Source organism: Pseudomonas abyssi, assembly GCF_002307495.1.
GTDB classification, from domain to species: domain Bacteria; phylum Pseudomonadota; class Gammaproteobacteria; order Pseudomonadales; family Pseudomonadaceae; genus Halopseudomonas; species Halopseudomonas abyssi.
Genome location: NZ_NTMR01000022.1, coordinates 1 through 53880, shown reverse-complemented (window position 1 = coordinate 53880; position 53880 = coordinate 1). Strand labels below are relative to the sequence as shown.

Here is a 53880-nt window from a genome sequence, read left to right as displayed (position 1 = left end):
TTCATTCACGGTGGCCCCGGCGCCGGATGTGATGCCCTCAGCCGTCGCTTCTTCGACCCCTCGGTCTACCGCATCATTACCTTCGACCAGCGCGGCTGTGGCCGCTCCACGCCGCATGGCAGCCTGGAAAACAACACCACCGCCGACCTGGTGGCCGATATGGAAGCGCTGCGCGAGCATCTGGGGATCAACAAGTGGGTGCTGTTCGGTGGCTCCTGGGGCTCTACCCTGGCGCTGGCCTATGCCCAGGCACACCCGGACCGGGTGATGGGGATGGTGCTGCGGGGGATCTTCCTGTGCCGCGAACAGGACATCCGCTGGTTCTACCAGGAGGGTGCCAGCCATATCTTCCCCGACTACTGGGAAGACTATCTGGATCTGATCCCGGAGGAGGAGCGTGCCGACATGGTGGCCGCCTATTACCGTCGCCTGACCGGTGATGATGAAATCTGTCGCATGCACGCCGCCAAGGCCTGGTCGATCTGGGAAGGGCGCTGCGCGACGCTGCGGCCCAGCCCGCAGGTGATCGAGCGCTTCAGCGATGCTCGTCGCGCCTACGCCATTGCGCGGATCGAGTGCCATTACTTCGCCCACAAAACCTTCCTTGAGCCGGATCAGTTGCTCAACAATATGGACCGCATTGCGCATATTCCCGGCATCATCGTGCACGGTCGCTACGACATGGTCTGCCCGCTGGATAACGCCTACGCGCTGCATCAGCGCTGGCCCGGTAGCGAGCTGAACATCATCCGCGATGCCGGCCACGCCGCCTCCGAGCCGGGCATCGCCGACGCACTGGTGCGTGCGACCGGTGATATGGCGCGGCGCCTGCTCGACCTGACACCGCAGGCCGAGTGAGATGAAGGGATTGCTGCAACGGGTCAGTCAGGCCCGGGTCGAGGTTGAGGGCGAGAGTGTCGGCTCGATTGATCGGGGGCTGCTGGTGCTGGTCGGCATCGAGCCGCAGGACGACGAGGCCAGCGCTGACAAGCTGCTCAAACGGCTGCTCGAATATCGGGTGTTCACCGATGCCGATGGGCGCATGAACGACTCGCTGACCGACGTGCAGGGCGGGTTGCTGCTGGTGTCCCAGTTCACCCTGGCCGCCGACACCCGCAAGGGCCGTCGCCCCGGCTTCTCCACCGCCGCGCCGCCGGATCGAGCCGAGGCGTTGTTCAACTATCTGGTAACTCAGGCGCGTGCGCAGCACCCGCAGGTCGCAACCGGTCGTTTTGGCGCCGATATGCAGGTGCATCTGGTTAACGACGGGCCAGTCACCTTTCTGCTTGAGGTCTGAACCGCTGTCGTCGGACAACACCGAAGGCATGTCCACCGATTGCTGCGGCGCTCACCCGCGCCGCTCAGACAGCCGGGTAGGTTCGCGTCCAGACGGTCAGCAGCAAGCCGGCCGCCACCATCCACGCCAGGGCACCGACGGTCAGCGTCACCAGCAGCGTAAAGCGCTCGCTCAGCAGCACAATCGAAAACAGGTACGCGGCATAGGGCAGCAGCGACCACAGGCCGAAAATGGCAGTGCTACGCAGGTCGCTGGCCAGTCGCTCGCTGCCGACGATGTAGTGGGCAATGATCGCAAAGGTCGGAAACAGCGGCACCAGGCCGGCAATGTAAAAGCTCTTTGTTTTCGCCAGCAGCGCAATCAGCAGCACCGCCAGCGCACCCAAGACGCACTTGAGGGCAAGGGACAGCATGTGGATAGATCCGGGAAGATAGGGACAGGGAATCCCTGAGCAGGGGCAGGACGCCGGAACGCTGCTCATCGTTGGCGAATGTATGCCGCGCCGAGATGGCCGTCAATTGGCTGCAAAGCGGGTTTTGACGGCAGCCGACCAACGGCACCGGCGAGGATGCCGCTGGTCAATCGGATCAGCTGCGCGCGGCTGCTTCGATCCAGTCCAGTCGGTCCTGGCCAAAGAACATCTCGCCATCGACAAAGCAGGTCGGTGCGCCGAAGACGCCGCGGCCGATAGCCTCTTCTGTTGCGCTCTTGAGCTGCGCCTTGACGACAGGGTCGCTGGCCTTGGCCATCACCTCTGCCGGGTCAAAGCCGGCCTCGAGCAGCACCTTGCCGACGACTTCGGGCTCGCCCATGTTCAGTTCGCTGATCCACATGGCGTTGAAGATCGCGGCCAGCAGGCGGTCGAACTCGGGGCTGCCGTGATACGCCGTGACAGCGCGCATCAGTTGCAGGGTGTTGATCGGGAAGAAGGGGTTCTGGTTCAGGGTGACGCCATAGCGGTTGGCATAGCGCTGCATGTCGATGCGTGAATACGCACCCTTGGCCGGTACGGTCGCCGGCGAGCTGTTGCCGGTGGCCATGAATACGCCGCCCAGCAGCATGGGTTTGTAGACCAGGGTCGCGCCGGTGCGCTCGGCGATGGCTGGTAGCTGGGTCCAGGCTAGATAACTCGCCGGGCTGCCGACGTCAAAATAGAACTCGATGGTCTTGCTCATGACTCTCTCTCCAGAGCGGGTTTAAAAGGTTTCCATCCAGGGCCGCAGGTCCAGTTCGTGGGTCCAGCTGTCACGCGGCTGCGCGTGAATCGCCCAGTACTGGTCGGCAATATGCTCGGGGTTGAGGATGCCATCCTGATCTTTCAGGGCATAGCGCTCGGGGAAGTTGTCGCGGATAAAGGCGGTATCGATGGCGCCGTCGATGATCGGGTGGGCGACATGAATCCCCTGCGGGCCCAGTTCGCGGGCCATGCTCTGGGCCAGCGCGCGCAGCGCGAACTTGGCGCCGGCAAAGGCGGAGAAGCCCGAACCGCCGCGCAGCGACGCTGTGGCGCCGGTAAAGATGATGGTGCCCTTGCCGCGCGGCAGCATCACCCTGGCGGCCTCCCGGCCGGCCAGAAAGCCGGCGAAGCCCGCCATTTCCCAGACCTTGCGATAGACCCGGGCGGTGGTCTCGGTAATACCGAAGCGCACGTTGGCGCCGATGTTGAAGATCGCCACTTCAACCGGGCCGATCTCCCGCTCGATGTGCTCAAACAGACCCACCATCTCCTCTTCGCTGCGCGCATCGCAGCCGAAGGCGTGGGCCTTGCCGCCGTCCGCCTCGATCTGGGCAACCAGCTCGCTCAGGCTGTCGGCATTGCGGCGGGTGACGCACAAGGTGAAGCCTTCTCGGGCAAAACGGCGAGCGATGGCGCCACCGGTGGCATCACCGGCGCCGATCACCACCGCTACGGGTGCAGTTGCTGTCATGGCATGGTCCTTGTTGTCTATGGTTCTTTTTTGGAACTGACTAGATAGTGGGTTTCATTTTGGAACTTGTCAAGCTACTCTGAGCACCTCAACTGGAGGGTTAATACATGCGCTGGGAAGAACTGGGTGAGCAGCCCTGCTCGATGTCTCGCACGCTGGCGGTGGTGGGTGACCGCTGGACGTTGCTGATTCTGCGCGACTGCTTTCTCGGCGTACGCCGCTTCGACGCCTTCGAGCGGCGTATTGGTCTGACGCGCCACCTGCTGGCTGATCGCCTGAAAAAGCTGGTCGAGCATGAGGTGCTGGTCAAGGTGCCTTACCAGCAGCGTCCGCTGCGCGAAGAGTATCGATTGACCGACAAGGGACTGGCGCTGCACCCGGTGATTCTGTCGCTGGTCAGCTGGGGTGATACCTGGATGGCCGATGAGCGTGGCGCGCCCATCGAGCATTATCACAAGGGCTGCGGTCAGCGCATGAAACCGGTGATGGTGTGCTCTGAATGTGCCGAACCGGTGGGGCCGCGGGATATCGATGTGCGCCCGGGTCCGGCCTTTGGCGAAGAGGCGGAGCAGTTGCTGGCGGGCTGAGCGGGAGGCTTCAGTGCCCGGCGGTGCTGGAAAACAGGTTGATGACCATGACGCCGCTGATGATCAGCCCCATGTCGATTAGCGCAGGCAGGTCGAGCTTCTGGCCGTATAGAAGCCAGGCCACGATCGAGATGAGGACCACGCCCACCCCGGACCAGATGGCATAGGCGATACCCACGGGAATGGTCTTCAGTGTCAGTGACAGAAAGTAGAACGACACCAGATAGCCAACCACCACAACCACCGATGGCAGCGGTTTGCTGAAGCCGGTGCTGGCTTTCAGCGCGGAGGTGGCAATCACCTCGGATACGATGGCACTAATCAGGTAGACCCAGTGGTTCATGTGCGGCGCCTCAGTTGATCGGACGATAGTACGCACCGCGCCGGGTCGGTAACAGACTGGTTTTTCGTGCGGGAGTGTGTGCAAGCCGACGCCCTGATTGCGGGCGTCGGACAGCCGTATCATGGCCTCAGGGCATGCGATACATCGCGCACAGCTTGTTGCCGGACGGGTCGCGCAGGTAAGCCAAATACAGCTTCATGCCGTTGCCTTCACGTACGCCCGGCGGGTCTTCGCAGTCGGTACCGCCGTTGGCCAGACCGGCTGCGTGCCAGGCGTCGGCCTGTTCCGGGCTGTCCATGGCAAAGCCGATGGTGCTGCCGTTGCCGCAGCTGGCGGGCTCGCCGTTGATCGGTTTGGTGATGGCAAACACGCCGGTGGGCGTCATGTAGAAGATGCGGCCCTTGGGGTCGCTGAAGCCGGGCTTGCAGCCGGTAACGCCCAGGGTGGCATCGTAGAACGCCTTGGATTTTTCCAGGTCATCGGCGCCGAGCATGATGTGACTGAACATCGCATGATCCTTTTGTTGCTGTTGTTGGGAAGCGCAGTGGACAGACTCGGCGCAGGCGCCTGAGCCGTCAATGCTTCCAATGGGGGAGATTGTCGGCCCATAAGGACGGCTTATGGTCAGCTGGCGCCGTGCAGGGCAAACAGCTCCTCGCCGGTCAGCTGCAGGGTGGTTTGGGCAAAGCAGTAGTACGCGGGCTTCTGGTCGATGAAGACCTCGCGGTTGAGCTGCCAACCCGCCTGCTCATCAAGCAGGCCGATCGGAATCGCATAGAAGGGTTGCTCGCGCAGACGATAGAACAGGTGCGTGCCGCATTGCTTGCAGAAGCCGCGCTCGGCCCAGTCGGATGACGCATACACGCCGATCTGCGCCTCGCCGCTAAAGGTCACCTGATCCTCGCACTCCACTGCCAGCAGGGGGCCGCCGCCCCAGCGTCGACAGGTGGCGCAGTGACAGGCGCCCACGTCGCGATGTGACAGGGTTGCACTGACGCTGACCGCGCCACACAGGCAACGGCCTACTAGGGGTTTGCTGGACAACATGGCATGGCTCCGGCTGGTGGGTCTGATATCACCTTAGGTCAGGCTTGGGGGCTTGTCATGGCTGCGCATGAGCAGCCAGATCAGTACCAGGATCGGCAGGTTCTTGCTCAAGGGGCCGAAGGGGTGCAGCCAGAACGCCGGGGCCAGCAGACTGAGCAGCATTGAGTAGCCGACAATGACCGCCACCTGAAGCGCGCAGCACAGCCGCAGCGCCCGTCCGCTCAGCAACCACAGGCCGATAGCCAGATCGAGCAGGCTGCCGGCCCAGATCAGCGGATCAACCATGGGCTGCGCGACACCTGCGCCCAGCAGCACCTCAACGCCAATCGGTTTGCCGGCGGTCAACGAGACGATTGCAGTCAGCAGCCAGAGCAAAGCCAGGCTGAGACGCGCAAGCAGCTGTTCAAGTCGGTTCATGCACTCACACCAGCGGCAAGGGTTTGAATACCATCAGCCAGAACAGCACCAGGATGGCAGCAAAGGCGGGTATGCCCAGCGCGGTCCACCAGCGCATCTGCTGATGAAAGGCGGCTGACAGCACGCCGGTGTCCAGCGCCTCATTGGCCAGTTTGCGCAGGCGGTATTGAATCGCCACCACCGGCAACCAGCACAGCCCGATGAACACGAACAAGCCCATGACGCTGAGAAACCAGGGCGAGGTCAGGCTGAACCCCAGCCGATGAGTCAGCAGCAGACCGGTGATGAATTGCAGCACGACAGCGGGCGCGGTAAACAACCAGTCCGCCAGCACCACGTGGCGCGCGGTGACGGCCATCGCCTGCACGTTGCCGCTGCGGTGGGCCATGAACATGAAGAAGGCGATACCGCTGCCGGTCCCCGCCAGCACCACCGCGCCGAGAATGTGCAGTAGCTTGAGCAGCAGGTAGTTATCCACGCTGGGCTTCCAGCTGGTGATAAATGGCCAGCCCTTGGGCTTCCTGTTCAAAGGCGGACAGTGGGAACAGGTTCATGCAGGCCTTGGCGCCGCGCTCGCCCAGCTCGCCGCTGATCAGCCGGCGGGCCAGGATGAGCGCCGACAGCGTAGGAATATACGGGCCGATACCGCCAGTGGCACCGAGTACCCATTTCAGGTGCAGTGGCTGCTGCTGGTGGTCCAGCCCGCGCAGGTTGATCTGCATGCCGCCGGTGTCGGTACCCCAGCGGATGAACCATTCGCTGGCGCGCACGATGGGTTTGCTCCAGCGTGACCAGTTGCGGATCAGACCGATACGCGCCATGCCCGCCATCAGCCACATGCCGTAGTGCAGCATCCCCAGTTCCAGCCCGGCCTGGAAGCGTACGCTGCGCACCGTTGGATAGGCGGCGGGTAGCAGCTCCAGGTCAGGAATGTCGACGTTGGCCAAGGGGCGCCGGCCGATGGTGGTATCAAACGGCAGGCGGCGCAGCGACATCCAGCCATACACCTGCTGCCAGCGGCCATCCTGCCAGACGCGGATCGGGTGGCCGGTATAGGAAAGAATACCGCGCACCGTCGCCTCGCCGCGCTCGGCCTGATTGCCGGGGGCGATGGCGAAATCGATGTCGTCGAGCCGGCTGAACTGATCGGCGTAGTGGGCGATGACGCAGGACGACAGCCCCGGCACCGAGCTGGCGCCACTGACCACCAGTACACCGGCCGCTTGCGCTTCGGCGTCCAGCTGGCTGATGTCACAGACAAAGCGGCGGTCGTCGGCCAGATCGATGTAATGGCAGCCGACGGCGATGCAGGCGCGCGGCACGCGATAATCCTGCCCCTGAAAAGGCCCGCCGGTATGAATCACCAGGTCGGGCTTGAGGGCGGCGAGCCGTGCCTCGAAGTCGGCGGCGTGCAGGTCCAGCGTTGCTGTCTCCAGGCAGGCGCGCGCCGTGTCTTGCAGTTGCTCCTGTAGCTGCTGCGCTGCCGCGTCGCGCCGCCCGGCGATGACCAGCGTGATATCGGCGGTGTCTGCCAGGGTCTCGGTGATGCGCTTACCAAAGTTGCCGTAGCCGCCAAGAATCAGAATACGCGTGCAGCTCATGGCTCCTCACGAAACAGCGCTCGGCTGCGCACGTAAGACACGATGGCAAAGACGATAAAGGCCAGGCCCATCAGGAAGGGCAACTGGGTAATGCCGCCCGCCCTGAAGTAGCCAAAGCCGGCAAACAGCAGGCCCAGCAGCAGAAAAAAGACCGGGCCAATGAGGATATTCTTCGGCGCCGCCGCGTAGATGCGGGCGTTCTTCTCGATGATCATGTTCATCGCCTCGACCTGCGCTTCATGGCGGTCGCGACAGGCCAGGCCGTGGTCCAGATCACTCACGCATTCGCGACACAGACCGCGGCTGCAGCACTTGCACAGCCCGACGGCAGCGGTGTGTGGATGGTTGAAACACTGCATGCGAATCCTCCCTGAGATGCCAGCGCCGGTCGGGCAGGGCACGGGCGGCGCAAGGCGCGTTTGAACCGCACGCTGGCGGCTGAACGGCTTTGCCGCAGGATGCCTGCCGGCTGGAGGTGAAGTATGCCAGAGCGCTGCCGCACGGTCGCGTGCGGCAGTTCGCAAGATGACTCAGGCAATCAGGTCGGCGAAGGGCGTGCTGCCCTGATACAACTCATACACCGCGTTCTTGCTTTGTCCGCTCTTGAGCACATGGGCAACGATGCGTGCGGTATCGGCCCGGGTGATGTGCTGCTGCTCCAGGTCTTCGGGACGGCGGGTGGTGATGCGGCCAGTAGCGGCATCATCGGTCAGCCGACCGGGCCGCAGAATGGTGTAGGGCACGCAGGAGCGTTGCAGGTACTCATCGGCGAAGCACTTGGCGACCAGATAGGGTTTGATCGGCGAGTTGCCACGGTCCGGGTTGTCGGCGCCGCGCGCACTGACCATGACAAAGTGTTTTACGTGGTGCTTGAGGGCGTAGTCGACCGCCTTGCGCGCCGCCCACAGGTCGATCAGCAGGGTCTTGTCCGGGCCGGTGCTGGCGCCCGAGCCGGCGGTAAACACCACCCGGTCGCAGCCGGCAAAGGCGTGCTCAAAGTTGCCTTCCAGGTCGCCCTCAATGATCTCGATACCGTCGATACCCGCCAGCTTGGCCGGGTTGCGTGCCAGGGCGGCAACCTCCAGCCCGGCCTGTTGCAGCAGGGGGAGTAATTGGCGGCCAATCTGGCCGCTGCTGCCGATTACCAGTGTCTTGCCCATCTGGGTACATCCTCGCCTGTTATTGCGCGTGTCTCTTGTGGAGTTGTTATTGAGTTCACCGCTCAGCGAATGCGGGTGATGCGCTGCAAGCGGTTGCCCTCGAACTCCAGACTGTAGTGATCGCGGTTGATCTTGTAGATCCACTCTTCAATGTTCATGACCCGAATGCGGTCGCCGTAGACCATGCTGTCCACGTAGCCTATGACCTGGCGCGATAACGGCGCGCCGCAGGCCTGTTCAACCTCGAACATCAGGTCGTCTTCATCGACAATATCGGTGCCGCAGCGCAAGGCGTGGGCCGGCAGGCTGACGAGCATCAGTGTGCCGGCGATGGCCAGGGCTCGGCTGGTAGAGGCAGTGGGCATGCGGCGGTCCTCTGGGGCGGTGGAACATTGATAGTCCCACCGCCTTCGGTACGCGCGCAATACCCGGCGACGATCGCCTCAGAGAGCAGCGGCCTCTGCTTCGTAGTTGGCGTAGGAGTGCTTGAGGGTGGCGTGGTTGAGCAGCATCTCTGCCTTGAGCACCTCGCCGCTGGCGTCGTAGATGCGCGACAGCACCCAGTAAGACTCGGTGCGCTTGCTCTCGGACAGGGCGACAACTTCGCGGCGGATCAGGTAGTCCTCACCGACCAGCAGCGGGCCGTCGATCATGCGGATTTCCTGGTCGGCGAACAGGCCGATGACAGGCTGCTTGACCGGGAATTCGGCGTCTTTGCTGGTGTACTCGGCCAGTACGCTGACCATCTCGGTCGGAATCACGGCGCGGCCCCACGGCGTGCTGCTGCCATCGGAATACCAGCTGGAGTTCTCGGTGATGCCGGCCAGCTTCTGGTTCAGCGAGAACGGGTAGAGCTTGCCCATGTTCTGGTCCGGGTCCATGCGTACTTTTTCGTCTACCGCGCCCTTCATGCCCACCTGCAGGTCAGACAGGATCACCAGTTTTTCTGGTGCACGCAGCTTGGCCATACGCTCGTACAGCAGGCTCTCGCCCGGTGCTGCGCCGATGCTGGCGCTGGCTTCCAGCACGGGCGTGCCGTCGGCTTTCTCGGCCCAGCAGCGTACGCGAGTCTGGCCCGGCGCCGGACGCTCGACAAAGGCGCGTACTTGTTCGCCTTCGACCACCATGTTCTGGAAGTGGGAAGAGAAGCAGCCCTTCTCGAACCATTGCTGACCCCAGATCTCGACCAGCAGCGGCGTGAACTGGCTGAAGTGGGTCGGGCCTTCGATCGGACCGGCGCGAAAGCCCAGCTTCTCGGCCATGCTGTCGTCGTGAATCGAGGAGTGACCGCTGTATTCCTGATCGGCCAGCATTTGTTTCGGCTCGCGCAGCGGGCCGCAAAGATAGAGGGGGGTATCAAAGCTCATAGTGGTGTCCCTGCTCAGTAGTAGTCGCGCAATTGTGCAGTGTAGGCAGGAGGGGGTGAGCGCGGCAAACCCACTTTGGGCCGCTATTCATGGGGGTTATGGGCGAGGCAAGCGAGTGACCGGCTGTGTGCTTGGAGACCGGCCGACCAGTGTGCAGCCCTGCGCTATCGGGCTGAGATACGTTGCGCGCAACGTCAACTTGGCCGGGCATTGAAACATTCTGCCATTTACGAGTCGGAAGAATATCAAGACGCATGACAACTATCGGCGGCCTGCCGTCGCCGGTGCTGGCGGAGCAAGGAATGACCTGTACTTCCCCCATCAAACGCGGGCTGTGGTCTGCGCTGCTGTTAATGGCGCTGCCCGTTACCGCTGCGGAGCCGGAGCCGATTCGTATCCAACAGTTGCAGCGCTGCGGTGATTTGCTGCAGACGCAAACGCAGACGTTCTGTTTGCGGGTAAAAGGCCTGCAGTCCGGCCAGTGGCAAGCGCGGCTGAACGGCGAGCGGCTGGCCCAGCAGCAGGTCGGCAGCGACGGCGAATCGCTGCAGTTGCAGGTTGATGTTAACGGCAAGCGCAGCGGGCCGCTGGTGCTGGAGCAGCAGGGGCGGCAGAGCAATCCGGTCTGGCTGTCGCTCGGCTCCAGCCACGTGGTAGCGGCGACGGAAGACGAAGTGGCCGAGAACATGGATGGACTCACCTCCTATGTTGATCTGGTCAGCGTGGTCATTGAAGAAGAGTACGACGGGCTGGAAGAGGCCGAGCGGCTGGCAGAGAAGTACGATGCCAAGGTGGTCGGCATGATTCCGCCGCTCAACACCTACCAGCTGCGTCTGGCCGCGAAGAACCTGGACGAGCGTGACGCAACGGTATTGCGCCTGGGCGGCGAGGTTAGCGTGGACGCCGTGGTCATCGAGGAGTCGGGCGCAGAAGACGGCATTGAAGCGGATACCGCCAGTGCACCGCCGGCCGACAATCAGGAGTGGGCCGCTAACCGTTTTCTCGATGCGGTGAATTTCTATCAACGCCGTCTGCAGCAGGACAGCGGCGACGTTCAGACGCATCCGATACGTATCGGCATTATCGAGCGTGATGTGGATTTTGATGCGCCGGATTTCAGCGATTACACCGGAGATGACTGCCGCGCCGACAGCCGGCGCCTGTGCCTGTACGCACCTGATGCCGATCAGCCAGACGGCCATGGCAGCACCGTCAGCGGCCTACTTGCGGCGGCCTGGGACAAGGGCGGCAATAGCGGTTTCTTGCGCGGGCTGGATGATGTCGGCCCCGGCTTTGACGTGATCGTCGGGCGTGATTCCGACGCCGGCATCACTGCCAATATCGCCGCCTCGGTGAATATGGTGGAAGACGGCGTTCGCGTGCTGAACTGGAGTTGGGGGATTCACCGCGTTGGCGCGATCGACGTCAACGGCGACCCGATCGACTCGCTGGTGCGCTCGGGCATTGCCATGAGTGGCTATGAAGAGTTGCTGGAGGAGTTCTTCCTCTGGCTGCGCGAAGAGCATCCGAACGTCGTGGTGGTCAACTCTGCCGGCAACGGTTCCTCGTTCTCTGGTCGTGATGAATACCGGCTACCGTCCTCCTTCGTCACCGATCAGCTGTTTGTGGTGGGTGGCCATCAGCGCAGTGAGAAAGACGTGCCGGTTGATGACGCGGCCTACGCCGTCAAGCGCAAGGCCTCGAATATTGACATGCGTGTCGATATAACCGCTGCGGCCTGCGTCCGAGCCTCAACCGCCAAGGCCGACGAGGAAGGCGAGGTGCATTGCGGCACCTCCTACGCCACGCCACTGGTAACCGGCTTGCTGGCCGCCATGCTGTCGATCAACCCTGAGCTGGAGCCGGACCAGCTGCGCATGCTGCTGCGCCGCAGCGCGATGACCATCGGTGAGGAATACGATTTTGAGCCCACCGAAGGCGACGATCTGACCGCGCCGATTCTGCCGTCCGAGCGCGCCAACGACCTGAACAACCCGGACGTTGGGCATTCCGCGCGGCTGGATATGTACAAGGCGCTGGATTTGACGGTGCAGAGTCTGGACCGCGTGCGTTAACAGCCAAACAGCAACAGCAGATCAGATCGGGTCTTCTCTGCGCACCGTCTTTTAATGCTCAGTTAAAGCGCGTGATCGTATAGGTGTTGCCCGGTCCCCACTGATTGTCTTCGCGCCAGGTGATGTCGACGCTGGCTGGCGCGTTCTCGGCGTACTCGGTGTCACCGCAGGCGTCGGCATCAATCCACAGCTGGACCTCCTGCCCGCCGGTGAGCAGGCTGCCGTAGCAGCCGGCGTCGCCTTCGTACATCCAGAACGTCATCTTGCCGCTGACGGTGATGGTCTCATGCGGGCCGGTCGGCAAGGCCAGACCATTGGCGCGATTGTCGAGCGGCTCTTGTGGTGCGTCGCCGCAGGCGCTGAGGGACAGGCAGAGCAGGCCAGCAAGGCCGAGTTTGTATTGCATCCTTGCACTCCTTCAATCAATGGCTTACAGCGCGACCTCAAAACACTCCAGCTGCGGCGGACCCAGGTAGATCTCGCGGCGACTACCGGCATTGGCGTGGGCGGCGCGGAAGGCCTCGGAGTGCGTCCAGTCCTCAAAGGCGCTACGCGATTCCCAGGTCGCATGGGATGCAAACAGGGTGTACTCCTCGGTGCTCGGGCCCTGCAGCAGGTTGAAGTTCTTGAAGCCCGGCACGCTGGCCAGCAGGCTGTCGCGGTTCTTCCAGATGTCGATAAAGTCCTGCTCGTGACCGGGCTTGATCTTGAAACGGTTCATGGCGATGAACATGGGTTGGCTCCAGCGTGGGTAAATGAGCCCCATTATGTGGAGGGGCAGGGTTGTGGGGTCAACCGCAGGCAGCTGGTTGATGGCCGGATTGCGCTCTGCAGCGGGCATCACCGGCGAATTCCGCACACCCGAATTGTGAATTTGCGAGCCAGGTCGCACTTGTTCTGAAAATAGTACGGGCATTTTCCGTGCCGGAGGATTAGTATGCGCGCGGTGAGTTTCAAGCAGGTGCATGCTCCGCGCTAGACGCTTCGATGCGTCGTTACCCGGCGGCCGGCGGCAAACTCACCAGCCCCAGGAAGCACGACCGACATGATGTCACTGGCAGTACCCTTGTTTGCCATGTGTTGTTGCAGGTGTTCCGGGAATACAGGAACCCGGTACCCGGCAGGGGCCGGAACAGCAGGCAAGGAGCACAGCCCTATGACCCTTTGCAAACCCACATTGCTCGCTGCGCTGATTGGCGCAGCCATCAGCGGCGGCACCCTGCACGCCGCTTCCTCGCTCGACATGGTCGTCGCCATCGATGAGTCCGGCTCCATGGCCGGCGAGCACAATGCCTTTATCGGCACCTACGTCAAAAATCTCGACAGCCTGCTCAACGATCAGAACGTCACCCTCAACCAGTATGCCCTGATGGGCTTTGGTGGCAGCTCAGGTCAGGCAGTATCGGCTGGTGAGGCCGGGCGCGAAGCAGGCTACGCGCTGTATCGTCACCTTAATCTCGATAGTGACAGCAGCCCGCTGTGGGGCTCCGCCGAGGCATTTGATGGCGTTACACCGGAGCTGGAGACCAGCGGTGGCACCGAAGATGGCTACCGCGCGATCGACTATATCTACCGCTATTTCGAGTTTCGTCCCTCCGCTGGTTCGTCGATCATGCTGATCACTGACGAGGACCGCGATGACGATTTTTACCAGCTGGATACCAGCCATCTGCCTGCCGGCATGACGGCACTGGAGAAGAGCTACATTCAGGGTCAGCTGGCTCAGTACAACACCGTGGTACACGCGGTGGTCAGCCAGCGTTTTACCGACAAGAACGGCAACCCGGCGATCGCCATTGTGGGTAGCGACCCGGATACCGGCTATGCCTACGTCAAGGGCGCCAATGGCGTCATTACCAAGGTGCAGGGCTACCTGCTGACCTCGGCCTACGGCACCACCGAAGCCGATTACACCGAGCTGGCGCTGGCCAGCGGTGGTACCGCGATGGACATCGACGGACTGCGCAGCGTGTACACCGATGCGGCCGCGCTGGCTGCACTCAGTGGCGAACTGGCCAAGCTGGTCGCCGATATCGCAGTAGGTCAGGTGCCGGTAGTGGGTATTGACTGCGCCTCCGCCAGTGGCGTTGCCGCCCAGATCTGTGGTGCCATCGCCAGTACCAGCAACCAGCAGCTGCAGTCCCTGGGCCAGCAGATTACCGCCCCGGAACAGTATCGCAAGCTGAGTCAGTATCAGGTCAATCAGATGCTGCACACGGCCATTTCCAACACCCGCAACGTGCGCCGGACCTTGACCAGTCGCCTGGCCGACATGCGCCGCACCGGCTACGCCAGCCGTGATATCGATGTCATGGACTACAGCAACGGCAATGTTGCGCTGTCGTCCGACCTGATCAACAGCCTGCAGCAGGCACGTGGCGGCGCAGCGTCGGCTGACCAGGGCGAGGTGGGCTACTTCATTCGTGGCATCTACACCCGTGGCGACTACGACAGCTCGGCCACAGCGGCCGGCTTTGACAGCAAAACCTACACCTTCCTGGCCGGTGTAGACCGCTACCTCAGTGACGACACTCAGGTGGGCGTGGCGCTGTCCTATTCCGCTTCTGATGCTAACTACAGTGGCGCTTCTGGTGGCTCCGAGGCTGACACCTACGGCATCACGGCCTATGCCTCCCAGGCACTGGGCGGTGATGTTTTTCTGGAAGGGAACCTGGGCTTCAGCCGCGCGCACTTCGAGACGGACCGTGATACCGGCTTTGGCCTGGTCAAGGGCAAAACCCGCGGTGACATCTGGAGCGCCTCGCTCGGCCTCACCAAGGCCTACGCGCTCACCGATGTGACGCTTGAGCCCTTCGCCTATCTGCATTACACCGACGTGTCGGTAGACGGCTTTACCGAGAAAGGCGGCCCAGCTGCCCTGCGGGTTGGCAGTACCGATATCGATTCGCTGGTGTCCGAGCTGGGTTTCAGCACGGTTTATGCGTTTTCCGACAGTCTGCAAGGCGACCTGCGCCTGGCTTGGGAACACGAGTTTGAGAACGATGGCACGGCCGTGCCGATGTCCTTCGTGACCGCGCCGGGCAGCGTGTTTGTCAGTCAAACGCCGTCGCAAAGCTCAAACTACGGGCGCATTGGGCTGGGGCTGACCAAAACCATGAGTGACGCACGCAGCCTGTCGCTGCAGGGCAATACTCTGGTTGGTTATGAAGGCTATGACGAGTACTCGTTTGAAGTGCGCTTCCGTCAGCGCTTCTGATCCGACAGTGCACAAACAGGGGCCCCGGCCCCTGATTAACCGGCCGTTCGCCCTGTGGCGCGCGGCCGGACTTCTTATGCTGCTGGCCATACTGGCTGGCTGCGCAGCGTCGCCCGTCGAGCGGCTGGCATCGCAGGCACGGCTTGCCGGCCTGCAACCGGTCAGCCTGCCCGCAGCCGACTTCATGCTGCAGGGATTTGAGCGAGCGACTGCAGGCCGACACGCGCGGATCTACATTGAGGGCGACGGGCGCCCCTGGCGCGCTGGCGGTCGGGTCATTGCCGATGACCCATCGCCTCGCAACCTGCCCGCCCTGACGTGGATGGCCTCACTGCCGGGTCCGTCCCTGTACCTGGGGCGCCCCTGCTATTTTCAGACGTCAGCTCAGCCTGCCTGCAACGCCATGCTGTGGACCTATGGGCGCTACTCCGATCGGGTGGTCGCGGCTATGGCGCAGGGGCTGCAGAGCTGGTTGCAGCGTCATCCGCAGATCGACTCGCTGACGCTGGTGGGCCACTCCGGCGGCGGCGTGCTGGCGCTGCTGCTGGCCGAGCGGGTTCCTGTGGTCGTCGAGGTGGTGACTTTGGCAGCGCCGACCGACGTGGCTCTCTGGGCGCAGCTGCACGAGTACACACCGCTGTTTGCATCACTCAACCCGGCTGATATCGAGCAGTGGCGACCGCAGGTCAGGCGTCGGCTGTTCTTTGGCGAACAGGACCGCCAGGTCCCGCCTGCCAGCTTTGCGCCCAGCGCGCAGTCCATTCCAGGCGCACAGATCTCCGTGGTACCAGGCATCGGCCACGACTGCTGCGCCCCCGCGCTCTGGGCTAATGATTGACCCTGGTTCATAGGTTGTGTGTTGGCTGGGCGGTCTCAATGACCAAGTGCAACACCTAATGTAGGGTGTTGTCATGCCAAATCACTATACACATTTGCGCATCGAGGACCGCGTCACCTTGATGCTTATGCGCCAATCCGGCCATAACCTTCGAGCAATCGCCAGTGCGCTCGGCAGGACCGCCCAGCACCCTTAGCAGAGAGCTCAGACGTAATCGTCAGCACGACTGTTATCACTGTTCCACCGCCGAGCAGCTGTCAGAGCAGCGGCGTCGCTTGCCGTGGGGCGTAGGGTCAGGTCTTGCTTTTTGTCTTCCTAGCGACAACAAAAGTGGGCTCGGATAAAACTTCTGGCGCAAGCCTGACCTGACTGTTCTTACACCTTGCCAGCCGGCGGCGACCTTACCGCCGTTGCCAGCCGCATCGAAGCCACGCAGCAAGCCTATCTGGTTGCCGGCAACCAGCATGCACTGGGGACTGCAGAGAAACCTGCTCACCACTTCAACGAGAAAACGTCCGGAGGGCCTCTCTGGGCGAAAATCCTTCTTCCCGTATGTCGCTCTGCGAGCAAAGCTAACCGCTTCGATGCATGCCAACGGTGTCACTGATTCTCTGGGTACGTGAGCAGTGTCTCGCTGCCTTGCAGCTCTGCTGCCGTGGCCGGGCGCTGCATGGACGGGCTCAGTGGGTAGCCGCTGTCGGTGGCGCGCAAGACGACGTCGCCCGCGCCTCTGGCATGTACGATCAGGTCGCGCCAGCCATCAGTGCTGTGCGCGGACACCCGCAGGGGAAGCTGCACGATGGTGGTTTTGGAACGCAGGGTGTAGGCGTGCTCGCTGCCTTGCAGCACAAACAGGGTGCAGCCGGCGCTACCACACCAGTTGGGGCCTTGGGCGTATATCAGCGCGTCGTCAACGCCGTCATCGTTGAGGTCGTACAGGGCGCTCTGGTAGCCGGGCAGCTCCGAGCCGAGCTGTTCCCTCAGCGCGTCATTGAGCCGTGTGTCGTTGCTGACGCTGGCGCAGCCGGTCAGCAGACCGGCAAGAATAAGCGGGTTGGGGGCGCATTGGCGGGTCTCCTCGGGTAGCGCTGTTGATCATAGCAAGCACGGGGTGGGCTGCGAGTGCTTAATGCTCAACTTGCCGGATCAGCGGTGTCGCGGGGCGGGAAGTCGACATCGAAGCCGCGCGCATCCAGCTGCCTGACGTTTTCTGGGCGGCCCTGCTCATCCAGCTCGACCAGACCGATGCCGCTGCCGTTCCACAGGCGCTCGCCGGCGCTGGCGCGATCGGGGTCGCGAGGGCTGACGCGCATACGCCTGCGTTTAGTCAACCAGTTCAGCGGCGAGGCCGGGGCGTAAAGCCAGCGATTAAGCCGGTCAAACCAGTCCAGCAGGCGTGGCGGGAAGGCATTTTTCAGGCCGCTGCTGGTGATCTGCCAAAGTTGGGGGCCGTGCTCGCGGTGACGGATGGCGATGTCGTAGACGAAGGAGTAGTGCACGTCGCCCGAGAGGATGACGTAGTTGCCGGGGGTGCGGCCATGGCGAAAAATGTTCAGCAGCACCTTGGCAGCGCCGCGGTGGGCCATCCAGTTTTCGGCGTCGACTACCAGCGGGTGGCCGGCGAGGGAGAACAGCTTCTGGATGCCTTCAATGAGTTTGACGCCGAACATCGGTGCGGGCGAGACGATGACCACCGCGGTCTGGTCCAGCAGGCGCTGCTGCAGCTCGGTCAGTGCCTCCCAGTCCATCAGGCCAGACGGGCGGAAGGGGCTGCGCTCGCTGCGCCAGCGGCGGGTGCGGGTATCCAGCACGACCAGGCTGGGCGTGCCGGCAATCTGGTACTCCCAGCCGTGAAAGCGCAGCACGGCGTCGATGCAGGCGTCCTGCTCGCAGACATCCAGACTGCCGCTGCGCTTTGCGTTCTCCAGCAATTGGGTCAGCGCATCCAGCGGTTCTGCCACGGCCTCTGGATCGTTGCCCCAGCCCTGGCACAGCAGATAGGCCAGCACCGCGTTGCCGATGATCTGGCGTGAGAAGGGGTGGCCGTAGGCGGTGCGCTCCCAGTCGGCGGTGAGGTTCCAGTCGTCGGTGACGTCGTGGTCGTCAAAGATCATCAGACTGGGCTGATGGGCGAGCAGGCGGGCGACCTGCGGCAGGCCGTCGACAAAGGCGTCAATCTGCTGCTGTTCGCTCTGGTAACGCTGGCGCTCTTCGTCACTGAGCCCGTCCGGCATCGCCGGCTGAATCAGGCGCCAGGGAACCGGCGACCACACCAGCAGGTACATGGCCAGCATCTCGGCCAGGCTGATCAGGTGGTTGTGGGCGTTGGCCGAGGTAAACACCGGCTTGCGCACACCGCCAAAGAAGCGGTCACGCACGGCCATATTCGAGGGCACATCGGGCAGCAATTGCTCGCGGCGGTAGTAGGTGTCGTCGGACTGATAGAGGGCCTGACTGTCGGCGACGGTGGCGCCTTCCAGGGCTTCGTCGAATAGCCCGAGTCGGGCAATCACCTGGTGCACAGCGACCAGTAGCGGGCCACTGACGTCGTCGACGTAGACCTGGTCGCCGGTCATCAGCAGCCAGGCAGGGCGCTGCTCAGGCTGGTCGCGGCGTTCGGCGAGCCAGCTGTCGGTGCGCACCAGTGCATCCTCGCCGGCAAAGTGCGGCTTGCGGCAGGAGCCGTGCAGCAGACGGCGGTTGTCGCTGGCAATCATCAGCGAGGGCAGCTCGTCGCCGTGGCACAGATGCGGGGCGCTTTGCTGCAGCCCACTGCCTTGCTCGCCCTGCCAGTGCAGGTCGTAGTGAATGATCTGATCCTGCGGCAAGGGGCTGTCGGGGCTGAGTGTCAGCAGGTGGACGTAGGCGTGCCGGCCGATGGGAATGATGCGGGTGTTGTCCGGCCTGAGCTGCCGGGATGCCTGCTCATGGGGCTGCAGGGTAGCGCTCAATTGCAGTGGGCGGCTGGCGACCAGCCAGAGCAGAATGCGCTCGGGGTCTACGCGGCGGACCAGTGGGCCGGCCAGCAGGTCGGGGAGGTCTGAGTGTGTGTGCATGTTTGCTCAGACCCATGCGCCGGTCGGCAGTTCAGCCTGCGAGCGAGGTTGGAATGGGGAGCCCGCAAGCGCCCCGACCGCCCCGTCGAAGGTGGCTGACAGCCTGCATGACGGTCAGTTCGCAGGGTTGCACGCGCTCGGCGGCAAGGTAGACCAGGCTGCCCGACCAGGGGTCCGGCGAACCCGGAATGAAGGTCACTACTCGGCCGTCGGCCATCCGCTCGACTTCGAAGCACAGTTGTTCGAAGTCGTCGAAGCGCACCAGCACCGGTTGCAGTGGCGAGGTGGTCGGCCGCTCCTCCGTGAACTGGTCGGACAGGGACTTGATCAACCCATAGCCGGGCAGCATCAGCAGGCCGTCGTCGAGCTGCTGATACAGGCGTCGGGCGCGGGGGCCGCGCGCCAGCATGCCAGCGCAGAAACAGACCAGCGCCACACCCAGCAGCGCCAGCAGGTTGGCGACCGCCAGGCCGGCAATGTTGTCGAATGGCAGCATCTCGCTGATCGGCCGGGTGACATGCCGCATCACCGAGATGGCCTTGCCCAGTACGAAGAGAATCACGATTACCGGCACGAGAAATATCGCGCCGCCGATCAGAGTGGTCTTGATTACGCGCATGACAGCCCCCTCAACAATGCCTGAGGCAAGCATAGACGGCTGGCGTCGTGGTGTCAGAACAGGCGCGCCAGCAGCGCCGTGACGGCGGTTTCCACGCGCAGGATACGCTCGCCGAGCTGCACCGGCTGCATGCCGGCCTCAATCAGCTTGTCGACCTCGTAGGGAATCCAGCCACCCTCCGGGCCGATGGCCAGGGTCAGTGGCTGGTCGATACCGCGGGGGCAGGCGGGGTAGTCGCCGGGGTGGGCAACCAGTGCCAGTTGGTCGTTGATGATGGCGGGTAGCTGATCTTCGACAAAGGGCTTGAAGCGCTTTTCGATGCGCACGGTCGGCAGCACGGTGTCGCGCGCCTGCTCCAGACCCAGCAGCAGGTTCTCGCGGATCACCTCGGGCTGCAGAAACGGCGTCTGCCAGAAGCTCTTTTCCACCCGGACGCTGTTGAGCAGGATGATCTCGGGTACGCCCAGGGTGGCGCAGTGCTGCAGGATGCGGCGGAACATCTTCGGGCGGGGCATGGCCAGCAGCAGGGTCAGCGGCAGCTTGGCTGGTGGTGTCTCGTTCAGCTCAACGGCGAGTAGAGCGTGGTCGCGGTCCAGCTCCAGTACCTGGCCTTGGCCCATCAGGCCGTTGATGCGCCCTACACGCAGGCTGTCGCCGCTGCTGACGTGCTGAATGTCCTGCATGTGGGTCAGCCGGCGGCCGGTCAGGCGCACATGCTGCGGATCGATGAAGTCGCTGTCTTCGAGCAGCAGCAGGTTCATGCCTGCGGGCTGTCCTGCGGTTCTTCCGGTGTACGCGGGCGGACCAGACGGCTGAAGACGATACCGACTTCATACAGCAGCCACATGGGCAGCGCGAGCAGCGTCTGGGAAATGATATCCGGCGGTGTCAGCACCATGCCGATGGTGAAGCAGCCCACCACCACATAGGGGCGCGCCTTGGTCAGGCTCTGGACATCGACGATACCCACGGCCACCAGCAGCACGGTGGCCACGGGAATCTCGAAGGACAGACCAAAGGCCATGAACAGCGTCAGGACAAAATCCAGATAGCTGTTGATATCGGTCATAACCGCCACGCCATCCGGCGCCGCGCTGGTGAAAAAGCCGAACACCAGCGGAAAGACCACAAAGTAGGCAAAGGCCATACCGCCGTAAAACAGCAGGATGCTGGAGGCCAGCAGCGGCACCGCCAGGCGCTTCTCGTGCTTGTACAGTCCGGGCGCAATGAAGCCCCAGACCTGATGCAGCACAAAGGGCATGGCGATAAACAGCGCGCTGATCAGCGTCAGCTTGAAGGGGGTCAGGAATGGTGAGGCGACATCGGTGGCGATCATGCTGGTGCCTTCGGGCAGCAGCGCGCGCAGCGGCTCGGAAATGAACGCGTAGATGTCGTTGGCGAAGTAGAACAGGCCGGCAAAGATCACCAGCCAGATCAGCACAATGCGCAGCAGGCGCGAACGCAGCTCGGTCAGGTGGGCGACCAGCGGCATATCGCCGCCACTCTTGACGGGCGGCAGATCAGGGTTGCTCATGGCGGGTGTCTTGCTGCTCATTGGCTGACTCGGCGCGGGGTTGCTCTGCGGTTGCGCCAGTTTGAGTCGCTTGTGTGACGCTCTGGTTACCGGTCTGCCGCACGGCGTTGGTCTGGTTGCTCGGGCTGCCTTTGTGCAGGCCCTGCTTCTCCAACTCGGCGAGGATGCGCTCGTTGTTCAACTGCTGGCGGATCTCGTCAGCGCCCAGTTCGCGCTCAACTTGCGAGCGCACGTCGGAGAAGCCGCGTTTGATGCGGCCAATGGTCAGGCTGACGGTGCGGATGGCGCCGGGCAAACGCTCCGGGCCGAGAACCAGCAGGGCGATGATCGCCACCACCAGCATTTCCATAAAGCCGATGTCGAACATGAGGCGGGACCTGGCAGATTACGGCTTGGACTGGGAGTCCTGCTTGTGCTCTTCGGCCTTGGCGTCCAGCGTCTCGCCGGGCTTGTTCTCGACCGAGGGCTTTTCCTCGTCGTTCATAGCCTTGCGAAAGCCCTTGATTGCGCCGCCCAGATCGCCGCCGATGTTCTTCAACCGCTTGGTGCCGAACAGCAGTACCACGATGACCAGTACGATCAGCAGTTGCCACAGACTAATGCCACCAAAACCCATTTTTGCCTCCGGGGCCTATTGCCCAGTTTATTTGCTGCGGGACGCCTTTTCTTCAAGACCGGACAGGTCGAAGCGGCGTGCCAGTTCGTTCAGGATGTCATCGGGACCCAGGCCGAGATGGCTGAGCATGACCAGTGAGTGGAACCACAGGTCAGCTGTCTCGTAGATCAGGTCCGATTTGTCCTCGCTGTGCTGACAGTCCTTGGCGGCTAGTAGTGTCTCTGTGCACTCTTCACCGACCTTTTCGAGAATCTTGTTCAGGCCCTTGGCGTGCAGGCTGGCAACGTAGGAGGTGTCGGCAGACGCCTGCTTGCGTTGCTCCAGCACGGCGGCCAGTTGGCTCAGGGTGTCAGACATGTTTTGGGTGCTCGTATAACTCTTTGGGGTCCTTGATGACGGCGTCGACGGTCTGCCATTGGCCATCTTTCAGAACCCGGTAGAAGCAGCTCTGCCGGCCGGTGTGGCAGGCAATGCCGCCGATCTGTTCGACCTGCAGGATGACGACGTCGGCGTCGCAGTCCAGCCGCAGCTCGTGCAGCTGTTGCACGTTGCCCGACTCCTCGCCCTTGCGCCACAGGCGCTGGCGCGAGCGCGACCAGTAGATGCCTCGGCCTTCCTGTACGGTCAGTTGCAGGGCTTCGCGGTTCATCCAGGCCATCATCAGAATGCGCTGGGTGTGTACATCCTGGGCGATGGCGGGAACCAGGCCGTCGGCATCCCAGTGGATGCTGTCGAGCCAGTCGTTGGCGGCGGTTGAATCAGTCATGGCGGGTCGTCATTCGTTCAGTGGTGCAAGTGTGCCAGTTATGCGCCCGGCTGACTATCGGCGGCGCAGAATCAGCCAGCCACCCAGGGCGATCAGCGCCCACTGAGTCGGCGCGGCGTGCAGCCACAACTGCGGATCGTCGCCACCCAGCGCACTGGCGCCAAACACCACCAGCGCGATACCGGCCAGCTGCAGTGGCCAGCGCGGGCGTTGCGGCTGCTGCTCGCGCAGCGGCGCATCGGCCAGGTTGTCGAGGGCGCGATGGGCGCTGTCGATCAGCGCCGGCACGCGCTCCAGATGCTGCTGCCAGTGCTTGACCTGATTCTGCGGCAGCATGCGCTCGCGCATCCAGCGTTCAAGATAGGGCTGGCCGGTGCTCCACAGGTCCAGATCCGGGTACAGCTGGCGGCCCAGCCCTTCGATGTTCAGCAGGGTCTTTTGCAGCAGCACCAGCTGCGGCTGGACTTCCATGTTGAAGCGGCGGGCGGTCTGGAACAGGCGCAGCAGCAACTGGCCGAAGGATATGTCTTTCAGCGGGCGCTCGAAGATCGGCTCGCAGACGCTGCGAATCGCCGCTTCAAATTCGTTCACGCGGGTATCGGCCGGCACCCAGCCCGAGTCGATGTGCAGCTGCGCCACGCGGCGGTAGTCGCGCTTGAAGAAGGCCATCAGATTACGGGCCAGGTAGCTTTGGTCTTCCGGTGTCAGGCTGCCGACGATGCCAAAGTCGATGGCGATGTACTGCGGCTCCCAGGGGTGCTTGCGCGAGATGAAGATATTGCCCGGGTGCATGTCGGCGTGGAAGAAGCTGTCGCGGAACACCTGGGTAAAGAAGATCTCCACGCCGCGTTCGGCGAGTTTCTTCATATCGGTGCGCTGGTCGGCCAGAGCCGGCAGGTCGGTGACTGGGATGCCCTCGATGCGCTCCATCACCAGGACCTTGTGACGACACCAGTCCCAGTAGATTTTGGGAATGTAGAGCAGCTCCGAGTCTTCAAAGTTGCGGCGCAGCTGGGAGGCGTTGGCGGCTTCGCGGTACAGGTCCAGCTCGTCGAAGATGGTGCTCTCGTAGTCCTCGACCACCTCGACCGGGCGCAGGCGACGGCCTTCAGTCGAGACGCGCTCCAGCAGGCGGGCGGCGACGAACAGCCACTGGATGTCCTGGTCGATGGTTTCGCCGATGCCGGGGCGCACTACCTTGACCACCACCTCGCTGCCGTCCTTCAGGCGGGCGGCATGCACCTGGGCGACCGAGGCGGAGGCCAGCGGTTCGTCACTGAAACTGGCAAATACATCCTCGATGCGCTCGCCGAGCTGTTCCTCGATGCGCGCGCGGGCCTGTGGGCCGGGGAAGGGCGGCACCTTGTCCTGCAGGCGCGCCAGCTCCAGGGCGATGTCATCGGGCATCAGGTCGCGGCGGGTGGAGAGAATCTGACCAAACTTGATGAACACCGGGCCCAGGTCCTCGCAGGCCTTGCGCAGGCGCGCACCGCGGCTCAGATCACGCGGGGCCGGGCGCAGGCGCCAGGGGCCAAGCTGCAGCAGCAGACGACCCAGCAGCGGCAGCGGCAGGTCCAGCAGAATCTGGTCCAGGCGGTAGCGGGTGAAGATATGCAGAATGCGCAGCAGGCGCACAAAGGCGGTCAGTCTCATGCGTCGGGCGAGTCCGGATCGGTGGGGGTGAGCAGCGCTACGCGCGCTTCCAGGCGGTCAAGCTGCAGGCGTAGGTCATGCAGTTGTTCGGCGCGGGCGCGAGCTTCGCCGTGGCCGACCAGTTGTCGGCTCTCTTCGGTCAGGTATTCCGCCAGCGTCTGGCGCAGGCTGGCGCGGCTCTCGCGGCCCCACTGGTGGCTGCGGCGCAGGGCACTGCCGATAGCGTGACCGGCCACCGGGCCGAGCCAGCGCGCCAGCTCGGCCTCGCCATCGAGTTGCAGGTCGGCCAGCGCATTCTGCAGGGCGATCAGCACCTGACTGTCGCCTAGCAGCTCGACCTCCGGGTCCTGCAATACGGCCTTGCGGTCGCTGCTGACCAGCAGCCGGGCGAGCAGGCCGGCGGGGGCGTGCAGTTCAACGTCGGCTGGTGCGTCGCTGGTTGTATCCAGGTGGATGGTGCCGGGCGCGGGCGTCAGCCATAGCTGCCAGTCGGGAGAGTGACTGTTGATCAGAATGCGCTTGCCAGCCAGCGCGTCGATACGCCGGGCGGTGACCGAGTCGCGAGCCAGCGCCGCAGCGATGCTGCGCTCGGCGGTTCTGAGCAGTGCGCCAGAGAGCATCAGGGTTTGATGCCCCGGTGCAGGGCGACGATGCCGCCGGTCATGTTGTGGTAGGTCACCCGGGCAAAGCCGACTTCTTCCATCATCGCCTTGAGGGTCTCCTGGTCCGGGTGCATGCGGATGGACTCGGCCAGATAGCGGTAGCTGTCAGCGTCGTCGGCTACCAGCTTGCCCATCAGCGGCAGGAACTTGAAGCTGTACTGGTCGTAGACCTTGGACAGCAGGTCGCTCTTGGGCTTGGAGAACTCCAGCACCAGCAGACGGCCGCCCGGCTTGAGCACGCGCAGCATCGACGCGATGGCGGCATCCTTGTGGGTCACGTTGCGCAGGCCAAAGGCAATGGTGATGCAGTCGAAGTAGTTGTCGGGGAAGGGCAGTGCCTCGGCGTCGGCCTGGACAAAACGCACGTTGCCAGCCACACCCAGGTCCAGCAGGCGGTCACGGCCAACCTTGAGCATGGAGGCGTTGATATCGGCCAGTACCACCTCGCCCGTCGGGCCCACGCGCTTGGCGAAGCGGCGGGTCAGGTCACCGGTACCGCCGGCGATGTCCAGTACCCGGTTGCCGGTGCGCACACCGGACAGCTCGATGGTGAAGCGTTTCCAGATGCGGTGAATACCGCCTGACATCAGGTCATTCATGATGTCGTACTTGGCTGCGACCGAGTGGAAGACTTCCGCGACGCGTTGGGCCTTCTCGGACTCGGCGACGGTCTGGTAGCCGAAGTGGGTGGTTTTTTCGTGCTCGTGCTGATCGCTCATGGCTTGGCTCTGCGCTGGCAAATTCGAGCCCATTCTAACCATTTTTTGCCGGCATAAGCGCTGCACAAATGCCATAGTCTGCTCAGCCGGGTTGCAGGTGGTGACGTGTTGCGCCGATTGCGGCATGCTGGCGTGCTTTGACACCACCCTGAGGATGAGCCGATGGCCACCGTAGATATCACCCGTGAACACGCTCTTGGTAAGGAACAGGCCAAGGAGCGCGCTCAGAAGTTGGCCGACAAGCTGGCGCAGAAGCTGGACGCCAAGTGCAGCTGGGAAGGCGACCAACTGCACTTCAAACGTAGCGGCGCGGATGGCTGCATCACCGTGACTGACGCCGATGTGCGGGTGCAGGTCAAGCTGGGCATGATGCTCACGCCCATGGCGGGCATGGTTAAGAGCGAAGTACAGAAAGCGCTGGACAAGTACCTGGCCTGAGTCGGTTTTGCGGTTTTTTGCCAGTTAGTATGTGTTTTCTAATTTTGCCGCGTAGCTTTAGATGCAAGGATCGACAACCGGTCCATTGCAGTACCTCAATCTACTGATACCGGAGTGACGAACATGGCCAAGAACACCGCGAAGAAAATCGAAGACAACGCAGCTGGTTTTGCTACCGACGTGAAGAAATACGCCCATCAAATCTGGCTGGCAGGCCTGGGTGCCTATGCCAAAGCCGGCAAGGAAGGCGCTGATTACTTCAAGTCGCTGGTCAGCGAAGGCGAAGAAGTCGAGAAGCAGGGTAAAGAGCTGGTTGCCAGCCAGGTTGAAGCTGCCAACAGCCGCATCGAATCCTTCAAGGAAAAAGTGCACGAGAAAACCGGCGGCCGTTTCAGCAAGGTAGAAGAAGTATTCGACGAGCGCGTTGCTTCTACCCTGGGTCGCATGGGTATTCCGAGCAAGAAGGATATTGATCAGCTGTCTGCTAAGCTGGATGATCTGAGTGCTGCACTCAAGTCACTGCAAAGCAAGTAAGGTCACAGAGGAGTTGCTCCATGGCGGGTAAGAAGAAGGACAAGGATCCGGGTTGGGTCGCTGATATCGAAAACTATTCGCGTCAGATCTGGCTGGCAGGTCTGGGCGCCTACGCCAAGGTCGGGAAGGAGGGCGTCAAGCTCTTCGAAAACCTGATCAAGGATGGTGAGGCGGCCGAGAAGAAAGCCAAGGCCGAGATCGACAAGCAGGTCGACACCCTTAAAGGTAAGGCCAAGTCCGGCAAGAACCCGCTGGAAAAAGCGAAGACCGAGGCCGACAAGGCCAAGGGCAAGCTGACCGGCAAGTGGAACGAGCTGGAAGATGCGTTCGACAAGCGTCTCAACAGTGCTGTCTCCCGCCTTGGAGTTCCCTCGCAGGCTGAAGTCAAGGCGTTGAACGCCAAGGTTGACGAGCTGACCAAGCTGATTGAAGGCCTGGCCAGCGGCAAGACCGCTGCACCCAAGGTAGCTGCGAAGGCGAGCCCGGCAGCCAGTAAACCGGCTGCCAAGCCGCGCGCCACGCGTAAGCCGGCCGCAGCCAAGCCTGCAGCCAATGCGGCGGCGGCCAAACCGGCCAGCAAACCGGCGGCTAAGCCTGCTGCGAAACCGGCCGCCAAGCCCGCCGCCAAGACCACTGCCAGTAAGCCGGCAGCGGCCAAGGCGTCGACGGCAGCCAAGCCCAAGCCTGCGGCCAAACCGCGCGCGGCGGCTAAGCCGAAAGCACCGGCCAAGCCCAAGGCAACACCGGCGGTGAAGGCTCCGGCGTCGACACCCGCGGCTTCGGCACCGGCTCCGGCCAGTGCACCGGCAGCAGATAAGCCCGCCGAGTCCTGAGTTACCTTGCAGCACCAGAACCCCGCCCTGCTTCGGCAGCGCGGGGTTTTTTATTGGCCCCCTCACCGGGCGTGGGCACCAGTCGGCGTTTGCCGCTGAACGCTCAGCCGTAGCGCGCTATCAATCCCTGAACCCACTCCTGGCCCACGGTGTCCAGCCACGGCTGCAGTAGACCAAGCATCTGCTGCACGCCACTGGCCGGGTCAAGATCGTGGGGGTGGCAGACCCGCTGGTAGTCCAGCCAGAACAGGCAGGTTTGGCACAGGGCGTCCAGCAGGCGAGTGCGCTCGGCGGTATCGGCGTGCAGGTGACCGCTGCCGTGCAGGGCCTGCAGCACCTGCTCCAGGCGCAGGCGCAGCGCGTTGACCCAGGGCTGCATCTGCTGGCGCAGCGGTGGATAGCGGCTCATCAGATTGGACAGGTCCTGAAACAGAAAGCGGTGGGTGGCGATGGCCTCGAACAGCAGATGCAGCAATAGCCATAGATCCTCCGGCGCTACCTCATCGACGCTGTCATCTGTCAGCAGTAAGCCGCGGGTGCTGAGCAAAAAGTCGTCGACCAAGGCGTCGAGCAACGCCTCCTTGCCCTTGAAGTGGTAGTAGAGGTTGCCGGGGCTGATATCCAGCTCGTTGGCGATATCCAGGGTGGTGACGTTGGACTCGCCGTGCTCGTTGAACAGCTCGAGTGTGCACAGCAGGATTCGATCGCGGGTTTTCATCATGCTCCTCAATGCTGTTGAACGTAGCGGCCGGGGGCCGGGCCGTGACCGCCGTCGGTTGGCTGTCGGGCCTCAACCAGCGGGCCGCTGTACTGCTTGAGCCAGTCGCTCCAGCGCGGCCACCAGCTGCCCTGCTTTACCTCAGCCGAGGCCAGCCAACTGTCGGCATTGCTGCTGGCTGAGCCGCTGTGATAGTGCGCACGCGGGTGTCCCGGCGGACAAAGCAGGCCTTGGATGTGCCCACTGTGACACAGGGTGAAGTGCTTTTCGCCCCCCATCCGGGAGCCGGGATAGGCGTTCTGCCAGGGCACGATATGGTCGCGGCGGGCGGCCAGATGCCAGCTGGGCAGGCCGATGGCTTGCAGGTCGATGGCCTCGCCGTTGAGTTGCAGGCTGCCCGGCAGTCCCAGCGGGTCGCGGTCGAACAAATCCAGCAGGTCGTCGACCAGTTGTGCGGGCAGTCGGGTATGGTCGTGCCCCCAGTAGACCACCGGGTTGCAGGGTAGCTCACGGCCGAGTCCGTAGCGGGTAACGGCGGGTGTCCACACCAGTTGTTCCGGGCGCATCCAGCCGAAGGCCGCGCCGCTGGTGCGTTCGTCCAGGTAGCCTTGTTGCCAGGCCTGGCGGCGCAGGCGCTGTCGCTCCGCCGGGCCGTTCAGGCGCACCAGGTCGGTGTCCAGTCGGGTGTCGAGCGGGGTGACCAGCAGACTCAGGGCGCTGAGTTGCTGGGCGTAGCCGGCGGCCTGTTGCCAGGCACAGAGCAGGGCGGCAATCAGGCCGCCGCTACAGATGCCGGTCAGGGTTGCCTGAGCACTGCCGCTGTGCAGCCGGGTTTCATTCAGGGCGCGCTGGCAGGCGCTGACGTAGCGACCCAGCCCCCAGTTGCAATGGCTGGGGTTGGGATTGCGCCAGCTGATCAGGTAGACCTGCAGCCCTTGCTCCAGCGCGTGTTCGACCAGGCTGTTGCCGGGGCTGAGGTCAAGCAGATAAAAGCGGTTGATCGGCGGCGGCACCAGCAGCAGCGGGCGCTCATGCACCTGCGCTTGTTGCGGGGTGTAGCAAATCAGCTCGAACTCGGCGTGGCGCGCAATGACCTGCCCAGGCGTGCAGGCCAGGTCTGTGCCGAGACGGTACTGCGTATCGAGGTTGGGCTGCGCGAAGGGGCGCCCGCTGAGCATGTCCTGCCACAGGTGGTGGGCCCCTCGGCACAGGCTCTGCCCATTGCTGGCGCGCGCTTCGGCCAGAATGGCCGGGTTCAGCAGGCTGTTGCTGGGGGCCGCGGCAGCGGCCAACTGGTCTAGTAGCCAGCGCAATTGGGCGCGTTCATGGTCTGCCAGGTTCAGGCCCGTGAGCCAGTCCGTCAGTGGTTGCTGCCACGCCTGCCAGACTTGCAGAAGGCGCTGCGCCGCTGGCTGCTGCCAGCCGGGGTGGGCAAAGCGTGGGTCGTCGTCCAGCGCGCCGAGGTCGCTCTTGCCTTGCAGCGCGAGCACCAGCTGGCCCAAGGCCCGGCGCAGGTAGCCGGCGTGGTGACAGGGTTGCGTCAGCAGGCTGCGCAACAGAGCAAGCAAGGTGGCGGAAATATCCCCCGGGATAGCGGTCGTGTGCAGTCGTCCTTGGGGGGTGTCGGGCATTCAGCTGTCCTGGGCCGAAGAGAAAGAAACGCTGGCAGTCTAACGCAAGCGAGCCGGTCGGCAAGGGCTGGCAGCCGGGTGTTGTGGCCGAGGTCTCGCTCGGCCAGTTGGCACCGACCGGATCACGCGCGAGGTGCCCTCATGGTGGCGGTGTGGCGGATGACTGCCGGCTGCCTTTCTTCGGCCAGAAAGCCCATGATCAACGGCGCGACGCTTTGCGCGCGGGTCACCAGAAACAGGTGACCGTCGTCGATGACGTGCAGTTCTGAATTGGGAATACGCCATGCCAGCAGCTTCATATTGACCAGCGGGATGATCGGATCGTCATCGCCGGCCAGAATCAGTGTCGGCTGACGGATCTTGTGCAGCCAGTGCACGCTGGTCCAGCCCAGACCGGCAAACAGCTGCCAGTAGTAGCCGAGCTTGCCGGAGGAGCGCACCTTGGCCGCGTGTTTTTCGGCCAGATGCGGGTCGCGGCGGAAAGCGCCGCCGTAGATGTCCGGCGCGATGTTCACGCCGTGTGAGGGCTGAATATAACGTCTGGGGCTGGCCATCTTCAGCAGCACCGAGGGCCGTCCGGGCACCATGACGGCACCGGCCGAGGTGGCTGCCAGAATCAGCTTCTTGCAGCGCTCCGGGTGGCTGTAGGCAAACTGCTGCGCCAGCGCGCCGCCCCAGGACACGCCGATGACGTTGACTTGGGAGTAGTCGAGATAGTCCAGCATGCGCGCCGCCAGCTTGGCCAGGCCTGGAAAGCGAAACGGTGTGGCCGGGGTGGACGAGCCGCCTACACCGGGCACGTCGAAGGCAATGACTTCCAGGTCCGGGTCCAGTGCCTCGACAAAGGGAAACACCAGCTCCAGGTTGGCGCCGATACCGTTGAAGACCAGCAACGGCGGCAGGGCGCTGTTGCCCGGGCGCACGGCCGTACGCAGGTACTGGCCGTCCAGCTCGATGGTGCGAAAGACAAAGGACTGCGGCATGGGCGGCTCTCTATTGGGCGCGGATCAGCGCTCGTGAACGTAGGTACCCGGCGCCGGTTCCAGCGCTGGATGGTTGTCATTGCCCAGCACGGTCGGTGCCGCCTTGCGCTTACCGCCGCGGGCATGCAGCCAGTCACGCCAGTATTGCCACCAGGAGTCGGATTGCTTGGTGGCGGTTTCCAGCCAGTGCTTGGCGTCGCCGGTCATCTCGCCGCTGGTGAAAAAACGCGCCTTGGGGTTGCCCGGCGGGTTCAGAATACTCTGGATGTGACCGCTGGAGGACAGCACGAACTCGCACTTGCCGCCGAGCAGCTGGGCCGAGCTGTAGCAGGCCTCCCAGGGGGTGATGTGGTCGTTCAGGCCGGCGATGACAAAGTAGTCGGCCTTGACCTGTTTGAGGTCGATCGGCGTGCCGCAGACTTCCAGCGCGCCGGGACGGGTCAGCGGGTTGTTCTTGAACAGTTCTAGGAATTCGCCGTGCAGGGCCGCTGGCAGGCGGGTAGTGTCGTTGTTCCAGAACAGGATGTCGAAGACCGGCGGCTCGTTGCCGAGCAGGTAATTGTTGACCCAGTAGTTCCAGATCAGGTCATTGGGCCGCATCCAGGCGAAGATACGCGCCATGTCACGGCCTTCCAGAACACCGCTCTGGTAGGACATACGCCGCGCAGCCTCGATCGAGCGCTCGTCGGCAAATAGTGCCAACTGGGTCTTCAGCTCGGTATCCAGCACGCTGACCAGCAGGGTGAAGGAGTGCACTTTCTTCTCTTTCAGCGCAGCGTAGTGGCCCAGCAGCGAGACCGTGGTGATGCCGCCGGAGCAGGCCCCGAGCATGCTCAGGTCCTTGCTGCCGGTGACCTCGAGAACGACATCGATGGCTTCCTTGAGCGCTTCGATGTAGGTGCTCAGGCCCCACTCGCGGTGGCTCTTGGTCGGGTTGCGCCAGCTGACCACAAAGGTCTGCATGTGGCTGTTGACCAGATAGCGCGCCAGACTCTTCTCGGGCGACAGGTCAAACACGTAAAACTTGTTGATCTGCGGCGGCACGACCAGCACCGGGCGCTCGAACACTTCTTCGGTCAGCGGCTTGTACTGGATCAGCTCCAGCACCTCGTTGCGGAAGATCACCGAGCCCTTGGTGGTGGCGAGGTTGCCGCCGACTTCAAAGGCATTCATGTTGACCTGGCTGGGCATGCCGCCGTTGTGGGCAATGTCCTTGGCCAGGTGGGTGAGTCCGTCCATCAGGCTCTTGCCGCCGGTTTCGAAAAAGCGCTTGAGCGCGGCCGGGTTGAGAGCGGTGTTGGTGGGGGACATGGCCTCGGTCATCAGCGCGATGACAAACTGGGCGCGGCTGACGTCCTGTGCCGGCAGGTCCGAGTTGGTGATCCAGCTGTTCAGTTCCTTGCGCCAGGCCAGGTAGGTCTGCATGTAGCGGCGGTAAAGCGGGTTCTGGCTCCAGGTCGGGTCGACGAAGCGCTTGTCGTCAGCGCTGGGGCCCAGTTCGGAGCGGCCGAGCATCACGTCGGTGACCGCCATGCCGAGGCGGCCCAGGTGACGCATGCTGTGGACCGGTTGCTTGATGGTTTGGCGCATCACCATGCGGGCGGTGCTGATGAGGTCGCGCGCAGGCACGCCGACGACCGGGTTGGGGCCGAGAATGTGTTCACTGGCCTTGTGGCCCAAGTCTTCGTTATTGGATTTGTTACCCATTTTCAACGCTCCAATCTGAGGCAGGGAAGCCGCTATGAATGCATTCCAGCAAGATTCGAACCAGCTTCCCGGTGTCGCATTCTTGAGACAAGTTAGCACGCAGTTTCGGCGCTGTTAACGCCTTTTTAGCCAACGGTCACTAAATCAGATGTTTATGGCAAAGCGGTGTAGGGGCTTGGAAAATCAGGGTGTGAAGCGAATAGTGCTGACATCCGGGTCTCGTGATGCACCGGCCTGGTGCAACTGCTCCAGATAGGTGTCCCAGCGTTGCGTTTGTTCGGTTGCCAGTTGGTAGAGGTAGTCCCAGGTGTACAGGCCACTGTCGTGGCCGTCGTCGAAAACCAGCTTGATCGCGTAGCGCCCGGCGGTTTCCACGCCGCTCAGGGCGACGTTCAGCTTGCCGGTTTGCAACACCGGTTTGCCATGCCCGCGCACCTCGGCCGAGGGAGACAACACGCGCAGGTATTCGGCCGGCAACTGATAGGTGCTGCCGTCGGCATAACCCAACTCCAGCGTGCGCGAGGCCTTGTGCAACTTGATGCGGGTCGGGATAGGTGCGGGCATGGCAGAGTCCTGAGCTTCAAGCTTCAAGCAGATCGCATGGCGCGCACGATCTGCTGTTCGCTTGCCGCTTGAAGCTTGCGGCTTGGGTTAAAGAATATAGCGTGACAGGTCTTCGTTGACCGCCAGCTCGCCCAGGTGGCTGTTGACATACTCGGCATCAATCAGCAGCGGCTGCGTTTCGTGCTTGGCAGCGAGGTCGCCAGCGCTGAAGGAGATTTCTTCCAGCAGGCGTTCGAGCACGGTGTGCAGACGACGGGCACCGATGTTTTCGGTCTTCTCGTTGACCTGCCAGGCGATCTCGGCCAGCCGGCTGATGGCGTCGGGAGCAAACTCGATATTCAGCTCTTCGGTGGCCATCAGCGCACGGTACTGTTCGGTCAGCGAGGCATCCGGTTCGGTCAGGATGCGCTCGAAGTCGCTCGGGGTCAGTGATTGCAGTTCGACGCGAATCGGCAGGCGGCCTTGCAGCTCGGGTATCAGGTCCGACGGTTTGGTCAGGTGGAAGGCGCCGGAGGCAATGAACAGGATGTGGTCGGTCTTGACCATGCCGAACTTGGTGTTAACCGTGCAGCCCTCGATCAGCGGCAGCAGGTCGCGCTGTACGCCTTCACGGGACACGTCGGCACCGCCGCCGCTGTCGGCCCGTTTGCTGACCTTGTCGATTTCATCAAGGAAGACGATGCCGTTCTGCTCAACCGCCGAAATCGCGCGGGTCTTCAGGTCGTCTTCGTTGACCAGCCGGGCGGCCTCTTCATCGCGCACCAGCTTGAGCGCATCGCGTACCTTGAGGGTGCGGGTTTTCTTCTTGCCCTTGCCCAGGTTGGAGAACATGCTCTGCAACTGGCTGGTCATCTCTTCCATGCCCGGCGGGGTCATGATCTCGATGCCGGCCGGCGCGTCGGAGACCTCGATGTCGATATCCTTGTCATCCAGCTCGCCTTCGCGCAGGCGCTTGCGGAACAGCTGACGGGTGCTGCTGTCGGTGCGCTCGGGCTGGTCGCCGGTAGCCGGGCGGGCGCCGGGCAGCAGGGCGTCGAGGATGCGCTCTTCGGCCGCATCTTCGGCGCGATAGCGCACCTTGGACATTTCCTGCTCGCGCAGCAGCTTGATGGCGGCATCGACCAGGTCGCGGATGATGGATTCGACGTCGCGGCCGACGTACCCCACCTCGGTGAACTTGGTGGCTTCGACCTTGATGAACGGCGCCTGCGCCAGCTTGGCCAGGCGGCGGGCGATTTCGGTCTTGCCGACACCGGTCGGGCCGATCATCAGAATGTTCTTGGGGGTCACTTCATTGCGCAGCGCCTCGGGTAGCTGCTGGCGGCGCCAGCGGTTGCGCAGGGCGATGGCGACGGCGCGCTTGGCATCCTGCTGACCGATAATGTGGCGGTCCAGCTCGTGCACGATCTCACGGGGTGTCATGGACATGGGTCTCTCTGAACGCCTCAGGTATTGGCGTCCAGCTCCTCGATGGTCAGGTTGCGGTTGGTGTAGATGCAGATGTCGCCGGCGATGTTCAGGCTGGTGTCGACGATCTCGCGAGCGGACAGCTCGGTGTGCATCAGCAGGGCACGCGCGGCGGATTGCGCGTAAGGACCACCGGAACCAATGGCGATCAGGCCCTCTTCGGGTTCGATCACATCACCGTTGCCGGTGATGATCAGCGAGGCATCCTTGTTGGCGACGGCAAGCAGGGCTTCCAGCTTGCGCAGGGCGCGGTCGGTGCGCCAGTCCTTGGCCAGCTCGACGGCGGCGCGGACGAGATTGCCCTGGTGTTTTTCCAATTGGGCCTCAAAACGTTCAAACAGGGTAAAGGCGTCGGCGGTGCCGCCGGCGAACCCGGCAATCACCTGATCCTTGTAGAGGCGGCGAACCTTGCGGGCGTTGCCCTTCATCACGGTGTTGCCGAGGGAAACCTGGCCGTCGCCACCGATCACGACCTTGCCGTGCCGGCGTACGGATACGATTGTAGTCACGCGCAACTCCTGGTTGGCTGTGGAAAAAAGGCGGCAGGATCACTGCCGAGTTTCTGATCTGGGGGCGCTGATCAGAAATTCAAGGCGCAGAGCGGGTGGGGAGCAAAGGCGGCATGCCCTGGGTGCCAGGGCATGCCGTGCGGCGGTCAGCGTTGTTGTGGCAGCAGGTTGTTGAACCCGTTACCGGAGAGAGTGCGCTGCGCCTGATCGAGACTGGCGCGGCTGTCGAATGGGCCGACCTGAACGCGATACCACTGGTTGCCGTTGATGGTGGCGTTCTCCAGCTTGACGTCCATGCCCAGCAACAGAATTTGCGCGCGCACCTGGTCGGCATCGGCGCGCTGACGGAAGGAGCCGGCCTGCAGGTAATAGTTCACGCTGGGTGCCGGCTTGCTCTCTTCCGTTGTCGTGGTCGGTGTCTCGGGTACGGCCTGCTGGGGCACCACCACTTCGGATTCGGGCAGCAGGGTGTAAAAGTCATAACGCGGCTTCGGATCGGCCGGGGGCTGCGCTGGCGTGTTGGCCGGTTTGGGCGGCTCGGGGCTGCGTCGGACGCTGTCGCGGCCCGGCTCCAGTTGCAGCAAAAACGCAACGAACAGGCCGATGATCAGGCCGCTGACCAGCCAGAGCCAGCCGGGAATGCCTTTGCGCTTTGGCGCAGATTGCGCGCGGCTGGCACCGCGGCGTGGGGCTTTGCGTCCTTTTGCCATGCCCTTACATACGCTCCAGAGTGGTGATGCCCAGCAGGTTCAGGCCCTGCTTGAGGGTACGGCCGGTCAGTGCTGCCAGGCGCAGACGGCTGTCGCGCTGGGCCTTGCTGTCGGCAGCCAGGATCGGGCACTGCTCATAAAAGCTGGAGAAACGACCGGCCAGCTCGTACAGATAGGTGCAGAGTACGTGCGGGGTGCCCTCGCGGGCAACGTAATTCAGCGTGGCGTTGAACTGTGCCAGGTGCGCGCCCAGTTCGCTTTCGGCCGGCTCGACCAGCGCCAGCGGTGCCAGGTCGTCAAGCTGCGCCATGCTGCGCTCCAGCTTGCGGAATACGCTGGCGACGCGGGTGTAGGCGTACATCATGTAGGGCGCGGTATTGCCCTCGAAGCTCAGCATCAGGTCAAAGTTGAAGCTGTAATCGCTGCTGCGGTGCTTGGACAGGTCGGCGTATTTGACTGCGCCGATACCCACTGCTGCGCCAATGCCGCGCAGTTCGTCGGCGGGCAGCTCGGGGTTTTTCTCCTCGACCAGGCGCAGCGCGCGCTGTTCGGCTTCGTCCAGCAGGTCGGCCAGCTTGACGGTGCCGCCGTCACGGGTCTTGAACGGCTTGCCGTCGGCTCCGTTCATGGTGCCGAAGCCCATATGTTCCAGTTGCATGTCGGCGGGTACGAAGCCGGCCTTGCGGGCGACCGCAAATACCTGCTGGAAGTGCAAAGCCTGACGCTGGTCGACAAAGTAGAGCACGCGGTCGGCCTGCAACTGGGCATGGCGATAGCGCATGGCAGCCAGGTCGGTGGTGGCGTACAGGTAGCCGCCGCCAGCCTTCTGCACGATGACCGGCAGCGGGTTGCCTTCGGCGTTCTTGAACTGCTCTAGGAACACGCACTGCGCGCCTTCGCTTTCGGTCAGCAGGCCGGCGCTGCGCAGGTCGGCAACGATACCCGGCAGGTCGGCGTTGTAGGCGCTCTCACCGCGCACATCGGCGGGGCTCAGGCTGACGCCGAGACGATCGTAGACGGCCTGGCAGTGGCCGAGGGAGATGCTGTTGAAGCGTTCCCACAGGGCCAGGCAGCTCGGCTCGCCGGCCTGCAGGTCAACCACGCGCTGACGGGCGCGGTTGGCGAAGTCTTCGCTCTCGTCGAAACGTTTCTTGGCCTGGCGGTAGAAATTCTCCAGATCGCCCAGCTCGGCTTCGGCGTCGACGCTGTGCTCTTCCATATAGGCCAGCAGCATGCCGAACTGGGTGCCCCAGTCGCCCACGTGATTTTGGCGGATGACGGTGTGGCCGAGGGCTTCAAGCACCCGCGCCACGGCGTCGCCGATGATGGAGGAGCGCAGGTGGCCGACGTGCATTTCCTTGGCGAGGTTTGGCGAGGAGTAATCGACCACCACACGCTGGGCGGCGATGTCGGAGCGCACGCCCAGTTGCGGATCGGCCAGTGCAGCCTCCAGCTGGGCAGCCAGCCAGCCGGCATCCTGGAAGAAGTTGATAAAGCCGGGGCCGGCGATGTTGACCGAGGCGACGGCCTGATGGGCGGGCAGCGCGGCGATCAGCTTCTCGGCCAGATCGCGCGGCTTCATGCCGGCCGGCTTGGCCAGCATCATCGCCAGGTTGCTGGCGAAGTCGCCGTGAGCCTTGTCGCGGGCATTTTCGACCTGAATCGAGGGCGAAAGGTCGGTCGGCAGCACGCCGTCGGCCTTGAGGCGGTCTACAGCGTCGGCAAGCAGTTGGCTGATCAGGTTCTTCATGGAGTGGTGTATCCGGCAGGTGCCCAGTGAAAACCCGACATTATCCGTTTTATCGGGCGGCTTGCCAAACCCTGTGGTCGGGTGGGGCGGGTTGTTGTGGTTTGCGCTGGCTTTATTTGGCGCTGCGTGGGCTGATTGCGCTCTGTGCTGTCGCTTGGTCAGCCTTTCGCCTTTTACGGCGAGCCAAGGGGGGCTGCTTGCCCAGCCCCCCTTAGCGATCCCCCGGGGCACCCGACTACGCGGCCCTTCGGGTTCGCTGCGTTGCTCGGGCTAACGGGGAGGCCTCGCCGGCCACTCAAAAACTCGTCGCTTCGCTCCTCAGACATCCTATGACTCTTTTTCCCGTCAGCCCTGCGCTACTCGCCCGCGTAAACGGGGAGTGGGTCCGTGCAGTCTTCATGCCTTGCAACAGCCCTGATCGTTCCCACGCTCTGCGTTCGGTCTGTCAGAGTCTGGGAGACACGGCGCTGCTAAAACATATCCAACGGATCAATATCAATCGACCAGCGCACCTTACGCGCCAGCGGGTGCTGTTCCAACGCCGGCAGCAGCATGTGCACCAGCTGGTGCAGCACCGAGCGCTGGGCGGCTTGCATCAGTAGTTGGGCGCGGTGGCGGCCGGCGCGGCGTTCCATCGGTGAGGGCACCGGGCCGAGCAGCTCGATACCCGCCAGCTGATGCTGCGCGACCAACGCCTCGGCCTGCGCCAGCGCGGCTTCGAGAAAGTCCTCCGCAGCGCGCACGTGGTTGGCTTCGGCGCGCAGCAGCGCCATAAAACGGTAGGGCGGCAGTTGCGCGGCGGCGCGCTCGGCCAGCTCGCGCGCGGCAATGGCCGGATAGCCGCGCTCGGTCAGCTCGATCAGCAGCGGGTGCTCCGCCATATGCGTCTGAATGATCACCTGGCCGGGCTTCTCCGCGCGGCCGGCGCGGCCTGCAACCTGGGTGATCATCTGCGCCATGCGTTCGGGGCCACGGAAGTCGGCGGAGAACAGCCCGCCGTCGGCATCCAGAATGGCGACCAGGGTCACGTTGGGAAAATGATGTCCCTTGGCGAGCATCTGGGTGCCGACCAGGATGCACGGCTGGGCGCTGTGGATGATGGTCATCATGTCCTGCATGGCGCGCTTGCGGCTCATGCTTTCGCGATCAATGCGCAGCACCGTGGTGTCGGCAAAACGCTCCTTGAGAAACTCTTCAGTACGCTCGGTGCCGGCGCCCAGTGGGCGCAGGTCTTCGCTCTGGCATTCGGGGCAACAGCGCTCCAGCGGCCGCTGACTGTTGCAGTGGTGACAATGCAGGTGGGGCGGCGACTGGTGTACCGTCATGCGCGCGTCGCAGCGGCGGCATTCGGCGATCCAGCCACAGTCGTGACACATTAGGGTGGGTGCAAAGCCACGGCGGTTGATAAATACCAGTACCTGGTTGCCGCGTCCGAGGTGCTGGCCGATCAGCTCGGTCAGCGGACGCGACAGGCCGCCCTCCAGCGGGCGACTGCGGATATCCAGGCATTGAAAGGACGGCGCTTTGGCATTGCCGGCGCGCAGTGTCAGGCGCAGGTGTCGGTAGCGGCCCTGTTGTACGTTGTACAGGCTTTCCAGCGAGGGTGTGGCGGAGCCGAGAATCACCGGCGTCTGTTCCAGATGGCCGCGATAGACGGCCAGGTCGCGGGCGTTGTAGCGCAGACCGTCCTGCTGTTTATAGGACAGGTCGTGCTCTTCGTCGACGATGATCAGGCCGGGACGGGCCAGCGGCGTGAAGATGGCCGAGCGGGTGCCAATGATGATGGCGGCCTCGCCGTCGCGGGCGGCTATCCAGGCGTCCAGCCGCTCGCGGTCGTTGAGGCCCGAGTGCAAAATCACCACCGGCGCGCTGAAGCGCTGCTGGAAGCGGTTCAGCGTCTGCGGCGTCAGACCGATCTCGGGGATCAGCACCAGCGCCTGATGGCCGCTCAGCAGACAGCGTTCGATCGCCTGCAGGTACACCTCGGTCTTGCCGCTGCCGGTGACGCCTTCGAGCAGCCAGGTGTGAAAGCCCTCGGCGCCCAGAATGGCATCCAGCGCTGCCCGCTGTTCGTCATTGGCGGTCAGGTGCGCTTCCCTTAATAAAGGCAGCGGTTCAGCAATATGGTGTGGCGATTGCTCAATGCGTTGCACCAGCCCCTTGGTTTCCAGGGTGCTCAGGGTGTCGCGGCTCAGCCCCCATTGGCTGATCAGCGCGTGGGACAGGCCGTGCGGATGTTGCGCCAGGACTTGCACCGCCTGCTTCTGTTTCGGTGCGCGGGCAATCGCCGGGTGTTCCGGGTAGGCGCCGGGCAGCAGCTGCCAGAGTTGATCCTGGCGTGCCAGCGCCGGTTCGCCCTGGCGCAGCAGGACCGGCAGCGCCACGCTCAGGGTGTCGCCCAGCCCGTGCTGATAGTAACGCGCGGTCCATTGGCACAGGCGCCAGAGGCTGTCGGGCAGCAGCGGGGCGTGATCGAGCAAGGCTTCGGCAGGCTTGAGGCGGTTTTCCGGGACCTCGGAGTGATCGCTGATGCCGGCGATCAGGCCGACCAGCGCGCGTTTGCCAAAAGGCACCCGCACGCGCTGGCCGGTCTGCAGGTCAGCCGCTGCCACGCCCCGCGGCGCGCGGTAGTCGAACAGGCGGCGCAGGGGAGAGGGCAGGGCTACTTGCAGGATGGGTCCGGTCACACAAATCACTCCTTATGGGAGTGGGATGGTAACACCGACAGGTGGAAAGCTGCGGTGCTTGCGTCGTTGCTGGATTCTGTTATTATCGCCGGCCTATTTTCCGGTCAGTCTGTTTGCGCCCTTTGTGGCATCCAGGTACGGTCCGGTAGACAGCTATTGCGTGCGGTGCCCGATCAGGTTGATCCGGTGGCGGCACAAACCAACCGAGGACTTTCCCATGAAAGCTGATGTGCATCCGAACTACGAAACAATCGAAGCGACCTGCAGCTGCGGCGCGGTAATCACTACCCGTTCCACCCTGTGCGCCCCGATCCACCTGGACGTTTGCTCCTCCTGCCACCCGTTCTACACCGGTAAGCAGAAGGTTCTGGACACTGGCGGACGTATCGAGCGCTTCAAGGCGCGTTTCGGCGCAGTCAGCAGCAAGTAATCGGTTTCTTCGAGCCTTATGGCTCTGGCGAAACACAAAAAGGCGTCCCTCTGGGGCGCCTTTTTTGTTGCCTGTGCGCTGCTGGGTTGCGGGCCGGCTCAGAGCGATGCCCCCGCGGCGCTGCCTGTCGTCTGCAGTATGCCGGAGACGGCGCAGCCGGTGCGCAGTCGCAGTGTCACCGACGGAGACACTCTGCGCCTCAGCGATGGGCGGCGCCTGCGCCTGGTCGGTATCAACACGCCGGAAATAGGCCGCGACGGCGCACCGTCCGAGCCCTACGCCCAGGCCGCGCGTCGGGCTCTGCAAGCGCTGGTTGAGCATCAGCCGCTGCAGCTGATGCTGGGTGAGGATGCCCGTGATCACTACGGTCGCACGCTGGGCTATCTGTTTGACGAGCAGGGGCGCAACATTGAGGCGCTGCTGCTCAGCGAAGGGCTGGGTTATGCGCTGGTGATTCCGCCGAACGATCTGCTCGCCGACTGCCACCAGGCCGCCGAGCAGCAAGCGCGGCAGGCGCAGCGCGGGCTGTGGCAGAACCCGCAGATTCTCTCGCTGGACGATCTTGATAGCGCTGGATTCCAGCTGTTGCTCGGACGAGTGGCGGCGGTGACGCCTTCCCGCCATGCCCTGTGGATTGACCTGGACGGGCCGCTGACCCTGAGACTGGAGCGCCGAGACCTGGGTTACTTTGACGCTGAGCCCGGTGCCGAGCTGGTTGGCCAGCAAGTCGAGGTGCGTGGCTGGGTTATCGATCGGCGGGGGCGGCAGCCCGTGCGCGACGGGTTTCGGCGCTACATGATCAGCCTGCGCCACCCTGCCCAGTGGCGCACCATCAGTCCTCCGTAGCGCCGTCAATATGGCTCAAAGTTGTAAGGTTTTGTCCTTGACATTGATCTCGTGAATGACCTTGCGGGTGGAAGTGCTTTTATGTACTCTCCGTCGTCCGCATGAGCAACCTGACCGGAAGTTATTGACCATGTCTGATTTGAGAACTGATGCACTCGACTATCACGCCAACCCGCGCCCCGGCAAACTGAGCGTTGAACTGACCAAGCCGACCGCGACCGCGCGTGACCTGGCTCTGGCCTACAGCCCGGGTGTAGCAGAACCGGTGCGTGAAATCGCCAAGGATCTGGAAAACGCCTACAAATACACCGGTAAGGGCAACCTGGTTGCCGTTATCTCTGATGGCACTGCCATTCTCGGTCTGGGTAACCTCGGCCCGCTGGCGAGCAAGCCGGTTATGGAAGGCAAGGGTGTTCTGTTCAAGCGCTTCGCTGGCGTTGATGTCTTCGACATCGAAGTTGAAGCCGAAAGCCCGCAGGCCTTCATCGATACCGTTAAGCGTATCTCCTGCACCTTTGGTGGCATTAACCTGGAAGACATCAAGGCGCCCGAGTGCTTTGAAATCGAGCGCGCGCTGATCGAGCAGTGCGACATCCCGGTATTCCACGATGATCAGCACGGTACTGCGATTGTGACCGCAGCCGCCATGATCAACGCGCTGGAGCTGGCCGATAAGGTCATCGAAGACGCCAAGATCGTCTGCCTGGGCGCTGGCGCTGCCGCTATCGCCTGCATGAAGCTGCTGGTCAGCATGGGTGCCAAGGCTGAAAACATCTTCATGCTCGACCGTAAAGGCGTGATCCACGCCGGTCGCGATGACCTGAACGAATACAAGGCGATTTTCGCCACCGAGACTGACAAGCGCACTCTGACTGACGCCCTGAAAGGCGCCGATGTGTTCGTTGGTCTGTCCGGTCCGAACCTGCTGCCGCCGGCTGATCTGAAGCTGATGGCCGAAAACCCGATCGTGTTTGCCTGCTCGAACCCTGATCCGGAAATCGACCCCGCGGCGGCTCACGCTTCGCGTCCTGACGTGATCATGGCGACCGGTCGTTCCGACTACCCGAACCAGGTCAATAACGTACTGGGCTTCCCCTTCATCTTCCGTGGCGCGCTGGACGTTCGTGCAACTGCCATCAACGAAGAAATGAAGATTGCTGCTGTACACGCGATCCGTGAACTGGCCAAAGAGCCGGTACCGGAGTACATCTCCCAGGCGTACGGCGGTATCAAGCTGGAGTTTGGTCGTGAGTACATCATTCCCAAGCCGATGGACGTTCGTCTGATCGAGAAGGTGCCGGCTGCTGTTGCCCAGGCTGCCATCGATTCTGGCGTAGCGACCCTGCCGTACCCGGCGCATTACCCGCTCAAGTCGGTCGAAGACTGCATCTGAACGGCATTGCGTTGAATGAAAAAACCCGCTTCGGCGGGTTTTTTTGTGTCCGTTCAGCGGGTTCAATCCAGATCGATCACTATCTTGCCTTGCAGCAGATCCGCACGCAGCAGCGCGCCGGGCGCAGGCTTGCGCTCCAGCAGAGTGCGGGCCAGGACCGGTTCCAACTGATGGCGGAAGGTGCGGGCCATGGCGCGGGCACCAAAGCGGCGGTCGTAGCCTTCGCTAGCCAGATGGTGCCGAAGCGCGGGGCTGAGCAGCAGTTGTACCTGATGGCGTACCAGGCGCTGGTTGAGTTGTTCTAGAGCCAGGTCGACTAACTGATCCAACTGACCTGCACCCAGTGACCGGTAGCTGATACGGTGGTCCAGGCGGTTGATGAATTCAGGATCAAATCGGTTGTGCAGCGCGCGGACCTGCCTGCGTTGCTGCAACTGCTGGCGCCAGGAGGCTGGCAGCAGGCGGCCCCATCCCTGCTCCAGCCGCTGCGCCGCCTGGGCACCGAGGTTGCTGGTCAGGAAGATCAGGCTGTTGCGAAAGTCCAGGGTGGCGTTGCCGGCGCTGAGTCGCAGCTGGCCGTTGTCGAGGATGTTCATCAAGGCACGAATGACCGGGTCACTGGCCTTTTCCAGTTCGTCGAACAACACCACGCCGGGGTGCCCAAAGCGGCCTTCGATGGTCTCGCGGTCGAACAGCGTCGTGCCTTCCTTGCTGCCCACATAACCCGGTGGGGCGCCGGTCAGCGACGCTGCGTAGTGCTCCTGAGCCAGAGTGTTCATGTCGATGCGGCACAGGGCGTCGGCACGCCCATGGATGGCTTCGGCGATCAAGCGCACGGTTTCGGTCTTGCCGACGCCGGTCGGGCCGAGCAGCAGGAATACGCCGAGCGGGCGACGGGGGTCGCCCAGCTCCGCCTTGACGACCGCCAGGCTGCCGGCAATCTCAGCCAGCGCTGCGGGTTGACCTAGAATGCGCTGTTGCAGGCGCTGGGCGATAGCGTCCGGCTCAAACTCGAAGCGCGAGACCGCAGTACGCGGCGCCGCCCGCAGGTTCTGCTGCTGGTTGTCGGCCAGTAGCTCGTTGATGAACGGCATGGGCGGGCGCTCAGGCGCCGGCCTCCCGTTCCTTGCCCGGATGCGGTAGCTCGCCCACCGGGCAGTCCGCCACGCCGATGGTGGTGCGCGTCATCGCCTCTACATTGTCGCGGGCTTTCTCGGCATCCAAGACCCAGGTGCGGTAGAAGTCGAAGGGGCAATCAGCCACGCCGCGGTCACCATCGCCGGAGTTGTACATGCCGGTGTAGCCGCGGTGCAGCAGCTTGAACAGGTGGTTCTGCGACTGGTCATTGGCCCGCGCATCGCGGATCTGCGAGACCGACAGCTGCGCGTATTGCACGCCCATGTCTTCCTCGCCACATTCGCCGAGGGTGCGGCCGTCAAAGCCGATGATCGCGGAGTGGCCAAAGTAGCTGTAAACCCCATCAAAGCCGGTAGCGTTGGCCACGGCCACGTAGCAGTTGTTGGCCCAGGCCATGGTCTTGGCCATCATCACTTGCTGGTCCTTGGCCGGATACATATAGCCCTGACAACGCACGATCAGCTCGGCGCCTTTCATCGCGCAGTCGCGCCAGATTTCCGGGTAGTTGCCGTCGTCGCAGATGATCAGGCTGATCTTCATGCCTTTGGGGCCGTCGGACACATAGGTGCGATCACCCGGATACCAGCCCTCGATCGGGCACCAGGGAATGCACTTGCGGTACTTCTGCACGATCTCGCCCTGGTCGTTGATCAGAATCAGCGTGTTGTAGGGCGCCTTGTTCGGGTGCTCTTCATGTTGCTCGCCGGTCAGTGAGAAAATGCCCCAGGTTTTCGCCTTCTTGCAGGCTTCGCTGAAGATGCGGGTTTCATCGCCGGGTACGGTGGTGGCGGTGGCCATCATCTCGTCGCCGTCGTACATGATGCCCATGGTGCTGTATTCCGGGAACACCACCAGATCCGTGCCGGGCAGGCCCTGTTTCATGCCGATGATCATGTCGGCAATCTTGCGTGCGTTGTCGAGTACCTCCTCGCGGGTGTGCAGGCGCGGCATCTTGTAGTTGACGACGGCGACACCGACAGTATCGGGACTGCTGGAAATATCTCCGTGACGCATGGGTAACTCCTTCGTTGCGGTTGAGTTGCAGTCAGTTGCGCCCGATGCCGAGTTTGTCGACCCGATAGCGCAGTTGCCGCAGGCTGATGTTCAGGCGCCGGGCGGCTTCAGATTGGTTGTTGTTGGTCTGCGAGAGCATGGCGCGGATGCGGTCGGCCTCGTCCTCCTGGACCCAGTTGTAGGCGCGGCCGTACTGGCGCGGCGGCTCGCTGTCGGCAGCTTCCTCGGCCACTGCCGGCGCGGGCTGGCGGTGGCCGGGAATGGTGATGGCGCTTTCCGAGGCCAGCGCCTGACGCAGCTTGTCGGCCTCCAGCAGCTCCTGTTCGCTGGTCAGCGCGGCGCGCTCCAGCACGTTCTGCAGCTGGCGGATATTGCCCGGCCAGGCGAAGTTCTCGAGCACCGAGAAGGCCTCGGGAGCCAGGCTCCAGTTGCGTTCGTAGTGATGGTTCAGTTCGTTGAGAAAATGCAGCGCCAGTTGGCGAATATCCTCTTGCCGTTCACGCAGCGGCGGCAGGTGCACCGGCACCACATGCAGGCGGTAGAACAGGTCGAGGCGGAAGGCGCCCTGGTTGACCGAGGCCTGCAGGTTGACGTGGGTGGCGGTGATCACGCGAAAGTCCACCGAGATGGAGTCGTGGCTGCCGATCGGATCGACCTTCTTTTCTTGCAGTACGCGCAGCAGCTTTGCCTGCAGCGACAGGGGCATGTCACCGATTTCATCGAGGAACAGGGTGCCGCCGTCGGCCTGGACGATCTTGCCCTGCTTGTTCTGCGACGCGCCGGTAAAGGCGCCTTTGGTGTGGCCGAACAGTTCGGACTCCAGCAGGTCTGCCGGGATGGCCGCACAGTTGATGCAGATAAAGGGCTTCTCGCGGCGGTCGCTTTGCTGGTGGATCATCCGCGCGAACTTTTCTTTGCCGGTGCCCGACTCGCCGAGCAGCATGACCGGCGCGTCGCTGTGGGCAACTTGAATGGTCGAGCGCACGGCATCCATCAGTGCCGGACTGCTGCCCAGGATGCCGTGGGCAAGGCTTTGTTTGACCATGCCCTCAATGGCAATGCTGTGGCGCAGGCTCTGGTTTTCCTTGACCAGGTGCTCGGTCTGGTCGACGACAAACTGATGGATGCGCAGCACCTGGCCGATCATTGCGGCGGCCACGCGCAGCAGGCTGATATCTTCGTCGAAGGGGCGTTCGTGCATGCCTTCGCGCTGCACCGAGAGCACGCCGATGGGGGTGCCTGATTCGAGAATGGGCACGGCGATAAAGGCCATGCGTCCGCCGCTGTGATGCGACAGCTCGGTAATACGGCGCACGAATAGCGGCTCGTTATTGACGTCGGGGACCAGACCAATCGAGCCGGTGCGCATGACGTAGCCGGTCACACCCTGGTTGATGTCCAGATTGAAGCGCCCGGCCTTGAGGTCCTCTGGTGCCAGGCCGTAGGCATACTTCACCTGCAGCGTCTTGGAGCCGGGGTCGGGCAGGCTCACCCGTCCGCAGTTCAGACCATACAGCTGGGCCAGCAGGCGCAGGATGCCCTGAATGGTGCGCGGGGCATCAAGTGGCTTTTCCAGCAGTTTGGCCATCTCCAGAATGACGATCAGTTCGCGCTTCATCATCTGTTGGGCCGTCCGTTCCTGAGTGACATTCAAGATGAGCAGGTCCTCCGCGTTGGCGAAAATCCACGCGACCTGTCACCGCTGTACTGGATACCGAGGCGGTATTAGTGGCTGATCATCCAGGGTCGTCGTGGACCAGACTGCTGTTTGAGGGCAGGAGGTTCTCCCTCCTTGCGTTTGGTGTGCTGGCAACTTCCGGAGCTGCAACAACTGTGCCCGTGGTTCACCTTGGGCGCGTGGGCGCTTCGCTCGTTGGTCTCATGGGCCTTGCGCTGATGGGCGCTGAGTGTCTGCAGGCGCGGGGCGCTAAGGCGCCGCTGCATGGGCCGCTCGCACATCGGGCAGGCCCGCGGCAGGTTGCGTTCATTGCTGGGTAGCAGGGCTTCAAAAGGCCCGCAGGTGTCACATTCAAAATCGTACAGAGGCATTTTTTGCTCCCGAAAAGTGCGAAATAGAGGATGCGGCCCGCCCAAGCTGGTGCGGGCCACTGCGTTGCTATCAGCCTTTCCAGAGGGCAGTCGGGACCTCCGGGCTGTCGACCGCGATGGTCGGTCCTTCGGCGTTCGGCATGATGTCGAAGTCGAAGATCTCGGTCGGAATCCAGATGGTGGCGCAGACGTTCGGCACGTCGACAATGCCGCTGATGTGGCCCTGTACCGGCGCAGTGCCGAGCAGCGAGTACGCCTGGGCGCCGCTGTAGCCGAACTTCTTCAGGTACTCGATGGCGTTCAGACAGGCCTGACGGTAGGCCACATGTGCATCGAGGTAGTGCTGCTTGCCGCTTTCGTCGACCGAGATGCCTTCAAAGATCAAATGCTTCTTGTAGCTGGGCGCCATGTCGCTGGGCTGGAAGATCGGGTTCTTCACGCCGTACTTCTTGCAGCCGTCCTTGATGATGTTGACGCGAATGTGAATCCAGCCGGCCATTTCGATGGCGCCGCAGAAGGTGATTTCGCCGTCGCCCTGGGAGAAGTGCAGGTCGCCCATCGACAGTCCGCCGCCCTTGACGTACACCGGGAAGAACACGCGCGAGCCCTTGGTCAGGTCCTTGATGTCGCAGTTGCCGCCGTGTTCACGCGGCGGCACGGTACGCGCGCCTTCGGCGGCGACCTTGGTCGCGGCATCGCCGCTGGCGCGGCCGACGTGGGCGGTCGGTGCGTAGGGTGGGTTGGCCAGGCCGGGCACGCGATTGGGGTCGGTGTCGATCAGCGCCTGCTCACGGGTGTTCCACTCGTCCAGCAGCTCCTGCGACGGCAGGCAGCCGATCAGGCCGGGGTGCATCAGGCCGATGAATTCCACGCCCGGAATATGGCGCGACTTGGTATAGATGCCGTTGAAGTCCCAGATGGTCTTGCGCGCTTCCGGGTAGTGTTCGGTCAGAAAGCCGCCGCCGTTTTCCTTGGCGAAGACCCCATTGAAGCCCCACATCTGATCGGCAAAGGCGCCAATGTCGAGGATATCAACGACCAGCAGGTCGCCCGGCTCGGCGCCTTCGACCGCAATTGGCCCACTGAGGTAGTGCACCTTGCTGAGGTCGACGTCGCGTACGTCTTCAGCGCTGTCGTTATTGCCGATCTGGCCGCCGGTCCAGTCCATGCACTCGACAATAAAGTCCGAGCCGGGCTTGACCGTCGCCACCATGGGCACGTCCGGGTGCCAGCGATTGTGGATGTTGTCGTGCTCCTGAGGGCTCTTGCTCAGGTCGATCTTGATCAGTGTTTCTGCCATGACAGCGAATCCTCTGCTTGGGTGATGAGTCGGGTCCGTGGGTGACCCGTGCAGTTCTCTTGAGCAGAAGCCGTGCCAGCTTTGTTTTGTTTTTATTATTCCTTATATATCAGGGTCTTAAGCGAATTGTTCGGCGCATTGTCAGGCGCTGAGACGGGCGGGTTTGACAATGTCACGGGGTGCGACTGGACATTGTCATGACAATGTCAGGTGCAGATTGTCATTGTGCCCTCGCGCTGTTTGACATTGGCCGCCGGCCAGCGCCCGGAAGATTCTGATACAGCTACGCAGTGGTTTGATCTGCAAGGCTTTTTTGCATGCGATGGCGGTTTGACAGTGCGCAGCCTGAGACGCTGGCACAGTGGTTGCTGTAGGCCTTGGTGACAGGCAAGGCAGGCCGGGGAGAGAGGTCTGCCAGCCGGTTCTACTCACATCAAGGAGATTCACCCTATGCAAGACTCAAAACGCAGCAAGCCAGCCTGGAAGCGTGGCCTGATCGGTCTGGCGCTGGGCACAGGTCTGGGCCTGGCCAGCATGGCGGGTGCGGCAGATATGCCGACGGCTGAGGTCAATACCACCGGACTGGCCGTGACCGACGACACCGTCAAGGTCGGTATTCTCCACTCCATTACCGGCACCATGGCGATCAGTGAGACCGGCTCGGTGGAAGCGGAGATGCTCGCCATCGAGCAGATCAACGCCATGGGCGGTGTGCTGGGTCGTCAGATTGAAATCATTCAGGAAGATGGCGCCAGCGACTGGCCGACGTTTGCTGAGAAGGCGCGCAAGCTGCTGGTGCAGGACAGCGTAGCGGCGGTATTCGGCTGCTGGACCTCCGCCTCGCGTAAAGCGGTGCTGCCGGTCTTCGAGAAAGAAAACGGCATGCTCTACTACCCGACCTTCTACGAAGGGCTGGAGCAGTCCAAGAACGTCATCTACACCGGTCAGGAAGCCACCCAGCAGATCATTGCCGGCCTGGACTGGATTGCCGAAGAGAAGGACGCCAAAACCTTCTATCTGGTCGGCTCCGACTATATCTGGCCGCGTACCTCCAACAAGATCGCGCGCAAGCACATTGAAGACGTGCTGGGCGGCGAGGTTGTCGGTGAAGAGTACTACCCGCTGGGCAACACCAACTTCGGTTCGCTGATCAACAAGATCCGTCTGAAAAAGCCTGACGTCGTTTACTCCAGCATTGTTGGCGGCTCCAACGTGGCCTGGTGGAAACAGCTGAACGCTGCCGGCATCACTGCGGATCGTCAGACCATCATGACCATCTCCGTGACCGAGGACGAAGTGCTGGGTATCGGTGGCGAGAACATGGAAGGTTTCTACTCCGCGATGAAGTACTTCCAGTCGCTGGACAACGAAAACAACCAGGCCTTTGTTGAAGCGTTCAAGGCCCGCTGGGGTGAGGACAGCGTCATCGGTGACGTAACACAGGCTGCCTATCTTGGCCCGTGGCTGTGGAAGGCTGCTGTCGAGAAAGCCGGCAGCTTCGATGTCGACGCCGTGGCTGAAGCCTCTGCCGAAATCGAGCTGACTACTGCGCCGGAAGGCTACGTGCGCATTCACCCGAACCACCACCTGTGGAGCAAGTTGCGGGTGGGGCAATGGGGTGCTGACGGCCAGGCCACTGTGGTGTACGAGTCCGACCTGATCGAACCGAACCCCTTCCCGGAAGGCTACCAGTAAGACGTCCGTTTGAAGTGATGCAACAGGGTGCGGTCCAGGTGGCCGCACCCGAGTCGAGGGTCTGTTGACGTTTCGTTCACGCGCCTGCCGGAGGCCATTTTTCGCTCAGGCAAGGCGGAGGACGCGAAGTGTGGTCGCTCCACACAAGCGACCGACAACGCAGCGTGATCGAAAAATGGCCCCGGCCCTTCGGGTTGCGACTGTAAAGCCGACACTCGGCGTCACTCGTCGCTTATTTGGAATGACCAAACTACGCTCCTCGCTCCTTGATTGTCGGCTTTACAGGCTGCAACAGGCGGGCGAACGAAACGTCAACAGACCCTTGGAGAGCAATTATGGGCGGATATTCAAGTCAGGAGCTCGTGGCCATTTTCGTGATGCAGGGATTCAGTGGCCTGAGTCTGTTCTGCGTCTTTCTGCTGATGGCCCTCGGGCTGGCGATCATCTTCGGGCAGATGGGCGTCATCAATATGGCCCATGGTGAGTTTCTTACGCTGGGCGCCTACATCACCTGGATGGTATCCAAATTGGCCACGGAAACCTGGCCCTGGATGCAGCAGTTCTATTTTCCGCTGGCGGTTGCGCTGGCATTTCTCGGTACCTTCATACTTGGCTATCTGGTCGAGATGCTGTTGATCAGGCGCTTGTACGCGCGCCCGCTGGATACCCTGCTGGCCACCTGGGGGCTGGGGCTGATCATGCAGCAGATCTACCGGTCCACCTTTGGTCCGCGCGAAGTGAGTGTGGTCATGCCAGATTGGCTGATGGGCTCCTGGGCGCCGACCGACATCATCGATATCCCGCTTAACGGCCTGTTCGTCATGGGCATTACCGCGCTGATGACCGTGCTGGTGGTGATTCTGCTGTACCGCTCGCGCTGGGGCATCAAGGTACGCGCCACCACGCAGAACCGGTTGATGGCCAACGCGGCGGGGATCAATACCCAGCGGGTTGACCGTTTTACCTTTGCGCTGGGTTGCGGCATTGCCGGCGTCGCAGGTGCCGCCTTCACGACTATCGCCTCGACCGGCCCGACTACTGGCTCGCTCTATATCGTCGACACCTTCCTGGTGGTGGTGTTCGGTGGTGCTGCCAGCCTGTTCGGCACTGTGGTGTCGGCCTTCGGTATTGCCCAGTCGCAGTCGATTCTCGAGTTCTTCTTAAGTGGTTCCATGGCCAAGGTGATCACCTTGCTGACGGTGGTAGCCATTCTGATGTTCCGTCCCCAGGGGCTCTTTGCAAGCAAGGTGCGCCGCTGAGCGGCGTACTGGCTGGAGGTTATTGAAATGGATAAATGGATAGCAGCATTTGGGGGGCGGCAACGCTTGCTGCAGTTGCTGGCGCTGGCCGTCCTGCTGATGGTGATCCTGCCGCTGACGCTGGACATCTTCCGCCTGAACCTGGTCGGCAAGTACCTGACCTATGCCTTTGTTGCGGTCGGCCTGGTGCTCTGCTGGGGCTACGGCGGGATTCTCAGTCTGGGGCAGGGGGTGTTTTTCGGGATCGGTGGCTATTGCATGGCGATGTTTCTCAAGCTGGAGGCATCTAGCCCCGAGAACACCGCGATTCAAAGTACCCCGGGTATTCCGGACTTCATGGACTGGAACCAGATCACCGAGCTGCCGCTGGGCTGGATTCCCTTCCATAGTCTGACCCTGACCATTCTGTTGATCATGACGGTGCCGGCGCTGTTTGCCTTCCTGATCGGCGCGGCGATGTTCAAGCGCCGGGTAGGCGGTGTGTACTTTGCGATCATCACCCAGGCCATCGCCTCGATCGCGACCATTCTGATCATCGGCCAACAGGGTTATACCGGCGGCATTAATGGCATTACCGACCTGCGCACCTTGCTGGGGTGGGACATCCGTCCGGACAGCGCCAAGTACCTGCTGTATTTCCTCTGTTGCATCTTGCTGATTGCCTGCCTGTTGGTGGGGCAGTTTGTACTCAACAGTCGCTACGGAAAATTGCTGATCGCCATGCGCGACCAGGAAGACCGGGTGCGTTTCTCCGGCTACGACGTCGCCAATATCAAGATCTTCGTGTTTGCCCTGGCCGGCGTGTTCTCGGCGCTGGGTGGCGCGATGTTCGCGCTGCAGGTCGGCTTTATGTCGCCGTCCTTTGTCGGCACCGTGGCCTCGATTGAAATGGTGATCTTCTGCGCGGTCGGTGGGCGCCTGTCGCTGATCGGTGCGGTCTACGGCGCGCTGCTGGTCAACCTGGCCAAGACGCTGCTGTCGGAAAGCTTCCCGCAGCTGTGGATCGTCTTTATGGGCGCGCTGTTCATCGGGGTCGTGCTGCTGTTTCCGCAGGGGCTGGCCGGCATCTACGAAGATTACGTCCGTCCACAGGTTGCCAAACTGTTCTCGCGCAAGTCGAATGCCGAGTCGCAGGGCGATAAGGCCGTTGCTCAGGAGGCGCGCTGATGACTTCTCCCATTCTGCTGGCTATCGAAGACCTGACGGTTTCGTTCGATGGCTTCAAGGCGGTCGATGGCCTGAATCTGTACGTCGAACGCAACGAGGTGCGGGTGGTGATCGGGCCGAACGGCGCCGGCAAAACCACACTGCTGGATTTGATCTGCGGCAAGACCAAGGCCTCGGCCGGTTCGATCAAGTTCAAGGACACCGAGCTGACCAGGCTGGTCGAGCACGACATCGTCAAGGCCGGGGTCGGGCGCAAGTTCCAGACCCCGTCCATTTACGAGAACCTCACGGTGCGCGAGAACCTGGAGCTGTCGTACCCGAAAGGGCGCAACGTGTTCGGTAGTTTGTTCTTCAAGGTGACAGACGAGGTCAATGCGCGGGTGTTGGCGGTAGCGGAAGACATCTTCTTGAGTGATCGGCTCGATACCAGTGCCGGTCTGCTCAGTCACGGCCAGAAGCAGTGGCTGGAAATCGGCATGCTGCTGATTCAGGACCCGGAGCTGCTGATGCTGGATGAGCCGGTGGCCGGCATGAGTGTGTCCGAGCGTGAAGCCACCGCCGAGCTGCTCGGGCGGATCAGCCAGAACCGCTCGGTGATTGTGATCGAGCACGACATGGACTTCGTCAAGGACATCGCCCACCGCGTAACCGTGCTGCATCAAGGCAGATTACTCGCCGAAGGCAAGATGGACGAGGTTCAGGCAAACGAAAAGGTCATCGAGGTTTACCTCGGCCACTAACGGCAAAGGAGCATGAGCATGCTGAGCGTACGTGATCTGCGGGTCAGTTATGGCATGAGTGAGGTCATCCACGGTATCGACCTGGACGTGGGTGAGAATGAGACGGTCGCCATCATGGGGCGCAACGGCATGGGCAAGACCACGCTGTTCAAATCGCTGATCGGCATGATTCCCTGCAGTGGCGGGGAGATCAACTTCAACAGCAAGGAGCTGTCGAAGCTGCAGCCCTACCAGCGGGTCGCCAGTGGCGTGGCCTATGTACCTCAGGGTCGTATGGTGTTCCCGACACTGACCGTAGAGGAAAACATCATGGCCGGCCTGGAAGTGACCGGTCGGCGCAAGGTGCCGGATGACATCTATGAGTTGTTTCCGGTGCTACTGGAAATGCGCCACCGCAAGGCGGGAAACCTGTCGGGCGGACAGCAGCAGCAGCTGGCGATCGGACGAGCGCTGGCAGCCGACCCCAAGATACTCCTGCTGGATGAGCCAACCGAGGGGATTCAGCCTTCTATCATCAAGCAGCTGGCAACCACGCTCAACGAGATCAAGCAGTTGCGCAAGATCAGCATCGTGGTCTCAGAGCAGGTGCTAAGCTTTGCCCTGACGGTCGCGGATCGCATGCTGGTGATAGACAAGGGCAAGATCGTGCATGAGGCGGTGGGCGAGCAGATCGATAAGGACCATATCAGTCGTTATCTGTCGGTCTGATCGCTTGCCCCGTATGGGGCGAAAAGCCCGGTCCTTCATTGAGGACCGGGCTTTTTTGCGTGGATTGAAAATAAAGGCTTGACGCGCTCGCTGAGGTCTCTATAATTCG

The 53880-nt window shown here is 62.7% G+C and carries 60 protein-coding genes (1 of these 60 only partly in view); 19 read left to right on the top strand and 41 right to left on the bottom strand.

Annotated features, from left to right (window positions below; translation table 11 throughout):
* Positions 1-858, top strand: the 3' portion of a protein-coding gene (pip, locus tag CNQ84_RS15785) for a prolyl aminopeptidase (RefSeq protein ID WP_096005796.1). The gene continues 114 nt to the left of window position 1, outside the view; 858 of the gene's 972 nt are visible here — the last part of the coding sequence; its start codon lies off the left edge, out of view; its stop codon occupies positions 856-858.
* Between the two features lies 1 nt (position 859).
* A complete protein-coding gene (dtd, locus tag CNQ84_RS15780) occupies positions 860-1297 on the top strand; it encodes a D-aminoacyl-tRNA deacylase (protein WP_096005795.1) in 438 nt (145 codons plus the stop codon).
* Between the two features lie 64 nt (positions 1298-1361).
* Here dtd and CNQ84_RS15775 read toward each other — a convergent pair whose 3' ends face one another.
* The 3 genes from CNQ84_RS15775 to CNQ84_RS15765 all read right to left on the bottom strand — a co-directional run bounded on the left by CNQ84_RS15775 (position 1362) and on the right by CNQ84_RS15765 (position 3225).
* Complete coding sequence (locus CNQ84_RS15775; RefSeq protein ID WP_217350116.1) at positions 1362-1706, bottom strand: GlpM family protein; 345 nt, start codon at positions 1704-1706, stop codon at positions 1362-1364.
* A 178-nt stretch (positions 1707-1884) separates the two neighbouring features.
* Positions 1885-2472 (bottom strand): 2-hydroxychromene-2-carboxylate isomerase, encoded by a 588-nt coding sequence (locus tag CNQ84_RS15770; RefSeq protein WP_096005793.1) that lies wholly within the window; start codon positions 2470-2472, stop codon positions 1885-1887.
* 21 nt (positions 2473-2493) lie between these two features.
* Positions 2494-3225: an SDR family oxidoreductase gene (locus tag CNQ84_RS15765; protein WP_096005792.1), complete on the bottom strand. Its 732-nt coding sequence runs from the start codon at positions 3223-3225 to the stop codon at positions 2494-2496.
* Between the two features lie 107 nt (positions 3226-3332).
* On the opposite strand from CNQ84_RS15765, the gene CNQ84_RS15760 reads away from it, so the two are divergent.
* The gene (locus tag CNQ84_RS15760) at positions 3333-3812 is read left to right on the top strand and encodes a winged helix-turn-helix transcriptional regulator (protein WP_096005791.1); all 480 of its coding nucleotides are present in this window, start codon (positions 3333-3335) and stop codon (positions 3810-3812) included.
* A gap of 10 nt (positions 3813-3822) precedes the next feature.
* Here the strand turns inward: CNQ84_RS15760 and CNQ84_RS15755 are convergent, their stop codons facing one another.
* The 10 genes from CNQ84_RS15755 to CNQ84_RS15710 all read right to left on the bottom strand — a co-directional run bounded on the left by CNQ84_RS15755 (position 3823) and on the right by CNQ84_RS15710 (position 9747).
* Positions 3823-4155, bottom strand: a complete 333-nt coding sequence (locus CNQ84_RS15755) for a DMT family transporter (RefSeq protein WP_096005790.1) — start codon at positions 4153-4155, stop codon at positions 3823-3825.
* Between the two features lie 127 nt (positions 4156-4282).
* A complete protein-coding gene (locus CNQ84_RS15750; RefSeq protein WP_096005789.1) occupies positions 4283-4663 on the bottom strand; it encodes a VOC family protein in 381 nt (126 codons plus the stop codon).
* Positions 4664-4779: 116 nt separating this feature from the next.
* Positions 4780-5202, bottom strand: coding sequence for a GFA family protein (locus tag CNQ84_RS15745; RefSeq protein WP_096005788.1), 423 nt, complete (start codon positions 5200-5202; stop codon positions 4780-4782).
* Positions 5203-5235: 33 nt separating this feature from the next.
* Positions 5236-5619 (bottom strand): DoxX-like family protein, encoded by a 384-nt coding sequence (locus CNQ84_RS15740; RefSeq protein WP_096005787.1) that lies wholly within the window; start codon positions 5617-5619, stop codon positions 5236-5238.
* A 4-nt stretch (positions 5620-5623) separates the two neighbouring features.
* On the bottom strand, positions 5624-6097 hold the full coding sequence (locus CNQ84_RS15735) for a DUF2269 family protein (RefSeq protein WP_096005786.1): 474 nt from the start codon (positions 6095-6097) through the stop codon (positions 5624-5626).
* Positions 6090-7220: a saccharopine dehydrogenase family protein gene (locus CNQ84_RS15730; protein ID WP_096005785.1), complete on the bottom strand. Its 1131-nt coding sequence runs from the start codon at positions 7218-7220 to the stop codon at positions 6090-6092. The genes CNQ84_RS15735 and CNQ84_RS15730 overlap by 8 nt, the downstream gene beginning before the upstream one ends.
* On the bottom strand, positions 7217-7579 hold the full coding sequence (locus CNQ84_RS15725) for a hypothetical protein (protein ID WP_096005784.1): 363 nt from the start codon (positions 7577-7579) through the stop codon (positions 7217-7219). The genes CNQ84_RS15730 and CNQ84_RS15725 overlap by 4 nt, the downstream gene beginning before the upstream one ends.
* A 171-nt stretch (positions 7580-7750) precedes the next feature.
* On the bottom strand, positions 7751-8380 hold the full coding sequence (locus tag CNQ84_RS15720) for an SDR family oxidoreductase (protein WP_096005783.1): 630 nt from the start codon (positions 8378-8380) through the stop codon (positions 7751-7753).
* 62 nt (positions 8381-8442) lie between these two features.
* A complete protein-coding gene (locus tag CNQ84_RS15715; RefSeq protein ID WP_096005782.1) occupies positions 8443-8745 on the bottom strand; it encodes a DUF2845 domain-containing protein in 303 nt (100 codons plus the stop codon).
* 78 nt (positions 8746-8823) lie between these two features.
* Positions 8824-9747, bottom strand: coding sequence for a hypothetical protein (locus CNQ84_RS15710; RefSeq protein ID WP_096005781.1), 924 nt, complete (start codon positions 9745-9747; stop codon positions 8824-8826).
* Positions 9748-10049: 302 nt separating this feature from the next.
* Between CNQ84_RS15710 and CNQ84_RS15705 the strand changes: the two genes are divergently transcribed.
* On the top strand, positions 10050-11822 hold the full coding sequence (locus CNQ84_RS15705) for a S8/S53 family peptidase (protein WP_096005854.1): 1773 nt from the start codon (positions 10050-10052) through the stop codon (positions 11820-11822).
* A 58-nt stretch (positions 11823-11880) separates the two neighbouring features.
* Here CNQ84_RS15705 and CNQ84_RS15700 read toward each other — a convergent pair whose 3' ends face one another.
* Complete coding sequence (locus CNQ84_RS15700) at positions 11881-12228, bottom strand: peptidase S41 (RefSeq protein WP_096005780.1); 348 nt, start codon at positions 12226-12228, stop codon at positions 11881-11883.
* A 24-nt stretch (positions 12229-12252) separates the two neighbouring features.
* The gene (hmuQ, locus tag CNQ84_RS15695; protein ID WP_096005779.1) at positions 12253-12555 is read right to left on the bottom strand and encodes a heme-degrading protein HmuQ; all 303 of its coding nucleotides are present in this window, start codon (positions 12553-12555) and stop codon (positions 12253-12255) included.
* A 423-nt stretch (positions 12556-12978) separates the two neighbouring features.
* Here hmuQ and CNQ84_RS15690 point away from each other — a divergent pair, with 423 nt between their 5' ends.
* From CNQ84_RS15690 to CNQ84_RS20410, 4 genes are all read left to right on the top strand, one after another.
* Positions 12979-15039, top strand: coding sequence for an autotransporter family protein (locus CNQ84_RS15690; RefSeq protein ID WP_165771310.1), 2061 nt, complete (start codon positions 12979-12981; stop codon positions 15037-15039).
* A gap of 76 nt (positions 15040-15115) precedes the next feature.
* Positions 15116-15877: an alpha/beta fold hydrolase gene (locus CNQ84_RS15685; RefSeq protein WP_096005777.1), complete on the top strand. Its 762-nt coding sequence runs from the start codon at positions 15116-15118 to the stop codon at positions 15875-15877.
* A gap of 73 nt (positions 15878-15950) precedes the next feature.
* Positions 15951-16073: a helix-turn-helix domain-containing protein gene (locus CNQ84_RS21170; RefSeq protein WP_096005776.1), complete on the top strand. Its 123-nt coding sequence runs from the start codon at positions 15951-15953 to the stop codon at positions 16071-16073.
* Positions 16074-16465: 392 nt separating this feature from the next.
* Positions 16466-16963 carry a hypothetical protein gene (locus tag CNQ84_RS20410; protein ID WP_133065909.1) on the top strand — a complete coding sequence of 166 codons (498 nt, stop codon included), beginning with the start codon at positions 16466-16468 and terminating at the stop codon, positions 16961-16963.
* Between the two features lie 47 nt (positions 16964-17010).
* Here CNQ84_RS20410 and CNQ84_RS15665 read toward each other — a convergent pair whose 3' ends face one another.
* From CNQ84_RS15665 to ubiE, 11 genes are read right to left on the bottom strand one after another with little or no spacing between them, the layout of a single operon-like run.
* Entirely contained in the window at positions 17011-18933 is a 1923-nt protein-coding gene (locus CNQ84_RS15665; RefSeq protein WP_096005773.1) for a metallophosphoesterase family protein, read from the bottom strand.
* Between the two features lie 31 nt (positions 18934-18964).
* On the bottom strand, positions 18965-19552 hold the full coding sequence (locus CNQ84_RS15660) for a DUF502 domain-containing protein (protein WP_096005772.1): 588 nt from the start codon (positions 19550-19552) through the stop codon (positions 18965-18967).
* Positions 19553-19605: 53 nt separating this feature from the next.
* Complete coding sequence (locus CNQ84_RS15655) at positions 19606-20313, bottom strand: 16S rRNA (uracil(1498)-N(3))-methyltransferase (protein WP_096005771.1); 708 nt, start codon at positions 20311-20313, stop codon at positions 19606-19608.
* Positions 20310-21086 (bottom strand): twin-arginine translocase subunit TatC, encoded by a 777-nt coding sequence (tatC, locus tag CNQ84_RS15650; protein ID WP_217350115.1) that lies wholly within the window; start codon positions 21084-21086, stop codon positions 20310-20312. The genes CNQ84_RS15655 and tatC overlap by 4 nt, the downstream gene beginning before the upstream one ends.
* A complete protein-coding gene (gene tatB / locus CNQ84_RS15645; RefSeq protein ID WP_096005770.1) occupies positions 21073-21453 on the bottom strand; it encodes a Sec-independent protein translocase protein TatB in 381 nt (126 codons plus the stop codon). The genes tatC and tatB overlap by 14 nt, the downstream gene beginning before the upstream one ends.
* An 18-nt stretch (positions 21454-21471) precedes the next feature.
* Positions 21472-21702, bottom strand: coding sequence for a Sec-independent protein translocase subunit TatA (gene tatA / locus CNQ84_RS15640; protein ID WP_083724898.1), 231 nt, complete (start codon positions 21700-21702; stop codon positions 21472-21474).
* Between the two features lie 27 nt (positions 21703-21729).
* Positions 21730-22059 carry a phosphoribosyl-ATP diphosphatase gene (locus tag CNQ84_RS15635; RefSeq protein WP_096005769.1) on the bottom strand — a complete coding sequence of 110 codons (330 nt, stop codon included), beginning with the start codon at positions 22057-22059 and terminating at the stop codon, positions 21730-21732.
* Positions 22052-22468, bottom strand: coding sequence for a phosphoribosyl-AMP cyclohydrolase (gene hisI / locus CNQ84_RS15630; RefSeq protein ID WP_096005768.1), 417 nt, complete (start codon positions 22466-22468; stop codon positions 22052-22054). Before hisI ends, CNQ84_RS15635 begins: the two co-directional genes overlap by 8 nt.
* Before the next feature lie 54 nt (positions 22469-22522).
* Positions 22523-24121, bottom strand: a complete 1599-nt coding sequence (gene ubiB, locus CNQ84_RS15625) for a ubiquinone biosynthesis regulatory protein kinase UbiB (RefSeq protein ID WP_096005767.1) — start codon at positions 24119-24121, stop codon at positions 22523-22525.
* Complete coding sequence (locus CNQ84_RS15620) at positions 24118-24741, bottom strand: ubiquinone biosynthesis accessory factor UbiJ (RefSeq protein WP_096005766.1); 624 nt, start codon at positions 24739-24741, stop codon at positions 24118-24120. Before CNQ84_RS15620 ends, ubiB begins: the two co-directional genes overlap by 4 nt.
* On the bottom strand, positions 24741-25502 hold the full coding sequence (gene ubiE / locus CNQ84_RS15615; RefSeq protein WP_096005765.1) for a bifunctional demethylmenaquinone methyltransferase/2-methoxy-6-polyprenyl-1,4-benzoquinol methylase UbiE: 762 nt from the start codon (positions 25500-25502) through the stop codon (positions 24741-24743). The genes CNQ84_RS15620 and ubiE overlap by 1 nt, the downstream gene beginning before the upstream one ends.
* 162 nt (positions 25503-25664) lie before the next feature.
* On the opposite strand from ubiE, the gene CNQ84_RS15610 reads away from it, so the two are divergent.
* From CNQ84_RS15610 to CNQ84_RS15600, 3 genes are all read left to right on the top strand, one after another.
* Entirely contained in the window at positions 25665-25940 is a 276-nt protein-coding gene (locus CNQ84_RS15610) for a polyhydroxyalkanoic acid system family protein (RefSeq protein WP_096005764.1), read from the top strand.
* A 123-nt stretch (positions 25941-26063) separates the two neighbouring features.
* Positions 26064-26474 (top strand): phasin family protein, encoded by a 411-nt coding sequence (locus CNQ84_RS15605; protein ID WP_083724883.1) that lies wholly within the window; start codon positions 26064-26066, stop codon positions 26472-26474.
* 20 nt (positions 26475-26494) lie between these two features.
* Positions 26495-27307 (top strand): phasin family protein, encoded by an 813-nt coding sequence (locus tag CNQ84_RS15600; protein WP_096005763.1) that lies wholly within the window; start codon positions 26495-26497, stop codon positions 27305-27307.
* A 103-nt stretch (positions 27308-27410) separates the two neighbouring features.
* Here CNQ84_RS15600 and CNQ84_RS15595 read toward each other — a convergent pair whose 3' ends face one another.
* The 10 genes from CNQ84_RS15595 to CNQ84_RS15550 all read right to left on the bottom strand — a co-directional run bounded on the left by CNQ84_RS15595 (position 27411) and on the right by CNQ84_RS15550 (position 40033).
* On the bottom strand, positions 27411-28028 hold the full coding sequence (locus tag CNQ84_RS15595) for a TetR/AcrR family transcriptional regulator (RefSeq protein WP_096005762.1): 618 nt from the start codon (positions 28026-28028) through the stop codon (positions 27411-27413).
* A gap of 5 nt (positions 28029-28033) precedes the next feature.
* The gene (locus CNQ84_RS15590) at positions 28034-29656 is read right to left on the bottom strand and encodes a PHA/PHB synthase family protein (RefSeq protein ID WP_096005761.1); all 1623 of its coding nucleotides are present in this window, start codon (positions 29654-29656) and stop codon (positions 28034-28036) included.
* A 122-nt stretch (positions 29657-29778) separates the two neighbouring features.
* Complete coding sequence (gene phaZ, locus CNQ84_RS15585) at positions 29779-30639, bottom strand: poly(3-hydroxyalkanoate) depolymerase (RefSeq protein ID WP_096005760.1); 861 nt, start codon at positions 30637-30639, stop codon at positions 29779-29781.
* A 24-nt stretch (positions 30640-30663) separates the two neighbouring features.
* The gene (gene phaC / locus CNQ84_RS15580) at positions 30664-32346 is read right to left on the bottom strand and encodes a class II poly(R)-hydroxyalkanoic acid synthase (protein WP_096005759.1); all 1683 of its coding nucleotides are present in this window, start codon (positions 32344-32346) and stop codon (positions 30664-30666) included.
* A 183-nt stretch (positions 32347-32529) separates the two neighbouring features.
* Positions 32530-32910: a gamma-butyrobetaine hydroxylase family protein gene (locus CNQ84_RS15575; RefSeq protein WP_096005758.1), complete on the bottom strand. Its 381-nt coding sequence runs from the start codon at positions 32908-32910 to the stop codon at positions 32530-32532.
* Between the two features lie 87 nt (positions 32911-32997).
* Positions 32998-34338, bottom strand: a complete 1341-nt coding sequence (gene hslU / locus CNQ84_RS15570; RefSeq protein ID WP_096005757.1) for an ATP-dependent protease ATPase subunit HslU — start codon at positions 34336-34338, stop codon at positions 32998-33000.
* 17 nt (positions 34339-34355) lie between these two features.
* The gene (gene hslV, locus CNQ84_RS15565; RefSeq protein WP_083724867.1) at positions 34356-34886 is read right to left on the bottom strand and encodes an ATP-dependent protease subunit HslV; all 531 of its coding nucleotides are present in this window, start codon (positions 34884-34886) and stop codon (positions 34356-34358) included.
* Positions 34887-35032: 146 nt separating this feature from the next.
* Entirely contained in the window at positions 35033-35596 is a 564-nt protein-coding gene (locus tag CNQ84_RS15560) for an SPOR domain-containing protein (protein ID WP_096005756.1), read from the bottom strand.
* 4 nt (positions 35597-35600) lie between these two features.
* Positions 35601-37346, bottom strand: a complete 1746-nt coding sequence (argS, locus tag CNQ84_RS15555; RefSeq protein ID WP_096005755.1) for an arginine--tRNA ligase — start codon at positions 37344-37346, stop codon at positions 35601-35603.
* Positions 37347-37816: 470 nt separating this feature from the next.
* Entirely contained in the window at positions 37817-40033 is a 2217-nt protein-coding gene (locus tag CNQ84_RS15550) for a primosomal protein N' (protein ID WP_096005754.1), read from the bottom strand.
* A 217-nt stretch (positions 40034-40250) separates the two neighbouring features.
* On the opposite strand from CNQ84_RS15550, the gene rpmE reads away from it, so the two are divergent.
* From rpmE to CNQ84_RS15535, 3 genes are all read left to right on the top strand, one after another.
* The gene (rpmE, locus tag CNQ84_RS15545; protein WP_083724859.1) at positions 40251-40463 is read left to right on the top strand and encodes a 50S ribosomal protein L31; all 213 of its coding nucleotides are present in this window, start codon (positions 40251-40253) and stop codon (positions 40461-40463) included.
* Positions 40464-40481: 18 nt separating this feature from the next.
* Entirely contained in the window at positions 40482-41309 is an 828-nt protein-coding gene (locus CNQ84_RS15540) for a thermonuclease family protein (RefSeq protein ID WP_096005753.1), read from the top strand.
* A 130-nt stretch (positions 41310-41439) separates the two neighbouring features.
* Positions 41440-42702: a malic enzyme-like NAD(P)-binding protein gene (locus tag CNQ84_RS15535; protein WP_096005752.1), complete on the top strand. Its 1263-nt coding sequence runs from the start codon at positions 41440-41442 to the stop codon at positions 42700-42702.
* 62 nt (positions 42703-42764) lie between these two features.
* Here CNQ84_RS15535 and CNQ84_RS15530 read toward each other — a convergent pair whose 3' ends face one another.
* From CNQ84_RS15530 to fmdA, 5 genes are all read right to left on the bottom strand, one after another.
* Entirely contained in the window at positions 42765-43796 is a 1032-nt protein-coding gene (locus CNQ84_RS15530; protein WP_096005751.1) for an AAA family ATPase, read from the bottom strand.
* Between the two features lie 10 nt (positions 43797-43806).
* The gene (locus CNQ84_RS15525) at positions 43807-44853 is read right to left on the bottom strand and encodes an aliphatic amidase (protein WP_096005750.1); all 1047 of its coding nucleotides are present in this window, start codon (positions 44851-44853) and stop codon (positions 43807-43809) included.
* Between the two features lie 31 nt (positions 44854-44884).
* Entirely contained in the window at positions 44885-46474 is a 1590-nt protein-coding gene (locus CNQ84_RS15520) for a sigma-54-dependent Fis family transcriptional regulator (RefSeq protein ID WP_096005749.1), read from the bottom strand.
* Between the two features lie 104 nt (positions 46475-46578).
* On the bottom strand, positions 46579-46902 hold the full coding sequence (locus CNQ84_RS15515) for an FmdB family zinc ribbon protein (protein ID WP_096005748.1): 324 nt from the start codon (positions 46900-46902) through the stop codon (positions 46579-46581).
* Positions 46903-46972: 70 nt separating this feature from the next.
* Entirely contained in the window at positions 46973-48202 is a 1230-nt protein-coding gene (gene fmdA / locus CNQ84_RS15510) for a formamidase (protein WP_096005747.1), read from the bottom strand.
* Between the two features lie 534 nt (positions 48203-48736).
* Here fmdA and urtA point away from each other — a divergent pair.
* The 5 genes from urtA (at position 48737) to urtE (ending at position 53771) form a co-directional block, all read left to right on the top strand.
* On the top strand, positions 48737-49897 hold the full coding sequence (gene urtA / locus CNQ84_RS15505) for an urea ABC transporter substrate-binding protein (RefSeq protein ID WP_202974662.1): 1161 nt from the start codon (positions 48737-48739) through the stop codon (positions 49895-49897).
* A gap of 335 nt (positions 49898-50232) precedes the next feature.
* Positions 50233-51156: an urea ABC transporter permease subunit UrtB gene (urtB, locus tag CNQ84_RS15500; RefSeq protein ID WP_096005745.1), complete on the top strand. Its 924-nt coding sequence runs from the start codon at positions 50233-50235 to the stop codon at positions 51154-51156.
* 27 nt (positions 51157-51183) lie between these two features.
* Entirely contained in the window at positions 51184-52323 is a 1140-nt protein-coding gene (gene urtC / locus CNQ84_RS15495; RefSeq protein WP_096005744.1) for an urea ABC transporter permease subunit UrtC, read from the top strand.
* Positions 52323-53063: an urea ABC transporter ATP-binding protein UrtD gene (gene urtD / locus CNQ84_RS15490; protein ID WP_096005743.1), complete on the top strand. Its 741-nt coding sequence runs from the start codon at positions 52323-52325 to the stop codon at positions 53061-53063. Before urtC ends, urtD begins: the two co-directional genes overlap by 1 nt.
* 18 nt (positions 53064-53081) lie before the next feature.
* Positions 53082-53771 (top strand): urea ABC transporter ATP-binding subunit UrtE, encoded by a 690-nt coding sequence (gene urtE / locus CNQ84_RS15485; RefSeq protein WP_096005742.1) that lies wholly within the window; start codon positions 53082-53084, stop codon positions 53769-53771.
* Positions 53772-53880: the final 109 nt, after the last annotated feature.

Bases quoted from the DNA above. Each gene is read 5' to 3' on its own strand.
- CNQ84_RS15535 (WP_096005752.1), top strand. From the start codon at position 41,440: ATGTCTGATTTGAGAACTGATGCACTCGACTATCACGCCAACCCGCGC.
- CNQ84_RS15765 (WP_096005792.1), bottom strand. From the start codon at position 3,225: ATGACAGCAACTGCACCCGTAGCGGTGGTGATCGGCGCCGGTGATGCC.
- urtD (WP_096005743.1), top strand. From the start codon at position 52,323: ATGACTTCTCCCATTCTGCTGGCTATCGAAGACCTGACGGTTTCGTTC.
- CNQ84_RS15620 (WP_096005766.1), bottom strand. From the start codon at position 24,741: ATGCTCTCTGGCGCACTGCTCAGAACCGCCGAGCGCAGCATCGCTGCG.
- hisI (WP_096005768.1), bottom strand. From the start codon at position 22,468: ATGACTGATTCAACCGCCGCCAACGACTGGCTCGACAGCATCCACTGG.
- CNQ84_RS15600 (WP_096005763.1), top strand. From the start codon at position 26,495: ATGGCGGGTAAGAAGAAGGACAAGGATCCGGGTTGGGTCGCTGATATC.
- rpmE (WP_083724859.1), top strand. From the start codon at position 40,251: ATGAAAGCTGATGTGCATCCGAACTACGAAACAATCGAAGCGACCTGC.
- CNQ84_RS15715 (WP_096005782.1), bottom strand. From the start codon at position 8,745: ATGCCCACTGCCTCTACCAGCCGAGCCCTGGCCATCGCCGGCACACTG.
- CNQ84_RS15755 (WP_096005790.1), bottom strand. From the start codon at position 4,155: ATGAACCACTGGGTCTACCTGATTAGTGCCATCGTATCCGAGGTGATT.
- CNQ84_RS15750 (WP_096005789.1), bottom strand. From the start codon at position 4,663: ATGTTCAGTCACATCATGCTCGGCGCCGATGACCTGGAAAAATCCAAG.
- CNQ84_RS15655 (WP_096005771.1), bottom strand. From the start codon at position 20,313: ATGAACCTGCTGCTGCTCGAAGACAGCGACTTCATCGATCCGCAGCAT.
- CNQ84_RS15595 (WP_096005762.1), bottom strand. From the start codon at position 28,028: ATGATGAAAACCCGCGATCGAATCCTGCTGTGCACACTCGAGCTGTTC.
- CNQ84_RS15605 (WP_083724883.1), top strand. From the start codon at position 26,064: ATGGCCAAGAACACCGCGAAGAAAATCGAAGACAACGCAGCTGGTTTT.
- CNQ84_RS15760 (WP_096005791.1), top strand. From the start codon at position 3,333: ATGCGCTGGGAAGAACTGGGTGAGCAGCCCTGCTCGATGTCTCGCACG.
- fmdA (WP_096005747.1), bottom strand. From the start codon at position 48,202: ATGGCAGAAACACTGATCAAGATCGACCTGAGCAAGAGCCCTCAGGAG.
- ubiE (WP_096005765.1), bottom strand. From the start codon at position 25,502: ATGAGCGATCAGCACGAGCACGAAAAAACCACCCACTTCGGCTACCAG.
- tatB (WP_096005770.1), bottom strand. From the start codon at position 21,453: ATGTTCGACATCGGCTTTATGGAAATGCTGGTGGTGGCGATCATCGCC.
- CNQ84_RS15725 (WP_096005784.1), bottom strand. From the start codon at position 7,579: ATGCAGTGTTTCAACCATCCACACACCGCTGCCGTCGGGCTGTGCAAG.
- CNQ84_RS15745 (WP_096005788.1), bottom strand. From the start codon at position 5,202: ATGTTGTCCAGCAAACCCCTAGTAGGCCGTTGCCTGTGTGGCGCGGTC.
- CNQ84_RS15515 (WP_096005748.1), bottom strand. From the start codon at position 46,902: ATGCCTCTGTACGATTTTGAATGTGACACCTGCGGGCCTTTTGAAGCC.
- urtC (WP_096005744.1), top strand. From the start codon at position 51,184: ATGGATAAATGGATAGCAGCATTTGGGGGGCGGCAACGCTTGCTGCAG.
- hmuQ (WP_096005779.1), bottom strand. From the start codon at position 12,555: ATGTTCATCGCCATGAACCGTTTCAAGATCAAGCCCGGTCACGAGCAG.
- CNQ84_RS15520 (WP_096005749.1), bottom strand. From the start codon at position 46,474: ATGATGAAGCGCGAACTGATCGTCATTCTGGAGATGGCCAAACTGCTG.
- phaC (WP_096005759.1), bottom strand. From the start codon at position 32,346: ATGGGTAACAAATCCAATAACGAAGACTTGGGCCACAAGGCCAGTGAA.
- hslU (WP_096005757.1), bottom strand. From the start codon at position 34,338: ATGTCCATGACACCCCGTGAGATCGTGCACGAGCTGGACCGCCACATT.
- urtE (WP_096005742.1), top strand. From the start codon at position 53,082: ATGCTGAGCGTACGTGATCTGCGGGTCAGTTATGGCATGAGTGAGGTC.
- CNQ84_RS15665 (WP_096005773.1), bottom strand. From the start codon at position 18,933: ATGCACACACACTCAGACCTCCCCGACCTGCTGGCCGGCCCACTGGTC.
- CNQ84_RS15730 (WP_096005785.1), bottom strand. From the start codon at position 7,220: ATGAGCTGCACGCGTATTCTGATTCTTGGCGGCTACGGCAACTTTGGT.
- CNQ84_RS15685 (WP_096005777.1), top strand. From the start codon at position 15,116: ATGCTGCTGGCCATACTGGCTGGCTGCGCAGCGTCGCCCGTCGAGCGG.
- CNQ84_RS15705 (WP_096005854.1), top strand. From the start codon at position 10,050: ATGACCTGTACTTCCCCCATCAAACGCGGGCTGTGGTCTGCGCTGCTG.
- CNQ84_RS15690 (WP_165771310.1), top strand. From the start codon at position 12,979: ATGACCCTTTGCAAACCCACATTGCTCGCTGCGCTGATTGGCGCAGCC.
- dtd (WP_096005795.1), top strand. From the start codon at position 860: ATGAAGGGATTGCTGCAACGGGTCAGTCAGGCCCGGGTCGAGGTTGAG.
- urtB (WP_096005745.1), top strand. From the start codon at position 50,233: ATGGGCGGATATTCAAGTCAGGAGCTCGTGGCCATTTTCGTGATGCAG.
- CNQ84_RS15575 (WP_096005758.1), bottom strand. From the start codon at position 32,910: ATGCCCGCACCTATCCCGACCCGCATCAAGTTGCACAAGGCCTCGCGC.
- CNQ84_RS15710 (WP_096005781.1), bottom strand. From the start codon at position 9,747: ATGAGCTTTGATACCCCCCTCTATCTTTGCGGCCCGCTGCGCGAGCCG.
- CNQ84_RS15560 (WP_096005756.1), bottom strand. From the start codon at position 35,596: ATGGCAAAAGGACGCAAAGCCCCACGCCGCGGTGCCAGCCGCGCGCAA.
- CNQ84_RS15740 (WP_096005787.1), bottom strand. From the start codon at position 5,619: ATGAACCGACTTGAACAGCTGCTTGCGCGTCTCAGCCTGGCTTTGCTC.
- CNQ84_RS21170 (WP_096005776.1), top strand. From the start codon at position 15,951: ATGCCAAATCACTATACACATTTGCGCATCGAGGACCGCGTCACCTTG.
- CNQ84_RS15660 (WP_096005772.1), bottom strand. From the start codon at position 19,552: ATGCGCGTAATCAAGACCACTCTGATCGGCGGCGCGATATTTCTCGTG.
- tatC (WP_217350115.1), bottom strand. From the start codon at position 21,086: ATGAGCAACCCTGATCTGCCGCCCGTCAAGAGTGGCGGCGATATGCCG.
- CNQ84_RS15770 (WP_096005793.1), bottom strand. From the start codon at position 2,472: ATGAGCAAGACCATCGAGTTCTATTTTGACGTCGGCAGCCCGGCGAGT.
- urtA (WP_202974662.1), top strand. From the start codon at position 48,737: ATGGCGGGTGCGGCAGATATGCCGACGGCTGAGGTCAATACCACCGGA.
- CNQ84_RS15540 (WP_096005753.1), top strand. From the start codon at position 40,482: ATGGCTCTGGCGAAACACAAAAAGGCGTCCCTCTGGGGCGCCTTTTTT.
- tatA (WP_083724898.1), bottom strand. From the start codon at position 21,702: ATGGGTTTTGGTGGCATTAGTCTGTGGCAACTGCTGATCGTACTGGTC.
- CNQ84_RS15610 (WP_096005764.1), top strand. From the start codon at position 25,665: ATGGCCACCGTAGATATCACCCGTGAACACGCTCTTGGTAAGGAACAG.
- CNQ84_RS15530 (WP_096005751.1), bottom strand. From the start codon at position 43,796: ATGCCGTTCATCAACGAGCTACTGGCCGACAACCAGCAGCAGAACCTG.
- phaZ (WP_096005760.1), bottom strand. From the start codon at position 30,639: ATGCCGCAGTCCTTTGTCTTTCGCACCATCGAGCTGGACGGCCAGTAC.
- ubiB (WP_096005767.1), bottom strand. From the start codon at position 24,121: ATGAGACTGACCGCCTTTGTGCGCCTGCTGCGCATTCTGCATATCTTC.
- argS (WP_096005755.1), bottom strand. From the start codon at position 37,346: ATGAAGAACCTGATCAGCCAACTGCTTGCCGACGCTGTAGACCGCCTC.
- CNQ84_RS15700 (WP_096005780.1), bottom strand. From the start codon at position 12,228: ATGCAATACAAACTCGGCCTTGCTGGCCTGCTCTGCCTGTCCCTCAGC.
- CNQ84_RS15590 (WP_096005761.1), bottom strand. From the start codon at position 29,656: ATGCCCGACACCCCCCAAGGACGACTGCACACGACCGCTATCCCGGGG.
- CNQ84_RS15525 (WP_096005750.1), bottom strand. From the start codon at position 44,853: ATGCGTCACGGAGATATTTCCAGCAGTCCCGATACTGTCGGTGTCGCC.
- CNQ84_RS15635 (WP_096005769.1), bottom strand. From the start codon at position 22,059: ATGTCTGACACCCTGAGCCAACTGGCCGCCGTGCTGGAGCAACGCAAG.
- CNQ84_RS15720 (WP_096005783.1), bottom strand. From the start codon at position 8,380: ATGGGCAAGACACTGGTAATCGGCAGCAGCGGCCAGATTGGCCGCCAA.
- CNQ84_RS20410 (WP_133065909.1), top strand. From the start codon at position 16,466: ATGCCAACGGTGTCACTGATTCTCTGGGTACGTGAGCAGTGTCTCGCT.